Origin of the sequence: Thermophagus xiamenensis (assembly GCF_900112795.1) — a bacterium.
In the GTDB taxonomy this organism is placed as follows: Bacteria; Bacteroidota; Bacteroidia; order Bacteroidales; family Marinilabiliaceae; genus Thermophagus; species Thermophagus xiamenensis.
Map to the genome: position 1 here is coordinate 57672 of NZ_FONA01000015.1, position 49798 is coordinate 107469.

Here is a 49798-nt window from a genome sequence, read left to right on the forward strand (position 1 = left end):
CAGATTTTGAATAAAATTATATGTTGTTTCAAAATCATTTTCGGTTTCGCCTTTAATACCAGTGATGACATCTACCCCAATAAAAGCATTGGGTATATTTTTTCTGATGGATTCTATTTTTTGTAGAAACAGTTCTGTATCATATTTTCGTTTCATGAGTTTTAAAACTTTATTGCTTCCGGATTGGAGGGGTAAATGAAAGTGAGGCATGAAGCGGGGCGAGGAGGCTACCAGTTGTATTATTTCAGAGGAAAGCAAATTGGGTTCAATTGAAGATATGCGAAAACGTTCCACTTCGCTGACTTTTTCAAGAGCTACCAATAAATCGAAAAAGGACTCATCAGTACTTTTCCCAAAGTCACCTATATTAACGCCGGTTAATATGATTTCTTTAGCACCGGCTTTCCCTGCTTTTCTGGCTTGTTCAACGGTGTCTTTTATGGTTGCATTGCGAGAACGTCCGCGAGCAAGAGGGATAGTACAATAAGTGCAAAAATAATCACACCCGTCCTGCACTTTTAAGAAAGTGCGAGTTCGATCTCCCAACGACCATGATGGCATGAAACGTTTATCTTTTGCAATATTTCCGGCATGAATTTCTGCCTTATTTTTTTTTACGAAACTGCCGCTATAAAAAGACATGTCTAGTTTTTCATTGCTACCCAATATAAGGTCGACACCCTTGATACTAGCAATTTCTTTAGGTTTTAGTTGGGCAAAACAACCGGTTACTACAATAAAGGCATTTGGATTAATTCGTAAAGCTTTATGAATAACTTGTCTGCATTTTTTTTCTGCAATGCCGGTTACAGAACAGGTATTGATGACATATATATCTGCACCCTCACGGAAATCGACTTTTATAAATCCATCCTTCTCTAATTGGCGAGCAATGGTTGAAGTTTCACTAAAATTGAGTTTGCATCCCAATGTATAGAAAGAAACAGTCCGACGTTCGAAATGTGACGGGTCTATCATAAAAAAGTGATTAGTTTTTAAAGAAAAAATTAACCAACAAAGATAGTTATTGATTTTTAAGTATTGGAGATAAATTATCTAAATAGTATTGTCGACAAAATATCCACATCAGTTTCATCCGTATATAATTTATTTAACTCATTGGCCGAATGGAACTCGCATGACAAAGAGTTTTATACATTCTCTGTTGTGAAAATCTCTCATTGTCATGCTCGTTTCATTAAGCTTTTTCTGGTCGATGAATTTGATGATGACGAATCAGAGAAATTTTTATCCGTGAATTGATTTATACAATCAACTACAGAAAAAATTTTAGAACCTGAAATAATTCAATGAAACGAGCATGGCGATTTTTGTCACAAAAGAACATTTATAAAAGACAAAGTCAGAAGTGCACAGGCAGAAGGCAGAAAAAGTCAACAGTGTTAATGGACTGGTGACTAATGACTAACCACTAATGACTACTTTAAAGAAGCAATATATCAATGAAGTAAGTAAATTTTATACGAATTAAAAATTTAGATTAAAGCAAATCGGAAGCCAATTCGGCCAGATAGCTTCGTTCACCTTTAATAAGGTTAACATGAGCGAAAATGTTTTGTCCCTTCATTTTGTCAGTGAGGTAAGCGAGCCCGTTGCTGAGCATATCAAGGTAAGGAGAATCAATTTGATGGATGTCTCCTGTAAACACCATTTTTGTTCCTTCACCTGCTCGTGTAATAATGGTTTTTACTTCGTGGGGAGTAAGGTTTTGAGCTTCATCGATGATAAAAAATACTTCCGATAGGCTGCGCCCCCGGATATATGCAAGTGGTGTAATTACCAGCTCGTCATGTTTTTGCATCTCTTCGATAATATTAAGTTCTTTGCTCTGTTGCGAAAACCGGTTTTTTATCACCCCCAAATTATCGAAAAGTGGTTGCATATAAGGACCAATTTTTTCGTTTATGTCACCTGGTAAAAAGCCGAGATCTCTATTTGCCAGAGGAACGATAGGTCTGGCTAAAAGAATCTGATTGTATTGCTGGTGTTGTTGCAATGCAGCAGCCAAAGCTAAAAGCGTTTTTCCTGTCCCCGCTTTGCCGGTTAATGAGACTAAAGTAATGTTGGGATTTAAAAGAGCATGTAAGGAAAAAGCCTGCTCTGCATTACGCGGGTCAATCCCGAAGGCGGAATGTTTTTCAACTCTCCGAATCGATTGTGTTGTGGGGTCAAACCATGCCAGAACACTTTGACTGGTATTTTTTAATATCATATATTGGTTGGCTGGTAACTGTTCATCTGTCATGGGGAAGTCGGTTTTCGAGACTTCTCCTTCTTTATAAAGAGTTTCAATTATTTTTTTGTCGAAACCGGTAAAGGTTTCGACCCCATGGTGAAGAATTTCAATATTTTTAACCTTATCTGACTCATAATCTTCTGATAAAAGGCCTAATGATTTGGCCTTCATGCGAAGGTTGATATCCTTTGTTATTAAAATGGTTTGGCGATTAGGATTTTTTTCTTTAACATATAAAGTAATCGCTAAGATACGATGGTCAGGGGTGTTTTCAGAAAAAGAGTTTTGCATCTCAGGTGGAAGTGGCTTGCCTGTTTCAATAAAAAGCCTTCCGTGACCTTTACCCAATGATATTCCTTCGGTGAAGAGTTGTTCGGCCGAGAGTCGGTCCATTTCTCGTACAAATTCCCTGGCCTGAAAGTTTATCTGGTCGTTGCCTTTTTTAAATTTATCAAGTTCCTCTAGTACAAGTATGGGAATGATAATATCGTTTTCTTCAAAATTGTACAAACATTTATGGTCGTGTAATAAAACATTAGTGTCCAGGACGAATATTTTCCCCGATTTTTTCTTTTTGGTAGGCATAGTTATATAAGTTTATTAAGGCTATAGCTTTAAAGTTATTCTTTTTTTGGGAAAATATTCCCTGGACAAACGGATTTTATGTTTATTTAATTATTTGGAATAGAGCTTAAATACTTCATCCCCTGCATATAGAAAGGCACCAGTGACATAAACTTCTGTTTTATCCGGACATGCATCACCCGGTTCGGCACCGATAGGTTGTACATAACCTAGCATTCCTTCGTGGGTGACATATCTGCAAAGTGCGTTCCAGGCTTTTCGGACAGTAGGCTCGTAGTTTTTATGATCTAAAATCCCTTGATTAATGCCCGATGCCAATCCATATGTAAAAAAAGCTGTTCCACTGGTTTCTGGTGTTGGGTAATATTCTGCTGCTAACAAACTCATAGCCCAGTGCCCTTGTTCGGTTTGAAGTTCGAGGAGCCGTTTGGCCATTTTTTTATAGATTGAAAGAAAATATTTGTACTCTTTAGAGTTTCTTTCCAGTTCAGTCATAATATTAACCAATCCGGCAATAACCCATCCGTTTCATCTTGACCAAAATACTTTCTTACCATGGTCGCGTCGGGTTTTTTTATTTTATTTCTTCCTGAAATTTATCCCAAACCCTTAATTCAAGCTGTTGTTGTTTGTAATCAAACCAAGCCTGACGATATTGAGAAGAGTCTATAACGTTTTTGAAATTGGCAAATGGTTTTCGACGGTTCAGAGCATTTATTAAGCGATTACGAACTTTATCGTCATCCACCACATCAATAAAATCTTCCATGATTTTAAAAGCTTCATAGGATGGCAGTGGTTCGAATTTTATGCAATGCTCCCATTCTGAATATTTAAGCCCTTCCCCAAATTCTTCCGCAGCGGATTCAAATTCGAATAAATAATCTTCGTCATTAGGAATGGACTCCGTTTCTAAGGTATCGAGATTCAGAAAACAGATAAAACCGGTATCAATGCTCTCGGCAATTTCTTTTACTATTTTTTTGTATTTCGGAGGAATGTTTACTGCTTCTTCGGGTTCTTCATAAATTTCCTCCATCATAAAATCCAAGAGTTTCTCTAGCTTTTTCCTGTCGTCCTTAATTAAACGAAGGATTCCCAGTATTTGATCAAGTAATCGTTCTTTGGACATTTGGGCTCTGTCAACTTTTGGTGAAAATCGATTCGAGCGTTAAAACTAATCAAATATTTTAAATTAATTTGCATGTCCAATGTTTAAATATTTGAAAGGGTAGCATGAAACGAGTATGACCTAAAAAGTTTGTCACAAACAGACTTTGTATAAACTTAAGGTCATGTGAGTTCCATCAGACCAATGAATTAGATTAATTTTATACTAATGAATTTAATTTAAGTAATTGTTATAATGTTTTTAAACTCATTAAGTTTTGATTTTAGTTCTTTTTGAAAAGAATTTCCTGTTTTTGGTTGGGGATTTGTAAGCATTCCACTGTGGTTAATGTCATTTCTTACTTGTTTAAGACTTTCATACCACGGGATTAGTTTAGAAATAATGGGGTTTTTGCCTATTTGATCAATTATATCTTTATTTTCTTTGCACTTTTCATTCCATTGTTCGAAAGATTTTTTGACCGATAAAAGATGAAAACCCGATGAAATTATTTCTCTGATTTCTCTATTATGATAATCTATTTTAAGTATTGAGGCAGTAAAATTTATAGCAGTTTCTTGGAGTATGGTTATTCCTTGTTGAATTAGTCCATTATTTAAACACCATTCGACGGCTGCCAGACCATTAAGAATATTATTGGTTTTAAAAGCTTGTAATCGTTTTTTTATTTCTTGGAGAATAGGATTTAAAGGTTTGATTATCACATCTTGGAGATTTTCTATATATTGGACGACTTTATCAACAGAAGCGTTAGAAATTATGTTTTGTCCACGGCAGGTTTGTATATCCATGGCTATTATCTCTAATTCCTTTTTGATTTTATTTAATAAGAATGCAGATTCTTTTTTATTTTCCTCATACCTAATAACTGAAACAACTTTTTTGCTGGTAAGATTGGCAATTTTGTTTACTTGTCCAAAGTTTACAAAATCGCTGGCTGCAATGCTCCAGTCTTGCAATTCCGAAAAGGCTGTTAAATCCATTATTGGAGCAAAATTATCGGAATCTCGAGCTTCATAGTTTCCATAGGTTATTTGTTTTAGGATGATGTTTTTGAGGTATTTAGAGTAATTTAAAAGAACCAGAAGCAGCATGGGTAAATAACGAAAAGAATGGGTTATATCCAGATATACTTCATCGTTTTCCTCTAAAGAATGAAAAATAATCTCAAAAATCTCCCAAATTTCATTTGTTGTTTTCCCATCAGGTATTCGTTTTATTATGGCTTGGGGTAGTTGATTTGCCAATCCGATATATTCGTATTCATCCCCGTTTTTTATTCTTTTGTGAATCGATTTGTCCCAATTATTCTTGTACGCGGCATCGGTTAGATATAAAATTACTTTATCTTTTTCAGTCCAATTTTTACAAAAAAGGTCTACGCATGCTTTTTGAATAAAACGCTGCTTAGAAAATTGACTTTTGTCTTGCCAATAGTAATTGCATTCTTCGTAAAATCCGTTTCCTAGTATTGAAAGAAATACTTTCCGTGCCATTTTATTTAAAAAAATTATTTAATGGAAATTTTCACCCATCCCAGAGGCTCATTCATGTCGGTAATTATTGATCGGGTAATGGGAAAAGGTTCTTTAATTCTATATTCGTGTTCATTTGGTGCTTTGCCCAGCTGGTACATTTTACAAAGTGATTTGAATGCATTTTCATCCTTTTCATAAATAGCCATAGCTATGGTGTTGTCGAAATAGCTTTTGCCGGAGCCAATTCGCAAGAAAAATGCTTTTTCACCGGTTTTCTCCATACGGTCAATTTCGTTCGTCATTTGATCGTAAAAGGTGTTAAGCCCTTTTTTTATTGAAATTGATACACCATTTGAATGGTTATATAATATTTCTTGTTCTGTTAATATTGTGTTATATGCAAATACATTCATTTTTTGAAAGAAGTCGATATCCGGTGTCCAACGAGAGGATTTATAAGTTAGTTCCGAAAAAGAACTTTTGTTGATGCACATTTTTACCTGCGGCACACCGTTATATTGGGGTTTGGTCAGGTGTATACGTTCGGTTTTGAGTATTACACGCGATTGCTTATCGAAAGGGTGGGTATCGCTAATACCTAAATCTGAAAAAATAGCCCGACCGTTTTGGTCTACTTTTGTAAGGAAATTTTTTTCTACCTTTTTAGGATATTCCTGTCTAAACCATTTTTCATTGTACCTGGGAACAAGGTTGCGGATAATAGCATCCAGTGTTGCCTTACCTTCGGGGGTTTTTCTAAGCCAGTGGTAAAAGAGTGCGGTTTTAATTGCCCCTTTAATTGAAGAGCCTGGAATTATCGGCGAACCATTTAATTGATAGCAACAGTTCACCTGCTCTTTTCCACTCTCCATGTTGGGGTAGGGTATGGCATCTTTAGTTAGATCATGAGGTGAAGTTCCCAGTTCTGTTTCGATAAATCGGTTAAGCTGAATGGTGGTACCTGTGCCAGATTCATTCACCGATCGGGAAACATATTTTGAAAAAGTGTCAATTTTGCTTTTACTATTAAGCAGGTTTTGAAATTTTTCCTTGTCGATTCGGTAGAGCATTTTTTCTTCAACAAAATAATCGGTGATGGGCGACCATACCTCACCCGTACCTATCGAAACAGGTGTTATGGTTTCTATCTTCAGGTGTTCTACACTTCTTTCCATAATTGTTCAATGTTTGTGTTTAATGGATAAAGAAACGCCTTTCCGTATCGTTTATACCTGCCATCATTGTTGGGTGAAATATCTACGATTCTACCTGCAATCTTCTGTGAAAGGATGGCTCCCTCGCCAACCATGTTTACCATTTTTAGTCGCTGATGGCTGTTGATGCGCCGCCCACCACGAGTAACAATGGGATAGTAGAGAAAAGCATGTTGTTCCTCCTTCGCCGGATTTATCAATGATAGCGAAAGATAATAGTCCGATGTTTCCGTTAAAGCCGGTGCTTCCGTTATTCTAACTTCTTTGAATAATCCGCATCCCGAAGATCTGTCGCCACCAAGACCTTCATCGGCCATAAGGTTTAAGACTGCCATAAACTTTTCCTGCTCATCAGGCGGAAGATTTTCTTCCAGGTAAAAATAGTAGCCTTTTTCAATTTGGCTATCCTCCTCCGGTGGAAATAGAATATTGGATTGGCTGTAAAGGCGGTTTTCTTTTTCGAGGGTATGAACCTTTACTTTTGGTATTGTAACTTCTTTGTAAACCGATATTTTATCCACCTTAATATGTGACAATTCCTCATTTAAACAGAGCAAGTTTCCCTCTAGTAGCGTGCAGCAGTCAGGATTAAACCATTGGTCGGGAAGAACACCTTGATTGATGATGGCTTCTGATACATAAGCAATCCTTTTAAGTTTTTTGTGTTGATCGGTTGATTTTAGGTTGGCTACTACTGGCTTGGGTAAAAAGCGGAGGCGTTTTTGTTCTTTGTTGCCAATAAAGAAAAATGCCGAAGAGAGCCTAATAAGGTCGGTTTCAAAGCTATTAATTAATTGTGTGGCATCTCCATACACTTTTTGCCAAATATTGACCATGGCAGAAAAGAGAAGGTCCGACGACGGGTGAGGCGTCACCACATTCATATGCTGTTCTTCCGCCTGGGGCAATATTTCTCCAAAATGATATTGATTGCCGGGCAAGGTAATCAGTTCAACGATTTTCATCTTGGTGGGCATTTATCCAATATTCACTAGTGATGTCTTGTTCTATCCTGCTTTGGGGGTTTTGTTTGTAGTAATCGTTAATGGTCCGGCGCTTTATAACGATGTCTTTAAAACAAACTCTGCCATAGCCTCTGGTGCCGCTCCCGCCAAGATAGTCGTCTTCAAGCAACCGAAACGCTTTCATTAATTCATTCAAATGCTCCCTTTCTTTGTCATCGTTATAAAGGTCATATATAATTGTGAAATTAAATTGAGCACCGGCCGGAACACGTTCCATTTGTCGCGGATCTTTGGCACTACCTTTTATTCGGTCAATTTTGTTTTCCCACTTGGTTTCGGTCCAAGGCATTTCCATCTCTTCCTGGTTAAAGGTTTGCCGGAAAGCTTCAGTGTCGAGCATGGCGTCGGTGAAAATGAGCCGGGCTATCCCATCGATATTGGTGCTGCCGAAAAGGGTGGTTATGGGCTCTTCATCGTCTTCAATGCTTTTATAGCCATATTCCCGTGCCAGCAAGGTTCTTAATTTGCCTTTCAATGAACTGCCCGGAATATAGGGAATGCCCTCAAAATCGGATTTCAGGGGCACGGTCTTAATAACATTGTTATCGATGCCTCCAATGTCGCTCACCGAGGATGAACCGCCAACATGTAATCCTGTGATGAGCTCAATTTTTCCGCTTATGATGATTTTTCCTGTTAGGTTCATGATTTTAGGATTTAGAAGATTGTGATATTAGTTTTTTTCTCCATAAACTTTATGATAAGCTACGATGGCTTCGAAAACCTTCAGAAACTCCGATAAAGAAATACCTTTACCGATGAGATCATCCGGAAGAAGGAAAAATTTTTTGGTCTCATTTGAATTTGATGAGTCTTGACGGGCCAGCATATAGGCTATTTGAGGGCGTAGCAGTTGCAGTTGAACTTCGTTTTTTGCAGCTCTTGCCCTGGCATACAGATTTCGAACCTGCGAGGCACTGACTTTTTTCCCATTTTTTCTGACAAATTCTTTTAATTCATCGATGGTTTGTTTCTTTTTTTCGGGACTATCGCCTTTGGTAAAAGAGAGCAAACAGTCAGGGTAATCATGAAAATCTTCCTCCTTGATGGCTTTTAATAGTTCTTCGTCGCTCTTTTTTTGGTTCTTTGTTTTAGCTTTTCTTTGGTGGTGACTATTCATGATTGATGATTTTTAAGTTTATACTCAGCTATTCGGGCAGCAACGGGAAACATCATGGGGTTTCCTTGCTGTTTATTGATAAAAGCATTCAGGATTAAAGATTCATATTCGGATATCAGCCTTTCAACTATGTAGCGATTTTGTTTTTTGACATTTCGGATAAAATAAAATAATCGCCATACACGGGGCAGCTCTAGTCGACCCTTATCAACATTGCGCACGGCGGCGGCATATCCTTTGTGACTCTCCCGAATTCGCGAAATGATAGCCTTGCTTTCTTTACGATTCCGTACCAAATCATCCAGTTGATTTGAGATAGATTTCATACAAAGGAATTCTTCCCATGTAAAAACTTCCCCCATAACAGCAATTCTGTTTTTCTCCGGCGAAGCTTCTTTAGCATCACTCAAATGTTGTTCTGCAATGTCTGCCATTTTTAATACCGGGAACGAGGGATTAAAAAATATTAATGATGCCGAGAAGGTGATGTTTTTTTTAAGTTGCGTAATCTCTTTCATCAATAGATCAGAAAAGTCTTTAAATTTTTTGTGAAGCACTTCGGTAAATTCAAGCACGGCATCGAATCCTCCCAATAAAAAAGTGTCATCCCCACCGGCAAATACCAGATAGATGTTATCTTTATACCGATAGGATGAGTCATTATGTTTAAAAGAACCTTCTTCCCGAAGTCTTCTTAGTTCGGTGCCGAAGAATTTATTGAGATGTGTGGCTAGTTTATCAGAAGCCTCCCGCGATGTTAAATCTTTGAAGTGATCTCCAAGGTTGTCTACATCAAGTTTCAGGGCGCCCAACAAATTGCTGCCGGTACGTTGCTTTGCGAACTCTGCCAAATGGTCAAAGTCAATAATTCCATTCCGGGGCGGGATACCTTCATCGGGCTGCTCCTGGCAGTCGTCCCATGTAGGGACATCTTCAGGACGAATGTTGGAAGAGGTTTTGGGAACAGGTGGATCGTAAGGCTGAAAAAAATCGTCGATAGCACTGCCTTGACGAAGCTTGTCGATCCCTGCTTGTTTTTCCAGGTTACTTCTTATTGTTGTGTAATTGCTGTTTAAATCCTCTGCATTTTTCACATCTATGTATGAGAGCACCAGGTTCAATCGTCCTGCCCGTTCTTTGGTTTCATATCTTTTCCGTAACGCTAGCCATTGCGTTTCCCAATCGGCCGGTTTGGGGGCTTTTAATAAAAAGTAGCCACCCCCGCTCATGAGGTGTGTTCCATTCAGTGATTGTGCAATTTCCCGGCTAAGCTCGTCAGTTCGTTTCTTTACCTCTTGCGACCGCAGTTTGAGTTGTTGAGCAGCCCCATCAGTCTTTACCGTGAAAATGTAATTCTGAATACCCGTCACATCACCTTTGATTATTACGAAAGGTCCTTGTGTCATATTTTTGATTTTCGGTTATTACTGGAATCAGTTGTTGGCGTTCTTTTTAGAAATAAAATCCTTTAGGAGTTTTATGAGATGAAAATTAAAAAAAATGTTGTTTTTTTTCAATCGGTGAAGCTGAAATTTGGTTAAAAGAAGTTAAAAACAAGGAAGGTTCAGTGTTTAACAATAAAGAGATAAAAAAATGAATTTTCAGGTGCCCAAAGTTGTATAAATCAAATTTTATTAGAAAAAAATATTCAAACCTTTTTAAATGAGTTTTTTAGAGGGGTGTCGGTTGATTAGATTTTATTTTTTAGTACAGTGTTTATAAAGCTTTGTTTTACATTTTTGTTGGAACAAGAATTTGGGTTTATTATTAAAATTTGAAAATAATTGACAAAATTAAAAACTCTTTTTATATTTGTGGCATAATAGAACAGAACAGCAAATGAAATCAAACCTTGATCTTATAATTTATACACTTAAACCAAAACATAATAGGGCAGAATTTAATTTCACTTTAAACAATCCAATTATGGGGAAAATGGCAAAAAATGTTGAAAACAGGTTGATGAAGCTATTGGAAAGAAATATTGCTGGGCGAATCGATCAAATGTTGACATTTTACAAATTGATCTAAAAAAAAATTGTTTGCATAAACAAAAAAGAACAGTGAATAAGTTTTAATCTTCTTATTATAATGTTACGTTCAGAGTCAAAACATAAAGGGTGAAATACTTAAATTGACTTTAAACTAATTTGTTATGAAAAAGACAAGGAGAAAATTTTAACATTTTAACTTATTAAGTCTTTTTTTGAATCACTTATAGGCTAATCGTTTTAATGGTGGCATTTTGTAATTTCTATTTTTTTTATTGAATAGCAGTATGTTTTTATTGTAATTGATTTCTGTGCTGAGTAATAATAATTTCAATTATTGCTATTTGTGTTACCCTTAATAGAACAGAACAGTAAATAAAGTCTTTTTTTAAAAATCAATGTGTTCTATTGTTAAATCAACTTTAAACTAAACCATTATGAAAAAAACAGTTTTGTTTTTTATTCTAGGATTGTGTCAAACAATCGCCGTTATAGCGCAAGTAACGGTGAACGGGCGAGTAAGTGACACTAGTGGCTTGCCTATTCCGGGGGCTACTGTGCATGAAAAGGGAACCCAAAACGGTGTGATTACTGATGTGAATGGTAATTATCGTATCCAAGTTTCAGGGGAGCAGTCAATCTTGGTATTTTCTTTTGTAGGTATGGAAACTCAGGAAATCTTGGTCGGAGGCCAAGATAAAATAGATGTTATTTTGGAAGAGGCACTAACCGACTTGGAAGAAGTAGTAGTAATTGGGTATGGTGTTCAAAAGAAAAAACTGACAACAGGTGCTAATTTAAATATTAGTGGGGATGACCTCCAAAGTCAAAAGACTAGTGAGCCACTGGAAGCTATCCAAAGTCAATCTCCCGGAGTTAATATTATACAAAGTTCTGGTATGCCCGGCGAAGGATTTAAAGTTAATATTCGAGGGCTTGGGACGATTGGAAACTCTGCCCCTTTGTATGTTATTGATGGTGTAGCGGGTGGCGATATTAATAATTTAAATCCCGCTGACATTGAGTCTATTGATGTTTTAAAAGATGCTGCTTCTGCCGCTATTTATGGAGCCCGGGCTGCTAATGGTGTGATTCTGGTAACTACTAAACAAGGGAAGAAAGGTAAAATGGAAGTTTCCTATGACGGGTACTTTGGCTTTCAGGATATAGAAAATATGGTTGAACCTCTAAATGCCAAACAATTCATGGAAATTTATAATGAAGAAAGAGTTGTCTCTGGAAAGGAACCAATTGATTTTGCAAGCATTATTCCTGAATTGTATCAAAAACTTCAAAGTGGAACATGGAATGGAACAAATTGGCTTAAAGAGACCTATAATAAAAATGCCCCAATTCAAAACCATGCCATTAGTATTTCCGGAGGTTCCGATCAATCTGTTTTTTCATTAGGCTTCTCTTATGCCTCTCAGGAAGGTGTTTTTGGAAAACCCGTTGAACCTCATCATGATAAATACACCTTTAGGTTGAATAGTAACCATGTTATTTTGGAAAAAAACGGCCAAAATATTATACGTATTGGCGAAACTCTAAACTTTAGTTCGCGAGAAAGGTCTGGGATCGCAGTAGGGGGAATGTATTGGAACGATATTCGAAATATGTTGGTAGGGAATCCTTTGGTCCCGGTGTATAATGATGATGGTGAGTATTTTGCTAGTGATGACTTGGATCAAGCAGGATTGTCTTCTCTTTCATCTAGAATTTATAACCCATTAGCTCAAATGCATCTAAATAGGGGAATGAATGAAACTACCACTTATAATATTAATAGCAATGCATTTATAGAAATTCAACCAATTCCAAAATTAATTTTCAGAAGTAGTTATGGTTTTAAAATGAATTCCAGCCGATATCGCAGTTTTCAACCTGAATATAATTTGGCTGGTGATGTTACTCTAAGCCCGGGACGTATTACTCAATCCTCAGGAAATGGACATGACTGGACTTTTGAAAATACTTTGAATTACTCGTTTGATTTAGGATTTAATTCCTTTGATATTTTAATTGGTCAGTCCGCTGAAAAATGGGGTCTGGGTGAAGAGATGGAAACAATTAATGCCAACCCTACTTTTGAAAGTTATAAAAATGCTTATATCGATACAACTGATGGGTTAACTACAGGGGTCACAAGTTTGTCTGGAGGGCCATTTGACAATCGAGGTTCTTTAGCTTCATTTTTCGGAAGAGTTAACTATGACTTTAATGAAAAATATTTGCTCACTTTTGTGATGAGAGCTGATGGCTCGTCTAACTTCGCAAAAGGTAATCGGTGGGGATATTTCCCTTCTATTTCTGCGGGATGGGTATTATCTGAAGAAGATTTTATTAAAGATTTGGACTTTTTTGATTTTCTTAAATTGAGAGGTAGTTGGGGGCAGAACGGAAATCATGATATCGAATCATTCCAGTATTTAAGTATTATTGGTTTTGATGATGAAAATAATTATACTTTTGGTTTAGACAAAACTCAGCAACAATTAGGGGGGTATCCTGCCATTCTTCCCAATCCTGACGTTACTTGGGAAACATCAGAACAAGTCGATATAGGTCTTGACGCCTATTTTTTAAAATCAAAACTTCAACTTACGTTTGATTATTATAAGAAAACAACCAAAGACTGGTTAGTTGAACCGCCAATTCTTGATTCAGATGGACCAGCGCCAGCTTATGTAAACGGGGGAGATATTGTAAATAAGGGATTTGAGTTCTCTTTACGCTGGAATGATACTTTGGGTCCAATTGATTACAGTGCACATTTTAACTTTTCTCATAATGACAATGAGGTCACTAAGTTAGGAAACGCCTCTGGTTATATTGCCAGTGAGGCAAATATAATTTCTCAGGGGACTGATCCTGTTTGGAGAGTTGAAACAGGCTATCCGGTCGGATATTTTTACGGTTATAAAACTGCAGGGATTTTTCAAAACCAACAACAAATTGATAATTGGACTCACGGATTTCTTCAAGAAAATCCTCAACCTGGTGATGTTATTTTCTTGGATACGAATGGCGATGGTGCAGTTACCCCAGATGACAAAACCATGATAGGGAATCCTCATCCCGACATTAGAATCGGTTTTGGATTCAGTTTAAATTATAAAGGATTAGATTTCTCTTTTAGCGGTAAAGGCGCATTCGGTCATCAGATTCTGAAATCGTATCGATCATTCGCTGATAATGAATTTCGCAACTACACAACAGAAATTTTAAATAGGTGGCATGGAGAAGGAACCTCCAATTCCTTTCCTCGTCTGACCGCTGGGAATGGTACTAACAGAATTAATATCTCAGAAATTTACATTGAAGATGGTGATTTCATTAAAATTTCCAATGTAACTCTTGGGTATGATTTCAAAAAATTAATCACTGACATTCCCTTGGGGCAAGTTCGACTCTATTTAGCTGCACGTAATTTATGGACTTTTACCGATTACTCTGGTATGGACCCAGAAGTAGGATATGGTGATGATGAGCCTTTTGTCTCAGGAATTGACCTTGGGTTTTATCCCTCTCCTCGTACTTTCTTATTCGGTGTTAACATAAAATTCTAAAACGGTAATCTAAAAGCAATAGTTATGAAAAAAATTATATATATATCATTTCTAGGACTACTATTATTGGGATGTGAGGACTTTTTGGATCAAGAACCTCTAACTCAAAAAACTTCAGCCAACTGGCCTCAAACTGAAGAGGACGTTAAACAAATGATGGCTGGTATTTATACCACAATGAACAATGCCCAAAGATTTGCAGACAAAAGCTATTTCTTTGTTTGCGAAATTGCCAGTGATGATAAATTGGGTGGTGGAGGTGTCAATGATACTAAGGCACAATCATATGAAACTTTTCAGTATTCTGATCCGGAAATGCTTGACCATGCTTGGGAACAAGCCTATGAAGGAATTTACAGAGCAAATTATGCCCTGGAAAATCTCGATAAGCTGGCTGAGGAAGTTATTGATCAGACCATGAAAAATCAGTATAAAGGTGAAGCTTTATTTTTAAGAGCTTGGTTTCATTATCAATTGGCAACCCTCTTTGGCGAAGTACCTCTTAAAATTTCTACCGAAGCGGGGAATTTACCCAAAGCTTCTGCTGCAACTCTATACGGACAAATGGCTTTAGATTTAAAAACTGCAATTGATATTATGCCTAAGCTCTCTTATGATCAAATTGAGGCAGGACGTGTAACCCGATGGGCTGCTGAGGCTCTGATGGGAAGAATTTTCCTTTTTTATACCGGGTTTTATAACCAGGAATCGATCGATTTACCTGATGGTGGCAAAGTTACTAAGCAGGATGTAATAGGTTGGTTAGAAGATTGTTATGAGAATAGCGGGCATTCTTTAGTTAACGATTTTCATGAACTTTGGCCATATACCAACTCTGCTACTATTGATGATTATGAATATATCCAAAATTATATGGCCGAAACAGGAAAGAGTCTTTCATACGCCAATGAAAATGGCCGAAATCCCGAAACCGTGTTTGCCTTAAAATTTTCTTTTTTCTCCGATTGGGGTGTTAAAAGAGGGTATTCAAACCAATATCAATTATATTTTGCCTTGCGTGGCTTGCAATCCTTGGAAAACACATACCCATTTGCGGGTGGATGGGGACAAGGAAACTCTGTTCCTAAAAGTCTTGTTGATCAATGGATTGCTGATGAACCCAATGATCCAAGATTTGGGGCTTCCATTATGAATATTGAAGAGGAAGTAATTCCTTTAGGTTACCAAAGAGGTGCTTGGGACTTTGTTTTAGAAAGCAATTATTGGGGGAAAAAATATAACGGTGTGACAGCTAGAGGCAGCGACGGAGAACTCAAACACGATTATACTGTAGTTCTTTATGGAAACAATAACAATAATCAATTGTCTCACAATGATGATTTAGTATTTATTAGATTCGCTGACGTCCTTTTGATGTTATCGGAACTTAAGGAAGATGCTTTTTACATGAATGAAGTGAGAGCCCGTGCAGGTTTGCCGCCTGTAAGTTATTCATTAGAGAATCTTCAAAAGGAACGTCGATATGAATTTGCATTTGAAGGATTAAGATGGAACGATATGCGACGCTGGGGAGATGATTATACCAAACAAGCTCTTGAACTTCAAAATGGTGTTCCTGTCTATAATTTTGGTCAACCAGATACGCATAGCGCCTTACATCCCGATGGTTACAGTGCCCGTTACGACGCTACTAAAGGATTTTTCCCAATCCCTCAAAAGCAAATTGACCTCTCTGAAGGCCTATTAGAACAGAATGATGGCTACAAAAATGGTGAAGGGCTCTATCCTGGATGGACTAACTAAGGGACTAAATTAGCTTATTTTTTAAAGGAGTGCTGCTCAAACTTATGGGCAGCACTCTTTTTTTACGAAGGAAACAAGCATAACCAATTTAAGCTTGTCACAAGAAAAAATCTATAAATTTTCCATCATGTGTAAACTTTTAGACTTATCCTTTATAGGACAGCTATAAAATAGACATTTTTTCTTTTTTTGAACCCAAAATCCAAAATACTATTCAGTGAGCACTATGGGTCTCTCAAGGGCGGCTGAGGCACGAAGCCGTTTATATACCCTTGACAGGTTCTGATTGCTCACTTTTTTGTCATACGAAGTTTGGTTGAAGAATAAATACATTCACAGAAAAAATTATCTTTGTGGCTCTTTTGTTAAAAAATGTAAACGCAAAAAGAGAGGCAAATTTAACAGCAGATAAATATTAATCAGCTTAGTAGGGTGGTACTTTTTATCCCACTATACAGTTCGGCTAATTTGATAACCATAATGATTGTATTACGATGAAAACAGCACTTCAAACAAAAGAGAATAAGCTGGTTCTTAGCCTTACCATATTATTATTGTTAACGGTCAATTACATAATCAGCATATTCATCGACCGGCATTTGACCGATATCACGGCCTATGATAGCTTAGGGTTTTGGCTTATGATTTCCAATTTCACCTTGATGACATTAATTGTTATAGGTTATAAAAAGTATGCAAATTTAAAATGGCGTGATTTGGGACTGGGAAAACCCCAAAATTGGTGGCAACCAATTCTTGTGTTTGTTGGATTATATGTTGCTTTTCAGTTGTTTGCCCGCTATGTTTCGCCTGAAATCGTTAAGCTTGGTGACCGACCAAATGTTTCTCATTTGATGAGTTTAAAAGGAAATATGCAAGGGCTTGTCATCGCCCTGGTGGTAGTATGGATTACTGCCGCTTTTTTGGAAGAACTCATTTTTCGGGGATTCTTGCTTAATGCAATCAACAAATTGTTAGGCAGCACTAAATGGTCGATGTGGGCTTCTGTGGTTATTAGTTCTGTCATCTTTGGCCTCATTCATGCCTATCAAGGCATTACCGGTATCTTGATTACCGGAAGCGTTGGTTTTATTTTTGGGTTGGCTTTTATCATTAATGGAAGAAGGCTTTGGCCCGTAATGCTCATGCACGGAATAATAGATACCATTTCTTTCATTAGCATATACCAAATGGAAGCGCTCTGATTATCACTTCTTTGCAAACAAATTCGTTAAATCAACTGCCTAAGAAATATATGGCTCACAGTGTTGCCATTTTAATCACCTCACAACAAATTGCTGCCGCTTTGGGGACTTCTTTATTTATTGGATTAATGGGCGCCAAATATGTCAAATGTCTTGAGCGTGTAGAGAAACCGGAAGTTACACAACAACATCTGGCAACAATTGAAGGTGCGACTTTTGCATTTACAGTGGCCCTTGGAATGACTTAAACGGGTTTGCTTTTGTCTTTTTTCATTAAACGAAGAAAACATTTTTTTACCAAAACAGAAGTTATATACGCACATATATTCTCCAGGGAAAAGCCAATATCCTAAATTCAGGTGACCACTAATATGATTCTATTTGTTATTAATAGGTGCACCATACATCCTTTTTAAGGCATGTATTGTGCACATGGTCATTCTACGGTAAATAAATGCAACTCAAGGTATGGATATAATTACGAATGCCTTCAGTCACAGTCTTTCGTGTCTGGGAAACCACTCCCGAAAAAAATATGCATGCAAAGTGTGATTTTTCAATATTTCTGCGAATAATAAACTAAACATTTAAATTTATTCAATGAAACGAGCATGGCGGCTTTTGCCACAAAAGAGCATGTAAAACAACACAGGCAGAAGGCAGAAGAAGTGATTAGTCATTAGTAAACAATTGGTTAGTATTAAATAACTAACGACTAACCACTAACGACTACTTATAAGAAGCAATATATCAATGAAGTAAGTAATCTTAATACGGATGAAACGAGCATGGCAAGAAGGTTTTCCACAATAAGAACATGTATAAACTTAAGTCATGCGAGTTCCATCCGGCCAATAACTTAGATAAATTTTATACGGATGAAACGAGCATGACAATGAGAGATTTTCACAAAAGAGAATGTATCAAACTCTTTGTCATGCGAGTTCCATTCGGCCAATGAGTTAAATAAATTATATACGAATGAATAATTACAGAATATGTCCCCAATGAAGGAAAACAAAAAAGAAGAATTCCTATCCACAATAGATACGCATAAAAAGATTATCTATAAAGTGGTCAATTCCTATTGCAAGAATAAAGAAGACAGAAAGGATTTGGAGCAAGAGATCATTATTCAGTTATGGAACTCATTTGACAAATATAATGCTGAATACAAATATTCTACCTGGATGTATCGAATTGCACTTAATGTTGCAATTTCCTTTTACAGGAAAGAGAAAAAATGGTTGGTTATAAATGATTTTTATAACCAGGACTCTATCTATACTATAGAAGATCAAAATGACAACAAAACAGAATTAGATCAAAATATTAAATTGTTACAAGAATACATTAATAAACTGAATGAATTGAATAAGGCTCTGATGTTGTTGTATTTGGAAGAAAAAACGTACGATGAGATAGCAGAAATTTTGGGGATATCAAAAACCAATGTGGCAACAAAAATCAGTAGACTTAAACTGAAATTAAAAAAGGAATTTAAAAAAATTTAAGGTAATGGACGCAGTTGAATTAAATAAAATTATGAAAGCCTACGATAATAAATTGGATAAAACACTCCAATTAAATTTATCACCTATGAATGAGTTACAGCTTAAAAAAACTCAAAACAGCACAAAGAAAATTCTTAGATCCAGAATTTATGAGGTTGTGATATTTAGTTTCTTAGCCATTTTTTTAGGGCGGTATATCGCTAATAATTGGGAGCAAACTCATTTGGTAATTAGTGGATTTATCCTTCATGTTTTCTCTTTGATTGCATTAGTGGGTAGTATAGGGCAGGTTGTATTATTGCAACAAATCGACTTTTCAAAACCAATTATTGAGATCAGAAAAAAGATAGAGCTGGTAAATTCTCATGGATTATTATTTGGCAAATTAATTTTTCTTTCAGTGCCGGTTTGGTGGTCGTATGCAATTGTCGGACTTGACTTTTTTGGGGGGATTGATATATATGTTTATTTAGACCATGATTTTGTGGTTAGATATTTAGTGCTCAACTTCCTTCTGATAATTCCACTGGTTTGGCTCTTTAATAAATTATCGTATAAAAATCTGCACATAAAATGGGTGAGAAAAACCATAAGATTATTTACCGGAACAGAAACAATGAAGGCTTTGGATTTTTTATCCGATATTGAGGAGTTTAAAAATAAATATTGAACCTTGTATTGTTTTGGGGTACTAAGTCATCTTTTTTAACTATTGGATATTCCGGAGCAACTGACCACTAACCAGTAAAAATCCCTTCTGCCTTCTGCCTGTGAACTGGTTAATTTGTAACAATTCCACTATGGTCCGATAGACTCAAAAAACGCAGAGACGCCATGACGCAGAGAAAAAATAAATTTTCAGGTGCTGGATGGTTAGATAAAAGAAGGAAGTCAGAAGCCAGACGTCAGAAGTCAGAAACCGGTTTTTAAAAATGATATAGGTGGAAATAAATAGATATATGATAGAAATAAAGTAGGCATAAATATCCTAACGACTTAATCGTCTAACGGCCTAACGGGCTAACCAGTAAAAATCCCTTCTGCCTCCTGCCTGTGCACGGGTTAACTTGTAATAATTCCACAATGGTCCGATAGTCTCAAAAAACGCAGAGACGCCATGACGCAGAGAAAAAAATAAATTTTCAGATGCTGGATGGATAGATAAAAGAAGGAAGTCAGAAGCCAGACGTCAAAAGTCAGAAACCGGTTTTTAAAAATGATATAAGTGGAAATAAATAGATATATGATAGAAATAAAGTAGGCATAAATAGCCTAACGACCTAATCGTCTAACGCCTAACGGGCTAACCAGTAAAAATTCCTTCTGCCTTCTGCCTGTGCACTGGTTAATTTGTAACAATTCCACTATGGTCCGATAGACTCAAAAAACGCAGAGACACCATGACGCAGAGAAAAAATAAATTTTCAGATGCTGGATGGATAGATAAAAGAAGGAAGTCAGAAGCCAGACGTCAGAAGTCAGAAACCGGTTTTTAAAAATGATATAGGTGGAAATAAATAGATATATGATAGAAATAAAGTAGGCATAAATAGCCTAACGACCTAATCGTCTAACGGCCTAACGGGCTAACCAGTAAAAATCCCTTCTGCCTTCTGCCTGTGCACTGGTTAACTTGTAATAATTCCACTATGGTCCGATTGAAGCTGGGGTCCATCTTAATGATTTAATAGAGGCATACCCATTTCAATTCCACTATGGTCCGATTGAAGCAATATATAAATGCTTTGTTGGTTTTTCCCTTGTAATTTCAATTCCACTATGGTCCGATTGAAGCAATACCTTTCCCTAAAAAATTTTTGTCTTAACATAATTTCAATTCCACTATGGTCCGATTGAAGCAAAAATTTATGCTTTTAATTCCAACGATATTCAAAATTTCAATTCCACTATGGTCCGATTGAAGCTATTAGCGAGCTATGGGCACGAATTGTATTTGTCAATTTCAATTCCACTATGGTCCGATTGAAGCTATTATCGAGAACAAAGTTATATTACGTAGATACAATTTCAATTCCACTATGGTTCGATTGAAGCGGATTGGTTTTTTCGCTATATAAAAGACATTAAGGCATTTCAATTCCACTATGGTTCGATTGAAGCCTTACCTATAATGATAAAAACATTCCTTTTTATAATAATTTCAATTCCACTATGGTTCGATTGAAGCATTTACTTAGGTGAAAATTCAGATGATGAAGAGACATTATTTCAATTCCACTATGGTTCGATTGAAGCAGATTTTTCAGTAAGTTTGATAAATTTGATTATTTCATTTCAATTCCACTATGGTTCGATTGAAGCTGCGTACTATTCGGAACCTCGAAAATATACCGTTATTTCAATTCCACTATGGTTCGATTGAAGCCCAAACCGACTCCGGCTAAATAAACCGGCCGGAGTCATTTCAATTCCACTATGGTTCGATTGAAGCCTTCGTACCATGCTTTTTTAACTTCTAAAAAAGCCTCATTTCAATTCCACTATGGTTCGATTGAAGCAACAAAAAGGCAAGTTTCAAGATGTACCTTGCGGTATTTCAATTCCACTATGGTTCGATTGAAGCTTATAACCTCCGAACAGCTCATAAGTGCGTACTATTATTTCAATTCCACTATGGTTCGATTGAAGCAATATCAACATATTAAACATTTTAAAAGTCTTTATTTTATTTCAATTCCACTATGGTTCGATTGAAGCAGGTGCCAAAGTACCACTCACAAACCGCTTAAGCATTTCATTTCAATTCCACTATGGTTCGATTGAAGCTTTTAGCGCTTATGTAAGCATCTTGATACTTATTGAATTTCAATTCCACTATGGTTCGATTGAAGCATGAATTGAATGATGATATCGAAACAGATGAAGAATTTCAATTCCACTATGGTTCGATTGAAGCATCAGGGCGACAAATGGATGGAAATAACGATTCCCTTCCATTTCAATTCCACTATGGTTCGATTGAAGCTCTTAAACGGCGATTTGAGCGTATGGGCTTTTACCATTTCAATTCCACTATGGTTCGATTGAAGCCTTATCGAAGATGCCATTGATGCTGCAATGACTGCGAAATTTCAATTCCACTATGGTTCGATTGAAGCTTTTTTTACCTACTTTTTTTGCTCTCAAAACTTCCATAATTTCAATTCCACTATGGTTCGATTGAAGCAAAATAAGGAGCAATGAAAACTATCCTGTTTCCCTATTTCAATTCCACTATGGTTCGATTGAAGCCTCTTTAAGCTTCTCGTCACTATCAATTATATTTTGAATTTCAATTCCACTATGGTTCGATTGAAGCTGAAAGCATTAAGGGATGGTCTTTCAAACACTTATATTTCAATTCCACTATGGTTCGATTGAAGCAATTTTTGCAAATGGTTGTTAAAAAACCTTAATTCAGATTTCAATTCCACTATGGTTCGATTGAAGCTGTATAACCATTTTAAAATCAGTAGTCATGAAAATTTAATTTCAATTCCACTATGGTTCGATTGAAGCTCTTTGTCTAAGGACTTTGTAAGTTTTGAATGAAATTTCAATTCCACTATGGTTCGATTGAAGCCATCTGTCAATTTCCCGAATATTAACGATGTTCTTATTTCAATTCCACTATGGTTCGATTGAAGCTCGGTATTGATCGAAGTCTTTACAGTTCCTTCTGCCATTTCAATTCCACTATGGTTCGATTGAAGCGTTATTGCTTTTCTGTTTCCCGTGAGACCTGCCACATATTTCAATTCCACTATGGTTCGATTGAAGCGGTTAGAAATTTAATTACTTAATCGATCTGAACATATTTCAATTCCACTATGGTTCGATTGAAGCCTAGAGCAACCCGATATCCATCCGCTCGGTTGACCATTTCAATTCCACTATGGTTCGATTGAAGCCAAAAGGATATGCCTGGTGTGCTGCTTTCGTTAATATTTCAATTCCACTATGGTTCGATTGAAGCCACCTACTGCTTAAGGCTAATCACGAAACAATTAACATTTCAATTCCACTATGGTTCGATTGAAGCTATTTTTTTTATTCTAAAATTTTAACAATTTTATAATTTCAATTCCACTATGGTTCGATTGAAGCTCCATTAAGCCAATCTCTTATATATCTTATTTTTTTATTTCAATTCCACTATGGTTCGATTGAAGCAATCTTCCGCAAGCTGCCTTTATATACATATTAAGAATTTCAATTCCACTATGGTTCGATTGAAGCAGGTTCCGATAAACTTAAGCAGGCAATGGATGCCATATTTCAATTCCACTATGGTTCGATTGAAGCAGATGTTAGTAGAGCCTATAGAGGTGCAGATTTAGAATTTCAATTCCACTATGGTTCGATTGAAGCAATCCTGTACATTTCAATTACCATTTGTGCTGTGTCATTTCAATTCCACTATGGTTCGATTGAAGCAATTTTAAGGCCTTTTAAAGCCCTAAAAGTGGCAACATTTCAATTCCACTATGGTTCGATTGAAGCCCAGAACAGCAAAAGAAAGTCGCTGATAGTATTAAATTTCAATTCCACTATGGTTCGATTGAAGCGCAGCTGCAGACTATGCTTCTGCATTAACGCAACTATTTCAATTCCACTATGGTTCGATTGAAGCTAAAAGGCCTTAAAATTTGGCATTTGCCCGATGGGTAATTTCAATTCCACTATGGTTCGATTGAAGCTTTTGCGGCCTTTGCGGCCAAGAACCCCCCCTATGATATTTCAATTCCACTATGGTTCGATTGAAGCAAGCTCTAACAAGCCCATAATTCAATACCGCAGCAATTTCAATTCCACTATGGTTCGATTGAAGCTAACATCCAATTTTTCAGAGGGGCTTATTGTGTCTAATTTCAATTCCACTATGGTTCGATTGAAGCTAGCTGCCGTAGCTGCTTCATCTTTTATTTCTTTATTTCAATTCCACTATGGTTCGATTGAAGCTTTGTTGCGAAATAGCATCGATATTAATTCCAAAATTTCAATTCCACTATGGTTCGATTGAAGCATGAAATGGTTATCAACAAAATTAGAGCTACCAAATTTCAATTCCACTATGGTTCGATTGAAGCAATAGACCTAAAACACAACTACTACCTTATGATGTAAATTTCAATTCCACTATGGTTCGATTGAAGCACAAGGCTCAATTTACCTGACTTCTTCTGATGACAGATTTCAATTCCACTATGGTTCGATTGAAGCCGACAATAACAGCAAATACAGCCCCGATGGCATCCATATTTCAATTCCACTATGGTTCGATTGAAGCAAAGAACCTAATGCAACCACAAGCGCACCAATACCGGATTTCAATTCCACTATGGTTCGATTGAAGCTCTTTTTCATCCTCGTAGAAATAGCTTTTTTACCCAATTTCAATTCCACTATGGTTCGATTGAAGCTAAACTTTCAGCACTCATAATATTTTCCATTACGCCATTTCAATTCCACTATGGTTCGATTGAAGCAAGGAGAAACAGATAAAAAGGAACTATTTTGGCCGCTATTTCAATTCCACTATGGTTCGATTGAAGCAAAAAAAATGAAATCAGTTGAAATCTTAAGCACAAACATTTCAATTCCACTATGGTTCGATTGAAGCAATTGCCGGGGACAAAAAATATACGGGGTGTTCCTTATTTCAATTCCACTATGGTTCGATTGAAGCGGTTGTTAAACCGTTTACAGGCCGGCAAACAATCGTATTTCAATTCCACTATGGTTCGATTGAAGCGTTCCTGTTTAATCTCTACTTTTTCCCATGGAAATATTTCAATTCCACTATGGTTCGATTGAAGCAATACCCCGTTTTTGCGGTAACTTGAATCAACAGAAATTTCAATTCCACTATGGTTCGATTGAAGCCGACAATAACAGCAAATACAGCCCCGATGGCATCCATATTTCAATTCCACTATGGTTCGATTGAAGCAAAGAACCTAATGCAACCACAAGCGCACCAATACCGGATTTCAATTCCACTATGGTTCGATTGAAGCTCTTTTTCATCCTCGTAGAAATAGCTTTTTTACCCAATTTCAATTCCACTATGGTTCGATTGAAGCTAAACTTTCAGCACTCATAATATTTTCCATTACGCCATTTCAATTCCACTATGGTTCGATTGAAGCAAGGAGAAACAGATAAAAAGGAACTATTTTGGCCGCTATTTCAATTCCACTATGGTTCGATTGAAGCAAAAAAAATGAAATCAGTTGAAATCTTAAGCACAAACATTTCAATTCCACTATGGTTCGATTGAAGCAATTGCCGGGGACAAAAAATATACGGGGTGTTCCTTATTTCAATTCCACTATGGTTCGATTGAAGCGGTTGTTAAACCGTTTACAGGCCGGCAAACAATCGTATTTCAATTCCACTATGGTTCGATTGAAGCGTTCCAGACCTTGAAGAAAAAGACTTGGCACCACCTAATTTCAATTCCACTATGGTTCGATTGAAGCTGAAGACAAGATTTGTAAAGAAGAGCTGTTTAAATATTTCAATTCCACTATGGTTCGATTGAAGCGATTGGGCGTTGCTCTGTAAAAAGTTTGACTCTTATTTCAATTCCACTATGGTTCGATTGAAGCATTCTTGAATTAGTGGTGTTTTTAAAACCTTTTCTTATATTTCAATTCCACTATGGTTCGATTGAAGCGAAATTCCAGCAATTAAATCTTCAATATTCTCTGGTATTTCAATTCCACTATGGTTCGATTGAAGCTATTTGGTCGGTAGCTATTTCTCCGCATTGTTTAAATTTCAATTCCACTATGGTTCGATTGAAGCCTGCTTCCCGGGTCAACCAAAATACTTCCCATTCCATATTTCAATTCCACTATGGTTCGATTGAAGCATTATTCTTACCAGTTTAGCTGTTTCTTCATTAGATTTCAATTCCACTATGGTTCGATTGAAGCTATTATTCTTACCAGTTTAGCTGTTTCTTCATTAGATTTCAATTCCACTATGGTTCGATTGAAGCCTGCTTCCCGGGTCAACCAAAATACTTCCCATTCCATATTTCAATTCCACTATGGTTCGATTGAAGCGCATACACCCCGCATTTATTTAACATTACAAGCACATATTTCAATTCCACTATGGTTCGATTGAAGCTCTGTCTCAATCTTTCTTCCTTTACTATCTTATCAATTTCAATTCCACTATGGTTCGATTGAAGCAATAAAAATATAAATAGTGATTGGTGGTGGTCATATTTCAATTCCACTATGGTTCGATTGAAGCAATATTTATACTGATTTTAATACAAATACTATATATATTTCAATTCCACTATGGTTCGATTGAAGCAAAGAATATTTTCCTATTACAACAAAAGCCTTAAATATTTCAATTCCACTATGGTTCGATTGAAGCACATACAACCTTTATATATGATTTAAAAATTTAAAATTTCAATTCCACTATGGTTCGATTGAAGCATCAAATACTTCAATCAACACTTTATTCATTCTATCATTTCAATTCCACTATGGTTCGATTGAAGCTTGAAATTGTTAACGCCGAAGCCGCTAAATTGTATAAATTTCAATTCCACTATGGTTCGATTGAAGCTGAATTCGCTGTTTTGGGTGAAATTGAAGGAAAAAAAATTTCAATTCCACTATGGTTCGATTGAAGCTTTACTTCTTCTACTGGCATGCTTAACCAATCAAAATTTCAATTCCACTATGGTTCGATTGAAGCTCTAAAGAAAAACCCAATTTAGTATAAAGATTATTTATTTCAATTCCACTATGGTTCGATTGAAGCAGCAACCGACTACACAACCAATAACGCAACCTATGCAATTTCAATTCCACTATGGTTCGATTGAAGCACCTGCCACACCAACAAGCCTGTAACCGGATTTTGGATTTCAATTCCACTATGGTTCGATTGAAGCTTTCTCAACGTAGTTTCCAATTCGGTGACAGAAAAATTTCAATTCCACTATGGTTCGATTGAAGCACCGGGCAACGAAATGCTGTTGATTGGGGAAATGTATTTCAATTCCACTATGGTTCGATTGAAGCGAGCGGGGACTTGTTTTCCCAAATCCAGACAGTCATTTCAATTCCACTATGGTTCGATTGAAGCTTTTTGGGAAATAGAGTGTTTTCCCAATTTGTACCATTTCAATTCCACTATGGTTCGATTGAAGCAATTCCTGTCATTTACTACCAGCAAACATATCCTGAAATTTCAATTCCACTATGGTTCGATTGAAGCATAACCAAACAAGGGAAAGCATTTGCCCTGACAAATTTCAATTCCACTATGGTTCGATTGAAGCCTCATCTGCATTAGTTATGTGTAGGTCATTAATTAATTTCAATTCCACTATGGTTCGATTGAAGCCTACTGCGCCTATGGAACCAAAACCAGCACCATCATTTCAATTCCACTATGGTTCGATTGAAGCTAAATAACGGGAGAACTTCATGTGCCGGTTTGCCTTATTTCAATTCCACTATGGTTCGATTGAAGCATTATCAAATTATAATCGAAAAATAAATAGTTATATTTCAATTCCACTATGGTTCGATTGAAGCTTGCAGTTCTTATTACAAAGTTATTACTAATTTGATATTTCAATTCCACTATGGTTCGATTGAAGCACAGTACTGCATTTATCTAAGTCCTGAATAAATAAATTTCAATTCCACTATGGTTCGATTGAAGCTGTCGCGATTTTGAATGCTTGCGCAACCATTTCGGATTTCAATTCCACTATGGTTCGATTGAAGCATATGAAGAAGTACAGATGGTTACGGCCAAAATTGAATATTTCAATTCCACTATGGTTCGATTGAAGCAAACCCTATGCCGGAAGGAGATAAAAGAAAAAAAATAGATTTCAATTCCACTATGGTTCGATTGAAGCGGGAAAGATCCTGTCTTGCTCAATCTCTCTTCACATTTCAATTCCACTATGGTTCGATTGAAGCCCAGATCAATCACAAGGTGTAATGATTAACGATCATTTCAATTCCACTATGGTTCGATTGAAGCTACATGGCAGCGGAGTATAAGGATCCTGCAAAACCAATTTCAATTCCACTATGGTTCGATTGAAGCTAACACCTCTCCATTATTCGTTTTTTTACCTCTTTCATTTCAATTCCACTATGGTTCGATTGAAGCTGAATAAGCTCAATATAAGCTATGATAATATTTACTATTTCAATTCCACTATGGTTCGATTGAAGCAGAGAAACCAAGTAAACCACCAAGAAAGCTACCGCCATTTCAATTCCACTATGGTTCGATTGAAGCTATTTGAATAAAGTGTCTAACAAATTCTTTATAACATTTCAATTCCACTATGGTTCGATTGAAGCTGCCTCGAGCCTTTTTTTGTTCCATTTTTCTTCGATTTCAATTCCACTATGGTTCGATTGAAGCGGTTTTCAAGAGCAGTTGTCAGCCCATTAATTTTTTATTTCAATTCCACTATGGTTCGATTGAAGCAATTGATGGACAAAGTATCCCCGTTGTTACACCATATTTCAATTCCACTATGGTTCGATTGAAGCAGGGTATAACGAAAATGATTGTCTCCAATCCGTTATTTCAATTCCACTATGGTTCGATTGAAGCGGGTCAGAGATTTCAATTTTTAATACTCGTTTAATATTTCAATTCCACTATGGTTCGATTGAAGCCTTCGAGTGATGACGGTGCGCCGTTTATTGACGTTAATTTCAATTCCACTATGGTTCGATTGAAGCACTGAAAAGGGGAGAACTGAAGTCGAAAATGCAAGATTTCAATTCCACTATGGTTCGATTGAAGCCCTTTGCCCCTTCCATACTCGAGTTGAATTGAAAGAAATTTCAATTCCACTATGGTTCGATTGAAGCAATTAGTCGAAAACCCTGATATTTCTTCAATAACACATTTCAATTCCACTATGGTTCGATTGAAGCTCATAAAAACGTCCAACATCTTCAAATTATCTAAATGATTTCAATTCCACTATGGTTCGATTGAAGCCTGAACACTATCCTTCTGGCCAATTCGGTGAGCAATTTCAATTCCACTATGGTTCGATTGAAGCCCTTGTTACCAAACATATTACCACAGATTTTATTGAATTTCAATTCCACTATGGTTCGATTGAAGCATGGCACGAACGTTTCCCTTCGCTTCAATATGAGCAATTTCAATTCCACTATGGTTCGATTGAAGCTCAGGACGGACGACGCGTGTTCTGTAACGTCCTTCATTTCAATTCCACTATGGTTCGATTGAAGCAAAGACTACCTCCAACAATTCCACCAGAAGCAAACTTATTTCAATTCCACTATGGTTCGATTGAAGCGATACATTCCTGATTATTCAGAAATTGAAGAGTTGCATTTCAATTCCACTATGGTTCGATTGAAGCACCGTTTTTGGCCAATAATGTAACAATGTTGCGAGTTATTTCAATTCCACTATGGTTCGATTGAAGCCGCTAAAATTGCTGCGACGTTTTTGTCCTTTGCTTGCAATTTCAATTCCACTATGGTTCGATTGAAGCCAGCAGACTACTTTCAAATAATTCTTTGTTTTCAAAATTTCAATTCCACTATGGTTCGATTGAAGCAAAATTGCTGCGACGTTTTTGTCCTTTGCTTGCAATTTCAATTCCACTATGGTTCGATTGAAGCTACAACACGCAATTTTGTTGCATTTTAATTGCTCATTTCAATTCCACTATGGTTCGATTGAAGCAACCTACGTTTGCCATTTACCCCAAAGCCATAGACAAATTTCAATTCCACTATGGTTCGATTGAAGCCGAGTTTTGTGACAGACAAATTTCAAAATGTATCAAATTTCAATTCCACTATGGTTCGATTGAAGCATTGCAGATAACTTTGCCAAGCAGGGCTTTCAAACATTTCAATTCCACTATGGTTCGATTGAAGCCTCAATCCTAATCTTTTCCCTAATTATATTCATTTATTTCAATTCCACTATGGTTCGATTGAAGCATTTTGCAAATTATTGTGCAGAAGCAGATGAGCTGATTTCAATTCCACTATGGTTCGATTGAAGCAATTCTGTGTTTCTAATCAAAATGGCATAGAAGTCAATTTCAATTCCACTATGGTTCGATTGAAGCAAGGTGTGCAGTTAGACTGTACATTTGACGTAGAAGTATTTCAATTCCACTATGGTTCGATTGAAGCAAATAGAGAAATCAAGCATCAAATAGAACTTGAGATTTCAATTCCACTATGGTTCGATTGAAGCTTGCGGCCTTTGCGGCCAAGAACCCCCCCCTATGATATTTCAATTCCACTATGGTTCGATTGAAGCAATTATCGGCAGAAGGTAAATTATCTGCTGCTTTAAAAATTTCAATTCCACTATGGTTCGATTGAAGCTAAACCATCCTTTTTTGTGATGTACTCCTGCGGTAATTTCAATTCCACTATGGTTCGATTGAAGCCCAATACAGCCTTTGTTGAATTGTCCGTATGTATATTTCAATTCCACTATGGTTCGATTGAAGCACATGCTATTGAGAAGCCCTTGCGGACAATAGTCTGCAATTTCAATTCCACTATGGTTCGATTGAAGCTATTATGATACTATTGAATGTTGCAAAAACAAAGTACATTTCAATTCCACTATGGTTCGATTGAAGCAAACAATCAGAAGCCTGGGAAAGGACAAACATTATTATTTCAATTCCACTATGGTTCGATTGAAGCTTGCGGCCTTTGCGGCCAAGAACCCCCCCCTATGATATTTCAATTCCACTATGGTTCGATTGAAGCAACACCGCTTTTCTCTCCTTTGTCAATGTACTTCGATTTCAATTCCACTATGGTTCGATTGAAGCGGATAATGCGATTTCTTGGTGATGGCATCTACTTATTTCAATTCCACTATGGTTCGATTGAAGCCCAGTAATGTGTTCTTACCATTATAGTTGATTCCTATTTCAATTCCACTATGGTTCGATTGAAGCTTTTTAAGGTTTACATTATAGCCGCCGACGGTTTTAATTTCAATTCCACTATGGTTCGATTGAAGCTAATTTGGAAATAATGAAAAAAAATTCTTTTAGGCATTTCAATTCCACTATGGTTCGATTGAAGCACATAAAAGCGCTTGAAACGAAATTAGAGCAGGAATTTCAATTCCACTATGGTTCGATTGAAGCCCCGGAAAGGATAGACGAAAATTTAAGGGACAAACATTTCAATTCCACTATGGTTCGATTGAAGCGGTATTTGAATAAAGTGTCTAACAAATTCTTTATAACATTTCAATTCCACTATGGTTCGATTGAAGCTTAAATGTCCTTTTCAATTCAACATCGAAAAGGCATTTCAATTCCACTATGGTTCGATTGAAGCTCATTAGGTGTATATCCTTTAACGTTAAAATCTACAGCAATTTCAATTCCACTATGGTTCGATTGAAGCTGTTGAATTCTTGAAATTTTTTTTCAAAGAGGAAAATTTCAATTCCACTATGGTTCGATTGAAGCGAAAAGGCCGGTATCGTCTTCAATGACAAATTTCCATTTCAATTCCACTATGGTTCGATTGAAGCAGTGAATTTAGATAACCAAGTCATCCATCTGTTTAATTTCAATTCCACTATGGTTCGATTGAAGCAAAAACCCTAAATTGTCAAAGACCGTTGCAAGCTTATTTCAATTCCACTATGGTTCGATTGAAGCCTTAAATGTCCTTTTCAATTCAACATCGAAAAGGCATTTCAATTCCACTATGGTTCGATTGAAGCAAGCCACTGTTTCAGCAACTTCCTGTGAAAAAATATTTCAATTCCACTATGGTTCGATTGAAGCCACGTGCGAATACATTTTCCCGGAGGTTAATTATATTTCAATTCCACTATGGTTCGATTGAAGCAAGATCCACAAGCACAAGAACAAGCATCACAACTACATTTCAATTCCACTATGGTTCGATTGAAGCCATGCCCAGAGCGGTTTCTATAGGTACCCCCATTGCTATTTCAATTCCACTATGGTTCGATTGAAGCCTTGACATCGATTTATTCAACAAGCAGATGTATAATTTCAATTCCACTATGGTTCGATTGAAGCTGTAGAAACCTACATTAAGAAAGATAGATGTAGGTTATTTCAATTCCACTATGGTTCGATTGAAGCCTCCAACGTACATGTTAACAGCATCGACACTGTTATTTCAATTCCACTATGGTTCGATTGAAGCCCTTAAATGTCCTTTTCAATTCAACATCGAAAAGGCATTTCAATTCCACTATGGTTCGATTGAAGCATCACAAACAAAAGGTATTGTATTAATTCATTTATCATTTCAATTCCACTATGGTTCGATTGAAGCACCTACGTTTGCCATTTACCCCAAAGCCATAAACAAATTTCAATTCCACTATGGTTCGATTGAAGCATTCTTTGATGCGATCATTGCACCAAATTGCGAAGGCATTTCAATTCCACTATGGTTCGATTGAAGCGTATTTTTCGCCAAATACCTCTATCCAGTCACCAATCATTTCAATTCCACTATGGTTCGATTGAAGCATTCTTTGATGCGATCATTGCACCAAATTGCGAAGGCATTTCAATTCCACTATGGTTCGATTGAAGCGTATTTTTCGCCAAATACCTCTATCCAGTCACCAATCATTTCAATTCCACTATGGTTCGATTGAAGCAAAGTCTGCTGTTTCACCAAAATCTTCAGCTAACTCATTTCAATTCCACTATGGTTCGATTGAAGCATTCTTTGATGCGATCATTGCACCAAATTGCGAAGGCATTTCAATTCCACTATGGTTCGATTGAAGCGTATTTTTCGCCAAATACCTCTATCCAGTCACCAATCATTTCAATTCCACTATGGTTCGATTGAAGCTTATCCGGTGCCTTCAATGCCCCGGCAATAGGTTCATATTTCAATTCCACTATGGTTCGATTGAAGCATTTAAAAAAATTCTGGAAGACCGTGAATATATATATTTCAATTCCACTATGGTTCGATTGAAGCAGCCTTTCGGCTTCTTCTTTCTTTCGTTTTTCCTGCTATTTCAATTCCACTATGGTTCGATTGAAGCACTCATCACCCCTGGCCACTATGCCCTCTATTTCTGATTTCAATTCCACTATGGTTCGATTGAAGCAGCAAAAGCAGATGAGCTGCTTGTAGATATTGTGCATTTCAATTCCACTATGGTTCGATTGAAGCTGAGATAAGCAAACGGGAAAAAGCTTTATTTGCTTATTTCAATTCCACTATGGTTCGATTGAAGCAAGCGTATTCCATCCCTGCCACCCCAACAAGTCTGTAACATTTCAATTCCACTATGGTTCGATTGAAGCCCTGTCTTTTGTTTCATTAATTAAATCATTCAATTCATTTCAATTCCACTATGGTTCGATTGAAGCAAGTCCGGAAATACTTTTGTTATCAATCTGCAAAATTTCAATTCCACTATGGTTCGATTGAAGCATCTATGTTCCAATTGAGCAGTTCAGAAAAGGTGTATTTCAATTCCACTATGGTTCGATTGAAGCTAGCCTTGCATGGTTAACAAAATGTATATTACAGCAATTTCAATTCCACTATGGTTCGATTGAAGCGCAATGCGGCGGCGTTGGTTCCTGAAGTGGGCACATATTTCAATTCCACTATGGTTCGATTGAAGCCTTGTCATCAAGAGTAAGTGCCATCAGTATTTCTTATTTCAATTCCACTATGGTTCGATTGAAGCAAATTAAGCATCGTTTTAGCACTTTGCATTAAATATTTCAATTCCACTATGGTTCGATTGAAGCAGGCTTTAATCCTCTTATGATATTAAGCCAGCAGACATTTCAATTCCACTATGGTTCGATTGAAGCCATAATTTAATCTCCATAACAACCATAATTCTCAGATAAATTTCAATTCCACTATGGTTCGATTGAAGCTTATCGCAGGTATAGCAGCTCTCGCTGCTGGCATAATTATTTCAATTCCACTATGGTTCGATTGAAGCAAATTAAGCATCGTTTTAGCACTTTGCATTAAATATTTCAATTCCACTATGGTTCGATTGAAGCATAATACAAAAATTGAAACAGAAATTGGCGATGAAAAATTTCAATTCCACTATGGTTCGATTGAAGCTTGGTAGCCATATAGCTGAATGCGAGACCAACTTATTTCAATTCCACTATGGTTCGATTGAAGCCTGGAAATCTTTCATTGCATCCCGATTTAGAAAAAATTTCAATTCCACTATGGTTCGATTGAAGCAACCACCTTCCCATGATATCCGTCCCAGTCCATCTCTTTATTTCAATTCCACTATGGTTCGATTGAAGCTGTCTATATGTGTTTTTTATAGACGAGTACATCAATTTCAATTCCACTATGGTTCGATTGAAGCATATTGAAGGAAAGCTTAGAACCCGTTCATACGAACATTTCAATTCCACTATGGTTCGATTGAAGCCAGCTTTTACTTTTTTTAGCGTAGTCCTTTTTTTTATTTCAATTCCACTATGGTTCGATTGAAGCAGAATATGAATATGCCAAAGAAAATTTCTTACATATTTCAATTCCACTATGGTTCGATTGAAGCAAGAAAGTAAAATCACAATTATCATCTTCTTATTACATTTCAATTCCACTATGGTTCGATTGAAGCACCAGGACCTTGATAGCCAAGATCCCTTATTGGATTTCAATTCCACTATGGTTCGATTGAAGCAAACTGCCGAAGAACGCATGGCTCAAGAGATGTTATTTCAATTCCACTATGGTTCGATTGAAGCAGAATGCAATTAACTACATCTTTTGCCTGGTTTTATTTCAATTCCACTATGGTTCGATTGAAGCTCCTTGTAAGATTAATAACACCAAGAGCGGCAGTAATTTCAATTCCACTATGGTTCGATTGAAGCGGCTTTGCACCAATAGAAAAGAAATGCCCCGCATCAATTTCAATTCCACTATGGTTCGATTGAAGCTCGAGGCCTTTTTGTTGTAATAAAGCTTCAACGTGTCATTTCAATTCCACTATGGTTCGATTGAAGCAAAGTTGCTTTTCAAAAGCTTTAACGTCAAAGGGTATTTCAATTCCACTATGGTTCGATTGAAGCGTCTATGCCGGCAAGTACTCTTAACGAGCTTATTGATTTCAATTCCACTATGGTTCGATTGAAGCATCGAAACAGACTGATTACTTAAAGGATTTGATTGATATTTCAATTCCACTATGGTTCGATTGAAGCAATTATCCGTTATCAATGATTTAAAGGATATACAAATTTCAATTCCACTATGGTTCGATTGAAGCTCCTAAGAAAAAATCAACTACCACCAAAGAACGCATTTCAATTCCACTATGGTTCGATTGAAGCATTCAGGCTATTCCGCAAACAGGTCAACGGAGACTATTTCAATTCCACTATGGTTCGATTGAAGCTAAAAAGATGGTCTTTTTCATAGCTAAAAAATTTATTTCAATTCCACTATGGTTCGATTGAAGCAAACCGTTTCCAGTCATCCACGACGTAGAAACGTAATTTCAATTCCACTATGGTTCGATTGAAGCCCTATTACATTAAAGCCAAAATTAAATGCAAAATTATTTCAATTCCACTATGGTTCGATTGAAGCTATTGACCATAACCAATATCAAAAAGATCTTGCTGCATTTCAATTCCACTATGGTTCGATTGAAGCACTGCAAGCAAAGTCAATAAATGATCTTTGCATACAATATTTCAATTCCACTATGGTTCGATTGAAGCAACGGGGCTTACTATATGATGCCTGTAGCTCTCAATATTTCAATTCCACTATGGTTCGATTGAAGCCCCAATCACAATCCTTTTCCTCTTTCTTTAATAAATTTCAATTCCACTATGGTTCGATTGAAGCTAGTTCGCTCCACCACGTGAATTTTCAAGTATCACTATTTCAATTCCACTATGGTTCGATTGAAGCTCAATACCTTTCCTTTCTACGTCTTCCTTAATGAATTTCAATTCCACTATGGTTCGATTGAAGCATATTACCAAAGGTAACAGTAAAAAATACCTGAATAGGATTTCAATTCCACTATGGTTCGATTGAAGCTATGGCAGCGCATTAGTAAGATACTACAACGGTAGATTTCAATTCCACTATGGTTCGATTGAAGCACACAGACTCATTATCAATGAGAGGCGAGTAGTCAAATTTCAATTCCACTATGGTTCGATTGAAGCAAGAATACGACCCACAGGTAATTATCAGGAAAGCAAATTTCAATTCCACTATGGTTCGATTGAAGCAATGCTGGAATCGTGAAAGAAGGTACGTTATCTTCATTTCAATTCCACTATGGTTCGATTGAAGCAATTACCACCAACAATTCCACCAGAAGCAAATTTTATTTCAATTCCACTATGGTTCGATTGAAGCTGTACGCACTTGCCCGATACCGGTTGTAATAGCATATTTCAATTCCACTATGGTTCGATTGAAGCGCATCATCTCTTTTATCACAATAGTAATGTTTCTTATTTCAATTCCACTATGGTTCGATTGAAGCAAGACCGCAAGTCCGAGAATTAGCCAAATACAAGCATTTCAATTCCACTATGGTTCGATTGAAGCTCCCATTCTGTTATGTCTTCTTCTGGTATATCTACCATTTCAATTCCACTATGGTTCGATTGAAGCAAATCCTGTTTTCTTTCCTTCTTGATCATCATTTTCTATTTCAATTCCACTATGGTTCGATTGAAGCAGGGATCAACTATAATGGTAAGAACACATTACTGGAAATTTCAATTCCACTATGGTTCGATTGAAGCATCCAGAAGTAAATAGTTTAAATTAATATTCAAAATTTCAATTCCACTATGGTTCGATTGAAGCTAACAATTCTAGTATAGATGTCTTTAATTGCAAGGTGATTTCAATTCCACTATGGTTCGATTGAAGCTTTATTTAATTTATACAAATTAAATAGTGATTTGTTAATTTCAATTCCACTATGGTTCGATTGAAGCATATCCGCATGCCTCAAAGTCCATTTCCTCTATTGATTTCAATTCCACTATGGTTCGATTGAAGCTTAATAAAAGAAACCTTAGACGAATAAAATTTATTAAATTTCAATTCCACTATGGTTCGATTGAAGCCTCTGTGAACAGAAAAGCAATCCTCACCATCTTTTATTTCAATTCCACTATGGTTCGATTGAAGCTTTATTTAATTTATATGAATTAAATAGTGATTTGTTAATTTCAATTCCACTATGGTTCGATTGAAGCCAGGTACCTTCTAACCATACAAGCATTTGATTTTGTAATTTCAATTCCACTATGGTTCGATTGAAGCTTATGCGCTTTCTTTTTTGCTCTTTTGAATTGCCATTTCAATTCCACTATGGTTCGATTGAAGCTCCTTGACGGTTCTCAATGCCCATAGAGCGGGCATATTTCAATTCCACTATGGTTCGATTGAAGCACTCTGCCTGAAAAAAATCAATGTGAACCCACGTATTTCAATTCCACTATGGTTCGATTGAAGCCCTTGAGCTCAAGCCGGCTCAATTTGCTTCAAAATATTTCAATTCCACTATGGTTCGATTGAAGCAAAAATATGTAATTGATGAAAACACATGTATTAAATTTCAATTCCACTATGGTTCGATTGAAGCTAGTTTTTGCAGTATTCCAAAGTCTCCTTAAATCCTTATTTCAATTCCACTATGGTTCGATTGAAGCAAATTGAGAAACAATTTCCACTAGTCATTATAATGATTTCAATTCCACTATGGTTCGATTGAAGCTTTAGAATATGTACACGCATAAAGTAATTTATTCGCAATTTCAATTCCACTATGGTTCGATTGAAGCTTCCCAATCCTTGACCGAAAAAACCTCTTTGTATATTTCAATTCCACTATGGTTCGATTGAAGCAATAGAAGACCACGAGGGAGAATATACAGGCAATTATTTCAATTCCACTATGGTTCGATTGAAGCCTTACTACCCAGATAAGAATTGGGTAAAAACTGAAGCATTTCAATTCCACTATGGTTCGATTGAAGCACCCAATACATAAACAATAATAAAAAGAAGCACCAATTTCAATTCCACTATGGTTCGATTGAAGCATTTATCGCCTGACAAAAGAGAAAAGTTTTTTAAATTTCAATTCCACTATGGTTCGATTGAAGCTAAATTCCTTTATTGTATCAATAGAACCATCGTCGTATTTCAATTCCACTATGGTTCGATTGAAGCAAGACAACGACATAAAACAACTCGCCGAAGAAATATTTCAATTCCACTATGGTTCGATTGAAGCCCCGACCGGTTTAGGGTAGTCATTGAAGCAAGAATATTTCAATTCCACTATGGTTCGATTGAAGCGGAAAAGACAATCTGCACCTGGAAGCAGAACGACAATATTTCAATTCCACTATGGTTCGATTGAAGCCGCCTAATGGCCGTTAATTAAGTTGATAGTGATAAGATTTCAATTCCACTATGGTTCGATTGAAGCTTGTAAGCAAAAAAAGGATGAAACGGTTTACACTCCCATTTCAATTCCACTATGGTTCGATTGAAGCTGCTAGTTCCACGATTCAAGTCTTTGTTAGGAGTGTATTTCAATTCCACTATGGTTCGATTGAAGCCCGTTGATTGGGTTAAAAAAAATAACGTGTTTACTTGGGATAAAGATAGGTAAATAGATGGATTTAAAGTAAAGAAAGTCGTCGATATCCAATAATAGAAAATGGTAGGGGGTTCGACAACCTGGTATATGTTGTTGAATTACAGTATGTCAAAGAACATTGGGTGGCGGGTTGGTTGTTTTTTATTATGCCGGTTTGTTTTGAAAATGATAGACCGACAACTCTTAATTATATAAAATTATCGATATCAGAGCGTTCCACTCCAATAATTTCTTTGTCGAGCCACTTCTCCTGACGAGTTTTAAAGATAATCAAACTATCGGAATCCGGGTCCATTATTTTCATTGCCTTGAGCTTTAATTCCGTGAGTTTAACTTCCGATATCTCTCCTTCAAATACCGAGTTCTGAATCCAGTTTAAATACTTACGGCAAAGTTTTAACATTTTGCCTACCCGTTTCTCGCCTATGTCGTAAACCAATATGATGTACATATTTTATAGATTATTAGATGATAGATTTTAAGATGAATCAATCCCCGCAATCACTCCAATCTCATCAATCTCATCAATCTCCTCAATCCCCCCAACCCCCTCAATCTCATCAATCTTTCCACACCCCTCTACCACCACATTTTAAATGGTTTGTACTCATCTATCCCCAGGATGTGTTTTTGCAACTTGTAGCATTCCAGCTTTAAAAGATGTTTATAGCTCACCGACCGGTTCAGAGTGCGGTGCTTAATGGTTTCGGTAAGTCGCTCTTCAAAAGCTTTTACAAAGATTTTTTTGCCCTGTGGATTAAGGATAACTCGGTTAACTGCTTCTTCGAAATGGCGACTTTGCAGCTCTTTTTTGTTTAATAGTTTAAAAATAACTCTGTCAACCAGTAATGGTTTAAAAACCTCGGCCAGGTCGAGTGACAGTGAATAACGGCGGTCGCCGGGCTGGTGAAGGAAACTCACCGTAGGGTTGAGTTGGGTTTGATGAATAGCCCGAAGGGCCTGACTGTAACACATCATGTTGCCAAACGATATTAAGGCATTAACCTCGTTGTGCGGCGGACGATAGCTGCGACCACCCATGCTGAAGTCGTTTATGATAAGTTCAAACGCTTCGTAGTAATTCTTGCGGATATTTCCTTCGATACCCATCAGTTCATCAATGGCAGTGGTTTGAGTGATGCATTTCTGATAGCCTTCAATAATTTCAATTATCGGTTCCAGGTCTTTCCCTCTATTGTTGTAGTAACGCAGGTTTTTAATCATATTATGGGCCGCCCCTGTGAGTATTTGTTGTGCAATGGTCTGTCTTGTTTTGGGGTTTTGCTGTGCCTTTACCTGAGCAATTAGCATTTTGCCCGAAAGCAATCCGTCGCGCGGCATAAACGAGCCGGTGTAATTCTCATAATAGTCGAAAAAATGAACCGGTATTTGCTGCTGTCCCAGAAAATTATACAACGCCGCATTAGCATCGAGGCTTCCAAAACAGTAGAGCTCTTCGATGTTTTCCACCGGAAGATACCGAGGCTTTTGTTCGCGCCCTTCCTCATCATATGCCACAAACATCAGGGTGTTGTCTTTCCGTGAAAGTCGGCCCGGATTGAAAAGGTAGTAGGTTTTTTTCATGAGGCTTTGGTTTTGGTTGATTGAGAATGTGCTAATGTGCTGATTTGCTGATATGCTAATGTGTTAATGTGCTAATTTGCTGATATGCTAATGTGCTAATTTGCTAATGATATTTTTAATTGCCAGCCTGATTTTTCTGGGCGGTGCTAATAATCTTGCTTAATAATTTTTGAATTGAAATTAGTTGAGGAAACAAAGACTCTGTTGATGGATAGCTTTTGCATTTATTACATAGAGTTAGCCAATATTCTGTTTCGGATGCTTCCTTGGCTGCTATTTTAAGTTTATGAATAAAGTCAGACCGACTTTCCGATGATTGCGCTTCATGTATATTGGCACCAATGGATGTCCCGCTACGTAATAATTGCCTGGCAATGACATATTTCTTTTGTCTTTCCAGTTCTTCGCAAAAATCTATGATTGCTAATGCAAAATCAATGCTCTTTTGCAATATTACATTTTTATTTTCCATGTTAATTTATTCATTTTAAAACCATTGGTACTATCAATCTGTGGTATTTGTTAAGTCGCTATAATTAAGATGATTATATAAAATATGTAATACTTGAATATATTAGCACATCAACACATCAGCACATCAACACATTATATCTCACTCGCATAACAAAAGTCATAATAGCTACAGCTTTTGCACTTGGGTTTGTTGAGAACCGGGGGACATTCATCCTGATGAATCAATGCATCTATTTTTTTTAAAAGTACTCGAATGTATGCCCGGTCTGAATCGGTTAACATCACCTCTTCCGTTTTTCGTTCTTTGGGGTATTCCAAAATTCCTGATACATCGTGAGTGCCTGCTCGTTCAAAAATAAAAAGGTAATATTTTAGCTGCCACACATGCGATTCATGTTCTTTTCTTGACTTCTTTATTTCATGGATTACATGTTGGTGTTGGTCATAAAAATCTATTTTAATGCCATCCAATTCTATTTCCTTAAATCGGTCACTCCTTTGTGGATACGTGTTCTCATGAATCATTTTACCCTCATAAACCAGATCGCTTGAGTGCTCCATATGTATATCATTGGCAAATAGCCATAATTTACGGTGACATACCAGATAGTAGTTGAAATGTGTTCCCGTGATGCTCATGATCAATGCGTTTATTTTAATTAATATGGACCTGTTAACTGGCGTTTTCATGTTAATTATTCCATTGCGGTACGAGCCTCTATAATTGATTGTAAGAAATGTTTTTTTAATCACCTTAATTTGAAGTTGGCTATAAAAAACTTTCTTCTATGTCTTCTTTTTTCTCGATGTCCAGCAAAAGGCCTAATTCGGAATCATAATTCCTGTTGATAACCAATACTTTTTGTTCTTTTAATTTGTGTGTTTCAATATTTTCAAAAGCTTCTCTTCTAATATCAATGCCCTCATTATGAAGAAGAGCGTAAAATCGTCTTGAAGAAATTTGAACTTTCAGGTTTTCCGCTTGAATAAAATTGTTCTTTTCCAACAATTCCCGATAATAACTTAAAAGAGTTGATGGTAACACTTTTACACCATCGAATTGTTCGTAAAAGTCTTCTTCTTGCTTTTCTGAGTAAATAAATGGCTTTAATTCATTGTTGATGAAGTAGTCGAGTAAAGAAGTGGTCTTGTCAAATTCTTCTTTATCCTCCAAGTCCCATTCAGGATAAACAAAATCAATCATTTCTTGCAATTCGGATTCTTGTATTATTCCTGAATTTTGGAACTCTTTTTCTTTCAGTATTTGTATGGTACGGTCGATTACATTTTTATTCGGGTAGATAAATTTGTCTGCTTCATTTCTGTCTTCGAATACAAAACAGTCACAAATTCCTTTTTGTCTTTTTCTATTTACTCGGCCAAATCGTTGTATTAAGGCATCAAGGGGAGCAGGCTCTGTAAAAATTACATCATAGTCTAAATCGAGACTTACTTCAATTGCCTGGGTTCCTACTAGTAATGTGATATCGTTATTGGAGAGTTGGTGTTCTTTATTTGAACGGTCTTGAGCTGTAAAAGCACTGTGTAATAGTAATTTTTTGGGGGATGAGAGCTGTTTGTAAACAAGCTGAGCTTGTTTTACCGTATTACATACTACCAAAACTTTTAAATTTTTCTCTAAGTGATTTTGAATCAAAGATAAATTGTCTCCTAATAAGCCTTTTTTTACAATAATTCTATGTCTGTTGAAAGAATTGTAAAGCTTTTGGTTTGCTTTTAACGAAGTAAAATTGCCAATAGCCGTTTCCAATGCTTTTTTTAAAAACGATGGTAATGTTGCTGTCATTATAAAGACTTTGACATCTAAATATTTAGTGGCAAATTTCAGAAGGCTTATGATTTGAGCAAAAACTTTCGGATTATAGGCATGTATTTCATCAAAAATAAAATAGCCTCCAGCCCATTCAAAAAGATTTTTTTCAAAACCTTTTAAGGCAAAAATATTCTTTAATAATTGGAATGGTGTAACAATTTTAAATGGGGAAACAAGAGTTCGGAATTGATTTTTTATAATTTCTTTATGCTTTTCATCGACTGAATCGTCATTTTCAAATTTCGTTTCAATAAAAGCCGATAATTTTCCATGCAATAAACCTATTTTGGCCGGAATTTCTTTTTCCAAACGTTTGAACATAGCATTAATTGAAGCTACGTAGGGAAGGATATAGAAAACCCGTCCATTACCCGTTTTCTTTAGTTGATTTTGTAACCATAGCAATGACGTTTCTGTTTTTCCGGAACCGGTAGGTGCTGTAAGGATTGCATTTCCTATCACCGATGAGGCATCCTTCTGGTGTTGGTATAATTTGTAGGTTTGTAAAAACTTAAAATCATCTACACTTAAATTAAAAATGTTTGTAAATCCTGCTGATGCCAAATGGTCGCATTGCTTAAAAGCACCTGCCAATAACATTAATTTTATTTGCTCTGTTTTATCTTTGAAATGTTTTCGGGTAAATTCTACCAAAATGCGTTTGGGGTTATGAATGACAGGCTTTAGATGTTGATAGCCAAATTTTTTTAGTAATTCCGAAACAATTTCGACCGGAATATTAGTTTCAAATTCTTTTTCAAATGATATAATTTCCTCGGTTCCGCCTAAATCTAATTCGAAATTATCACCATCAGAACCATAACTCTCAATCTTTCTGATAAGCGTATCAAAATCTTTATGGTGTCCGGCAACTGTTAGATAAACAAGCCATTTTTCACTCAAGTTTAATGATTCGATAAATGGAAGGGCAAAAAGCTCGTGTCGTTGGTTATTCCACCGATGTTTTTTCCCACGTAATAAGTTTTGAAATTCATTATGAGCTTTCCCTATATCATGAAAAATGATGCTGGTTGTTAGAATATCCCAAAAATTTTTTGCCGAAGCTAAATTTTCAATTCGAGGAAATGCTTTTTTAAACTTTTCCTTAATTTCCAGAGCCTCTTCAATATGTTCTTTTATTGTTTGGGGTGGATTTGATTTTGCCAGTGGTCCCATAAGTGTTTGTTTTACCCCTGGCAGGATCTGTTTCATGCCAGGGGTAGTTTAGAAAAAACTTAATCTGAAAAATTCAGATGATGAAAATAAATGTCAATTTTCTCATTCATTATGGTATCGGTATAGGCTTTAATTCTATCACTGCCAATTTTATTTGCAAAATGAGAAATAACAGAATAAGGTTCGGTACCTATATTTTTCCGGGGAATGGTGTTGGTAAAATATTTGGGTAAGGGTTGTATTTCGCCCGGAAGATAATTGTCGTTAAAAGGGATAACCTGACCTTTAATATTACTCGGAAAGTTGTTCTCGGTCAATTCTACCTCATTGATGGCTTCAATAGTGACCAAATCGCCACTACGGCCGAGAACAAGCGGGAAATAGGGCTTTTTTAAGTATTCTTTAATTTGCTCATCCTGCACATAAATATAAAGCCGGCAATCGAAAAGAAATTCACGATTAATCACATTTGATTTAATTAAATTTGAAGGGTAAGTACCGTAGTTTCCCGTTTTAACTTCAATTTGGTAAATAGTTTCCAAATCGGTAGCTTTTGCCCCGTATTCGAAATAGTAACCAATAGATAATCCTGAATAGTCTAAATATTGACCGGCGGCAGCATTGATTAAGCCTAATACCGTACTAACGGGTGGTACATCAAGGGTTGGCTGATATCCCGAAATTAAGTTGGGATATCGGAAACTGGCCGTCCATGATGATAATTTTATACGGTATGCTTTCATGTTTTAATCCATTTGAATTGCAATTTGCGCGCAGTAACGGTCTATTGCTTCATTGATTGTCCCTAATTCTATTAAATCTTTAAAATCTTCTGTGAGCTTTGCTAAATCATTATTTTTTTCGTCCATAAATCCTGCCCTTTTGCCAATAAAAATTTTCCCTACATAATCCTCTTTATAATCTTTGATTACTTCTCTAAGGGCATCTACATCTAAAGTGGCATATTCATCGTAAGCACCTGTGTTGGTGGCGATATGAGAAAATGGGTGATTCCCTGTTTTCGTAGTGGCAAGTACAATGAATTTGGGTGTTACATCGCCCATGTTGTTGGTTTGCATTGCTCCTCCTGAAATGTTTTTTAAGGCTTTTATGGTATCAGTAACTCTTTTTACGCGGGTTTCCCTATCTAATCGGATAAGTTTATGATTCGGAACAAATGGATCATCAATCTCAATAGCGCCACTGTCAATAGCTTCTTTTCTTAATCTTGCTGAAAGGTTTACATATCCCGATTTATTGTAATTCGAGAATGTACCAACCTGGGCCAAATCCAAACTAAACATGCCTTTCATTATGGCACTGTATTCATGCTTGCCGTACGGTACAGAATCACCTTCCTGACGGGCCATGCTCGACCAATTCTCTTCAGGGTTTACAGAGGCTACCGATACTATGGCTGAATTTTTTAATGGTGAAATTCTTGTAACGGTTACGTTTTCTGTTTTCTCTTTTCCTTTTTTATCTAAAACGGGATTGCCATCTTTATCAATCTTCACCTCCTTAGCCGCTTTCATATAACCAAAGACGTCATCGTCGGCATATTTTATAGGGTCAGCCTCTGTAAATGCTATTTTTGAATCACGTGTTACGGGTGACAATTCCCAATTCAAATTTTTTTGCAACGAGTCGCGCCACCAATATCGCCATGCCTGTCCCGAAACATAAACATAGGTTCTCCCATTTTTGCGTATTCTTTTGGTTGCTACAGCGTTGTCGAAATTGCTTGAGGTATTTCTGCCTGCGTTGTTGAGAGCCACAACGTCAACATCCAATAATATAAATCCTTGAGTTTTTAAATTTTTCATGGTATTATGCTTTATTGTTCAACTTCTTCTGTGATTTCTTCGGCTAATTTTATTTTTAGATTTAATTCATGCATTTTTTGGTAAATGGCAATCAATAATACATCTCTTATTTCGCCGGTATTACTGCTATCACTAAAAAGATAATCGGTATAATCTTTTACTGTAATAAGCGGCTTTTCATTTTCGTTGTTATAGTTTTCTTCAACAAGATTTAATAGAAAACGTCTTAATTCGTGAGCTTTAGAAGCCCCATTTAGTTTGTTGATGGATTTCCTGATTTGGTCTTCGCTTTTATCTTTGATGATAAAATCAGCAAGCTCTAACAGTTTGTCAATGGTTTCTTTTTTCATATTTCTAATGTTTTGTAAATAAATTCGGATAATATCAAAATGTATTTTATTACCTTTTTTAGACCATTGGTGAAATTCCGGGACAAGGCTTTGGCCATTAAGCAGTTTGTCCAAAATCGAGTTGGTCCACGTTTTATATTCGTCGTAATCTATGGATTCCACCTTTCCTTTTTTCTCAATATTGAAAGTTCTATCCTGCCTGTTGTAGATGGCACCTTTGTTCTTTGAATTTTTATAATGGGCACGCACAAAATTTTGCCAATCTTGTTTGTAATTAATCTTATGACACAATGAATAGAAAAGGAAGACTGTTGCAGGAAGATGATAGATCTCAATTTCGGGTGAGGCTCCAAAATTAGTGAAATGATATAGAGTTAAGGAAGCTTTTTTTTCTAGTCTTTTAAATTGTGATAATGACTTATCCACAAAATCAAATATTGCATTTGCAGGGTTTTTAAATTCAGATTTTACAACACCTTCCTTAATTCCGTTTCTGATGTTTGCTAAATTATTTTCAATGTTTTTTTCAACAAAAAAGTAAGACAAGGATTCATCGTTGCTTTTTAAAAGGGCAACTTTCCCTGCTAGTAATAAACTGCCCAATGGTACAAAGTGCATTCTAATTATTACTTCTTTAGATAGTTTTAAGCCACTGTCGAAAAAATGGTGAAAGTTGATAAAGGTCCCTGAACCAGACATCATTGAATTGTCTCTCCCCGCATTAAAAAGTTTTACATTTCTACCTGTTATTCTACAAAAACCCTGTTCATTTTTTTCTTTTTCTTCGATAAGTGCTTTGAAATAACTGATTGTTTCGGAAATTTTTTTTGCCCCTTTATATGCTGGTTGGGTTATTTTTGAATTTAAAAAGAATGCATTTAGTTTTGCGTCCCAATCATTTACATAAATTTTAGTTACATAATCAATCAGCCAGTCTATATCTTTATCAGGATATATATTTGACAAATATTGAATAACATACCCACCGGTATCGGCAAAAGGGTCGCCTGTTGTTCGGGTCAGCCATTCATAGTCAATTGTTTGAAATGTTTTTTTCATTTTGTTTTTTTATTTTTAATTCATCTTTGCACAAATAAATTATGTGTTAAATTTTAAGCTTCAATAACCTCAGGTTTCTTTTGTATATCTATTTATTTATTATCTTCCATTCCTGCTTCTAATACTCGGTAATTCAGCCATCCAACCTCTGACTTCTGGCCACTGGCCTCTGACTTCTGTCTTCCAGCCTCTGTTTTCTGTTTTAAAATCACCCCTGAAGGTCTGCAATAGCACTTAGTCAACAATCATACGGGCTTTTTGGTAGCCGTGATAAAAGTTGGGGTCGCTGTGTTTAAAGATGGACATCAGCTTGTCTATTTGGTTGTATAATAAATCACTGGCTTGCGAGAGGAGTTGCTCAATTTCGTTGGTAGCCACGCTCGATTTAATTTGGTAAGCACGTGGCAGCCCATCGATTTCGAGCAGCTGGTTGAGGTCGTTCTGGACGTCGGTGATAAGCTCGGTCGTGAGTCCGAAGTCACTCACCAGCACCTCCTGCAACTCAGAAGCTTTATCAATGATTGAACGCACCTTAATATAAAAATCATTGTAAGGCAACCGGTAGAGTTCCCACTGGCTGTCGCTCATTTGACGTGCCAGTTCGTCATCTCCTTCGGTGAGGGCATACGCTTCAATAACATCATTGAGAATATCAGCCTTAGCGGCGATGGCCTTTTTCAGTGCCATCTTAGTTTTACCATAGGTTGCCTGAGCGTTGGCCTGTGCTTCGGCCGCAGCGTTGATCGCCGCAATTTTCTGGCTCAGTTCGGTTTTGGCCGCTACCAGACGAGAAATGCCTTGCCACTTGCCCGCATTCTCGTCGAGGTAGTTGTTAACTGACTCGAGCATGTTGAGGCGATTGGTTTGTTCTGTGTTCATATTAGATTAGGTTTTAAGGGTTTAGTAAAAATTGACCATTTTAAAATTTTGTATTGCGTAGAAGGACCTTCAGGGATGCCAAATTTTACTAAACATTTTTTTCGGGACCTTCTGGCGATTTTTGCGCACCTCGGAGAGGCTTGTGCGCAGCCCGGAGACCTTTATGCGGACCTCTGAGAGGCTTGTGCGCAACTCGGAGACCTTTTTGCGCACCTCTGAGAGGCTTGTGCGCAACTCGGAGACCTTTATGCGCACCTCCGAGAGGTTTATGCGCACCTCGGAGACCTTTATGCGGACCTCGGAGAGGTTTATGCGCAGCACCGAGAGGTTTATGCGCGACACCGAGACCTTTTTGCAGACTTGTTTATCCTAAATTACGCGTTGGTCTTTTTTGCCGCGGTTATGGGGGCGGATCTGTATCTCCTGCGACAAACAGCTGTATGACGTTTTGTGGTTTCATCATATTAAAGCGGGTTAATTAGTTACAGACTGTTGAGTTGCCGGCTCGCACCATCCGAAGCCGAGAGAACTTTTTTCGCTGACGCCACCATTCCATATCATTTGGTGCACTTCGACGGGTGCGGTGAGTTGAAAGTCGAAGAGGTTACCCACCACCCGCGTTTGTTGCGGGGTGTCGGGCTTGATGACAAACCCGCTGCGCTTGTACTGCTGATGCGGCACGAATGAAATTTTGTTTTCCGGCACCACCTGATTCCGTGTGTTTTTAAACTTTTCAGTGATGTGCCTGACCGATAGTTCCAAAAAACTTTCATCATCAGGTTTAAGGTACTGAGCCGGTCGTTGCTTGTCGGGCTGATAGCTTACCACCCAAGGCGATAAGAGTCGATAGTGCATGGTTTCGGAAAATGACGGTTCGGGCAGGGCTTGTACGTTGGTCACCTGCAAGTCCAGGCCGTTGAAACGGCTGCCGATGTAGCATTCCTGCCCGGCAAATAATCCTTTGATAAAGGTTGCGGCAGCCTGCGTCACATCAAACGACACTTTGAGGCGAAGGGTTGTGGTATCGATTTCAAAGAGTTTGCGCTCTCGCCACATTTTGGGTTTGCCAAAGTAAAGCCGCGAAAAACAAAATAGTTTATACAGTTTCGTTTCACTTTGACCATAACCTTTCTCATGCAAAAAGCGGGCAAAAGACTCATCCGCCTTTTTCAGCACACTGTATATCCATGCGCTGATGTAATACTGATAATCCATAGGCAGCATGCGCTGCTTCCCGGTACGGTTAAAGGTAATCTGAAATCTCATAACGGTACGGTTTGATTGTTATCTTGAATGTATTCAGGGTACTATAATGTTTTGTGAAATGATGTATAAAATTAATAATAAATTATTCTGAATTGCAATATGTGGCGTGTAATTTTTGTGTGAGTGGGGTAGCAATGTTCTATTTTGGGGGTATGGATTAAGATATATCTTAATTTGGTATAATATTTTAAATTCTAATTTTCTTTTTTCTGATTTTAATTATCCTTCAATTTGCTCCTTGGTAAAACACAGCTGTGTAGACTTTTTTATATTCTTAAATACATACTTTCTTTGTTTAAAAGTATCTAATCTTTATTTGCGTATTTTTTTAATAAAACAGTAAAAGACCCTTGAATTCAAGCTCTAATTAATAATCTTCCTATTACTGACCATGAAAAATTGTTGAAAAAAATAAAATTAATACATGTGTTGGACGAAAAAGTGATAGTAAAGATTGAAAAACTACCATTAAAACAGTTTTGCCTGAATTAATTTTGACAAAGAATTACAAAAATTAACCAATAGGGTTGGTGATTGTTTTTCTGTTGTTCATTGGAAGGCCTGTTAAGAACAAATTTATATAAAACTTTACATATTGGCGAACCAATATTTCTCTTTCTTGGGAATATAAATATGATAAAAGTATCCAATTGTTATATAATAATTATAATTAATGATGTTTAATTAGGGAAATTCCGAAATACTCTATTTCTTTGACGGAAAAGCTATTATCACTATCTTTGAGCAAACAAAAAACCCCGAAATTAGGCACATTTGCCT

General features: G+C 36.7%; 26 protein-coding genes and 1 CRISPR repeat array (1 of these 27 running past the window's edge). Of the genes, 6 read left to right on the forward strand and 20 right to left on the reverse strand.

Features of this window, described 5'->3' with window-relative positions; all coding sequences use genetic code 11:
* The 10 genes from mtaB to BM130_RS10195 form a co-directional block, all read right to left on the reverse strand.
* Nucleotides 1–978, reverse strand: the 5' portion of a protein-coding gene (gene mtaB, locus BM130_RS10150) for a tRNA (N(6)-L-threonylcarbamoyladenosine(37)-C(2))-methylthiotransferase MtaB (RefSeq protein WP_010527008.1). The gene continues 393 nt to the left of window position 1, outside the view; 978 of the gene's 1371 nt are visible here — the first part of the coding sequence; the start codon lies at nucleotides 976–978; its stop codon lies beyond the left edge, outside the window.
* Nucleotides 979–1501: 523 nt separating this feature from the next.
* Entirely contained in the window at nucleotides 1502–2842 is a 1341-nt protein-coding gene (locus BM130_RS10155) for a PhoH family protein (protein WP_010527007.1), read from the reverse strand.
* A 90-nt stretch (nucleotides 2843–2932) separates the two neighbouring features.
* Nucleotides 2933–3358, reverse strand: coding sequence for a glycoside hydrolase family 88 protein (locus BM130_RS10160; RefSeq protein ID WP_258164876.1), 426 nt, complete (start codon nucleotides 3356–3358; stop codon nucleotides 2933–2935).
* 58 nt (nucleotides 3359–3416) lie between these two features.
* Entirely contained in the window at nucleotides 3417–3974 is a 558-nt protein-coding gene (locus tag BM130_RS10165) for a UPF0158 family protein (RefSeq protein ID WP_010527005.1), read from the reverse strand.
* Between the two features lie 218 nt (nucleotides 3975–4192).
* Nucleotides 4193–5470: a TIGR02221 family CRISPR-associated protein gene (gene csx2 / locus BM130_RS10170; protein ID WP_010527004.1), complete on the reverse strand. Its 1278-nt coding sequence runs from the start codon at nucleotides 5468–5470 to the stop codon at nucleotides 4193–4195.
* A gap of 14 nt (nucleotides 5471–5484) precedes the next feature.
* A complete protein-coding gene (gene csm5 / locus BM130_RS10175) occupies nucleotides 5485–6627 on the reverse strand; it encodes a type III-A CRISPR-associated RAMP protein Csm5 (protein WP_010527003.1) in 1143 nt (380 codons plus the stop codon).
* Nucleotides 6612–7631: a type III-A CRISPR-associated RAMP protein Csm4 gene (gene csm4 / locus BM130_RS10180; RefSeq protein ID WP_010527002.1), complete on the reverse strand. Its 1020-nt coding sequence runs from the start codon at nucleotides 7629–7631 to the stop codon at nucleotides 6612–6614. Before csm4 ends, csm5 begins: the two co-directional genes overlap by 16 nt.
* Nucleotides 7618–8337 (reverse strand): type III-A CRISPR-associated RAMP protein Csm3, encoded by a 720-nt coding sequence (gene csm3, locus BM130_RS10185; RefSeq protein ID WP_010527001.1) that lies wholly within the window; start codon nucleotides 8335–8337, stop codon nucleotides 7618–7620. The genes csm4 and csm3 overlap by 14 nt, the downstream gene beginning before the upstream one ends.
* Before the next feature lie 27 nt (nucleotides 8338–8364).
* On the reverse strand, nucleotides 8365–8811 hold the full coding sequence (gene csm2 / locus BM130_RS10190; RefSeq protein WP_010527000.1) for a type III-A CRISPR-associated protein Csm2: 447 nt from the start codon (nucleotides 8809–8811) through the stop codon (nucleotides 8365–8367).
* Nucleotides 8808–10217 carry a Cas10/Cmr2 second palm domain-containing protein gene (locus tag BM130_RS10195; RefSeq protein WP_010526999.1) on the reverse strand — a complete coding sequence of 470 codons (1410 nt, stop codon included), beginning with the start codon at nucleotides 10215–10217 and terminating at the stop codon, nucleotides 8808–8810. The genes csm2 and BM130_RS10195 overlap by 4 nt, the downstream gene beginning before the upstream one ends.
* Before the next feature lie 1022 nt (nucleotides 10218–11239).
* Here BM130_RS10195 and BM130_RS10205 point away from each other — a divergent pair.
* From BM130_RS10205 to BM130_RS10230, 6 genes are all read left to right on the forward strand, one after another.
* On the forward strand, nucleotides 11240–14371 hold the full coding sequence (locus BM130_RS10205; RefSeq protein ID WP_010526997.1) for a SusC/RagA family TonB-linked outer membrane protein: 3132 nt from the start codon (nucleotides 11240–11242) through the stop codon (nucleotides 14369–14371).
* 24 nt (nucleotides 14372–14395) lie between these two features.
* Nucleotides 14396–16135: a RagB/SusD family nutrient uptake outer membrane protein gene (locus tag BM130_RS10210; protein ID WP_010526996.1), complete on the forward strand. Its 1740-nt coding sequence runs from the start codon at nucleotides 14396–14398 to the stop codon at nucleotides 16133–16135.
* Between the two features lie 494 nt (nucleotides 16136–16629).
* Nucleotides 16630–17340, forward strand: coding sequence for a CPBP family intramembrane glutamic endopeptidase (locus BM130_RS10215; protein ID WP_010526995.1), 711 nt, complete (start codon nucleotides 16630–16632; stop codon nucleotides 17338–17340).
* 50 nt (nucleotides 17341–17390) lie between these two features.
* Nucleotides 17391–17588, forward strand: a complete 198-nt coding sequence (locus BM130_RS10220; RefSeq protein ID WP_010526994.1) for a hypothetical protein — start codon at nucleotides 17391–17393, stop codon at nucleotides 17586–17588.
* Nucleotides 17589–18347: 759 nt separating this feature from the next.
* Nucleotides 18348–18854 carry an RNA polymerase sigma factor gene (locus BM130_RS10225; RefSeq protein ID WP_010526993.1) on the forward strand — a complete coding sequence of 169 codons (507 nt, stop codon included), beginning with the start codon at nucleotides 18348–18350 and terminating at the stop codon, nucleotides 18852–18854.
* A 4-nt stretch (nucleotides 18855–18858) separates the two neighbouring features.
* A complete protein-coding gene (locus BM130_RS10230; protein ID WP_010526992.1) occupies nucleotides 18859–19524 on the forward strand; it encodes a hypothetical protein in 666 nt (221 codons plus the stop codon).
* 965 nt (nucleotides 19525–20489) lie between these two features.
* A CRISPR array of direct repeats spans nucleotides 20490–38529; the repeat unit is 30 nt; unit sequence ATTTCAATTCCACTATGGTTCGATTGAAGC.
* A 228-nt stretch (nucleotides 38530–38757) separates the two neighbouring features.
* Here BM130_RS10230 and cas2 read toward each other — a convergent pair.
* The 10 genes from cas2 to cas6 all read right to left on the reverse strand — a co-directional run bounded on the left by cas2 (nucleotide 38758) and on the right by cas6 (nucleotide 49018).
* A complete protein-coding gene (gene cas2, locus BM130_RS10235) occupies nucleotides 38758–39021 on the reverse strand; it encodes a CRISPR-associated endonuclease Cas2 (protein ID WP_010528944.1) in 264 nt (87 codons plus the stop codon).
* Nucleotides 39022–39149: 128 nt separating this feature from the next.
* On the reverse strand, nucleotides 39150–40154 hold the full coding sequence (gene cas1b, locus BM130_RS10240; RefSeq protein WP_010528945.1) for a type I-B CRISPR-associated endonuclease Cas1b: 1005 nt from the start codon (nucleotides 40152–40154) through the stop codon (nucleotides 39150–39152).
* Nucleotides 40155–40269: 115 nt separating this feature from the next.
* A complete protein-coding gene (locus BM130_RS10245; protein WP_010528946.1) occupies nucleotides 40270–40626 on the reverse strand; it encodes a four helix bundle protein in 357 nt (118 codons plus the stop codon).
* A gap of 134 nt (nucleotides 40627–40760) precedes the next feature.
* The gene (cas4, locus tag BM130_RS10250) at nucleotides 40761–41267 is read right to left on the reverse strand and encodes a CRISPR-associated protein Cas4 (protein WP_010528947.1); all 507 of its coding nucleotides are present in this window, start codon (nucleotides 41265–41267) and stop codon (nucleotides 40761–40763) included.
* A gap of 130 nt (nucleotides 41268–41397) precedes the next feature.
* On the reverse strand, nucleotides 41398–43674 hold the full coding sequence (locus BM130_RS10255; protein ID WP_010528948.1) for a CRISPR-associated helicase/endonuclease Cas3: 2277 nt from the start codon (nucleotides 43672–43674) through the stop codon (nucleotides 41398–41400).
* A 23-nt stretch (nucleotides 43675–43697) separates the two neighbouring features.
* A complete protein-coding gene (gene cas5b / locus BM130_RS10260) occupies nucleotides 43698–44381 on the reverse strand; it encodes a type I-B CRISPR-associated protein Cas5b (RefSeq protein WP_010528949.1) in 684 nt (227 codons plus the stop codon).
* Between the two features lie 3 nt (nucleotides 44382–44384).
* Nucleotides 44385–45464 carry a type I-B CRISPR-associated protein Cas7/Cst2/DevR gene (gene cas7i / locus BM130_RS10265; RefSeq protein WP_010528950.1) on the reverse strand — a complete coding sequence of 360 codons (1080 nt, stop codon included), beginning with the start codon at nucleotides 45462–45464 and terminating at the stop codon, nucleotides 44385–44387.
* Nucleotides 45465–45475: 11 nt separating this feature from the next.
* A complete protein-coding gene (gene cas8a1 / locus BM130_RS10270; RefSeq protein WP_202796550.1) occupies nucleotides 45476–46780 on the reverse strand; it encodes a type I-B CRISPR-associated protein Cas8b1/Cst1 in 1305 nt (434 codons plus the stop codon).
* 327 nt (nucleotides 46781–47107) lie between these two features.
* Nucleotides 47108–47752 (reverse strand): hypothetical protein, encoded by a 645-nt coding sequence (locus BM130_RS10275; protein ID WP_074964375.1) that lies wholly within the window; start codon nucleotides 47750–47752, stop codon nucleotides 47108–47110.
* Between the two features lie 474 nt (nucleotides 47753–48226).
* Entirely contained in the window at nucleotides 48227–49018 is a 792-nt protein-coding gene (cas6, locus tag BM130_RS10280) for a CRISPR-associated endoribonuclease Cas6 (RefSeq protein WP_010528953.1), read from the reverse strand.
* Nucleotides 49019–49798: the final 780 nt, after the last annotated feature.

Bases quoted from the DNA above. Each gene is read 5' to 3' on its own strand.
- BM130_RS10155 (WP_010527007.1), bottom strand. From the start codon at position 2,842: ATGCCTACCAAAAAGAAAAAATCGGGGAAAATATTCGTCCTGGACACT.
- BM130_RS10165 (WP_010527005.1), bottom strand. From the start codon at position 3,974: ATGTCCAAAGAACGATTACTTGATCAAATACTGGGAATCCTTCGTTTA.
- csx2 (WP_010527004.1), bottom strand. From the start codon at position 5,470: ATGGCACGGAAAGTATTTCTTTCAATACTAGGAAACGGATTTTACGAA.
- csm5 (WP_010527003.1), bottom strand. From the start codon at position 6,627: ATGGAAAGAAGTGTAGAACACCTGAAGATAGAAACCATAACACCTGTT.
- csm4 (WP_010527002.1), bottom strand. From the start codon at position 7,631: ATGAAAATCGTTGAACTGATTACCTTGCCCGGCAATCAATATCATTTT.
- csm3 (WP_010527001.1), bottom strand. From the start codon at position 8,337: ATGAACCTAACAGGAAAAATCATCATAAGCGGAAAAATTGAGCTCATC.
- csm2 (WP_010527000.1), bottom strand. From the start codon at position 8,811: ATGAATAGTCACCACCAAAGAAAAGCTAAAACAAAGAACCAAAAAAAG.
- BM130_RS10195 (WP_010526999.1), bottom strand. From the start codon at position 10,217: ATGACACAAGGACCTTTCGTAATAATCAAAGGTGATGTGACGGGTATT.
- BM130_RS10205 (WP_010526997.1), top strand. From the start codon at position 11,240: ATGAAAAAAACAGTTTTGTTTTTTATTCTAGGATTGTGTCAAACAATC.
- BM130_RS10210 (WP_010526996.1), top strand. From the start codon at position 14,396: ATGAAAAAAATTATATATATATCATTTCTAGGACTACTATTATTGGGA.
- BM130_RS10215 (WP_010526995.1), top strand. From the start codon at position 16,630: ATGAAAACAGCACTTCAAACAAAAGAGAATAAGCTGGTTCTTAGCCTT.
- BM130_RS10220 (WP_010526994.1), top strand. From the start codon at position 17,391: ATGGCTCACAGTGTTGCCATTTTAATCACCTCACAACAAATTGCTGCC.
- BM130_RS10225 (WP_010526993.1), top strand. From the start codon at position 18,348: ATGAAGGAAAACAAAAAAGAAGAATTCCTATCCACAATAGATACGCAT.
- BM130_RS10230 (WP_010526992.1), top strand. From the start codon at position 18,859: ATGGACGCAGTTGAATTAAATAAAATTATGAAAGCCTACGATAATAAA.
- cas2 (WP_010528944.1), bottom strand. From the start codon at position 39,021: ATGTACATCATATTGGTTTACGACATAGGCGAGAAACGGGTAGGCAAA.
- cas1b (WP_010528945.1), bottom strand. From the start codon at position 40,154: ATGAAAAAAACCTACTACCTTTTCAATCCGGGCCGACTTTCACGGAAA.
- BM130_RS10245 (WP_010528946.1), bottom strand. From the start codon at position 40,626: ATGGAAAATAAAAATGTAATATTGCAAAAGAGCATTGATTTTGCATTA.
- cas4 (WP_010528947.1), bottom strand. From the start codon at position 41,267: ATGAGCATCACGGGAACACATTTCAACTACTATCTGGTATGTCACCGT.
- BM130_RS10255 (WP_010528948.1), bottom strand. From the start codon at position 43,674: ATGAAACAGATCCTGCCAGGGGTAAAACAAACACTTATGGGACCACTG.
- cas5b (WP_010528949.1), bottom strand. From the start codon at position 44,381: ATGAAAGCATACCGTATAAAATTATCATCATGGACGGCCAGTTTCCGA.
- cas7i (WP_010528950.1), bottom strand. From the start codon at position 45,464: ATGAAAAATTTAAAAACTCAAGGATTTATATTATTGGATGTTGACGTT.
- BM130_RS10275 (WP_074964375.1), bottom strand. From the start codon at position 47,752: ATGAACACAGAACAAACCAATCGCCTCAACATGCTCGAGTCAGTTAAC.
- cas6 (WP_010528953.1), bottom strand. From the start codon at position 49,018: ATGAGATTTCAGATTACCTTTAACCGTACCGGGAAGCAGCGCATGCTG.